The sequence below is a fragment of the Mycobacterium sp. genome (assembly GCF_004298145.1).
GTDB lineage: Bacteria > Actinomycetota > Actinomycetes > Mycobacteriales > Mycobacteriaceae > Mycobacterium.
Genome location: NZ_SCRH01000032.1, coordinates 57672 through 115049, shown reverse-complemented (window position 1 = coordinate 115049; position 57378 = coordinate 57672). Strand labels below are relative to the sequence as shown.

At 66.8% G+C, this 57378-nt stretch carries 54 protein-coding genes and 2 pseudogenes (1 of these 56 cut by a window edge); 40 read left to right on the top strand and 16 right to left on the bottom strand.

The window, feature by feature from the left end; genetic code table 11:
- Positions 1 to 356: 356 nt before the first annotated feature.
- Positions 357 to 1436 (top strand): hypothetical protein, encoded by a 1080-nt coding sequence (locus tag EPN51_RS12470; RefSeq protein WP_293042697.1) that lies wholly within the window; start codon positions 357 to 359, stop codon positions 1434 to 1436.
- 416 nt (positions 1437 to 1852) lie between these two features.
- Here EPN51_RS12470 and EPN51_RS12465 read toward each other — a convergent pair whose 3' ends face one another.
- Positions 1853 to 2668 (bottom strand): hypothetical protein, encoded by an 816-nt coding sequence (locus EPN51_RS12465; RefSeq protein ID WP_293042694.1) that lies wholly within the window; start codon positions 2666 to 2668, stop codon positions 1853 to 1855.
- Positions 2669 to 2998: 330 nt separating this feature from the next.
- Here EPN51_RS12465 and EPN51_RS12460 point away from each other — a divergent pair, with 330 nt between their 5' ends.
- Complete coding sequence (locus EPN51_RS12460) at positions 2999 to 3724, top strand: TetR/AcrR family transcriptional regulator (RefSeq protein ID WP_293042691.1); 726 nt, start codon at positions 2999 to 3001, stop codon at positions 3722 to 3724.
- An 8-nt stretch (positions 3725 to 3732) separates the two neighbouring features.
- Here EPN51_RS12460 and EPN51_RS12455 read toward each other — a convergent pair whose 3' ends face one another.
- Entirely contained in the window at positions 3733 to 4773 is a 1041-nt protein-coding gene (locus tag EPN51_RS12455) for a hypothetical protein (protein ID WP_293042688.1), read from the bottom strand.
- A gap of 190 nt (positions 4774 to 4963) precedes the next feature.
- On the bottom strand, positions 4964 to 6589 hold the full coding sequence (locus EPN51_RS12450; RefSeq protein ID WP_293042685.1) for a PEP-utilizing enzyme: 1626 nt from the start codon (positions 6587 to 6589) through the stop codon (positions 4964 to 4966).
- A 264-nt stretch (positions 6590 to 6853) separates the two neighbouring features.
- Between EPN51_RS12450 and EPN51_RS12445 the strand changes: the two genes are divergently transcribed.
- The 3 genes from EPN51_RS12445 (at position 6854) to EPN51_RS12435 (ending at position 9820) form a co-directional block, all read left to right on the top strand.
- Entirely contained in the window at positions 6854 to 8176 is a 1323-nt protein-coding gene (locus EPN51_RS12445) for a hypothetical protein (RefSeq protein ID WP_293042682.1), read from the top strand.
- Between the two features lie 70 nt (positions 8177 to 8246).
- Positions 8247 to 8963, top strand: a complete 717-nt coding sequence (locus EPN51_RS12440; protein WP_293042680.1) for a hypothetical protein — start codon at positions 8247 to 8249, stop codon at positions 8961 to 8963.
- Entirely contained in the window at positions 8960 to 9820 is an 861-nt protein-coding gene (locus EPN51_RS12435) for an LLM class F420-dependent oxidoreductase (RefSeq protein ID WP_366509427.1), read from the top strand. Before EPN51_RS12440 ends, EPN51_RS12435 begins: the two co-directional genes overlap by 4 nt.
- 184 nt (positions 9821 to 10004) lie before the next feature.
- On the opposite strand, the gene EPN51_RS12430 is transcribed toward EPN51_RS12435, so the two are convergent.
- Positions 10005 to 10130 (bottom strand): hypothetical protein, encoded by a 126-nt coding sequence (locus EPN51_RS12430; protein WP_293042678.1) that lies wholly within the window; start codon positions 10128 to 10130, stop codon positions 10005 to 10007.
- A gap of 169 nt (positions 10131 to 10299) precedes the next feature.
- On the opposite strand from EPN51_RS12430, the gene EPN51_RS12425 reads away from it, so the two are divergent.
- From EPN51_RS12425 to nuoN, 25 genes are all read left to right on the top strand, one after another.
- A complete protein-coding gene (locus tag EPN51_RS12425) occupies positions 10300 to 11391 on the top strand; it encodes a homogentisate 1,2-dioxygenase (protein ID WP_293042676.1) in 1092 nt (363 codons plus the stop codon).
- A 1-nt stretch (position 11392) separates the two neighbouring features.
- Positions 11393 to 12589 (top strand): alpha/beta fold hydrolase, encoded by a 1197-nt coding sequence (locus EPN51_RS12420; protein ID WP_293042674.1) that lies wholly within the window; start codon positions 11393 to 11395, stop codon positions 12587 to 12589.
- Between the two features lie 71 nt (positions 12590 to 12660).
- A complete protein-coding gene (locus tag EPN51_RS12415) occupies positions 12661 to 13866 on the top strand; it encodes a CoA transferase (RefSeq protein WP_293042745.1) in 1206 nt (401 codons plus the stop codon).
- Between the two features lie 60 nt (positions 13867 to 13926).
- Positions 13927 to 14811, top strand: coding sequence for a hydroxymethylglutaryl-CoA lyase (locus EPN51_RS12410; RefSeq protein ID WP_293042742.1), 885 nt, complete (start codon positions 13927 to 13929; stop codon positions 14809 to 14811).
- Positions 14811 to 15455: a TetR/AcrR family transcriptional regulator gene (locus EPN51_RS12405; RefSeq protein WP_293042672.1), complete on the top strand. Its 645-nt coding sequence runs from the start codon at positions 14811 to 14813 to the stop codon at positions 15453 to 15455. The genes EPN51_RS12410 and EPN51_RS12405 overlap by 1 nt, the downstream gene beginning before the upstream one ends.
- Positions 15456 to 15463: 8 nt before the next feature.
- Positions 15464 to 16702 carry an acyl-CoA dehydrogenase family protein gene (locus EPN51_RS12400; protein WP_293042670.1) on the top strand — a complete coding sequence of 413 codons (1239 nt, stop codon included), beginning with the start codon at positions 15464 to 15466 and terminating at the stop codon, positions 16700 to 16702.
- Positions 16702 to 17784 (top strand): phosphotransferase family protein, encoded by a 1083-nt coding sequence (locus tag EPN51_RS12395; RefSeq protein WP_293042668.1) that lies wholly within the window; start codon positions 16702 to 16704, stop codon positions 17782 to 17784. The genes EPN51_RS12400 and EPN51_RS12395 overlap by 1 nt, the downstream gene beginning before the upstream one ends.
- Positions 17781 to 18119 (top strand): DUF6285 domain-containing protein, encoded by a 339-nt coding sequence (locus EPN51_RS12390; RefSeq protein ID WP_293042665.1) that lies wholly within the window; start codon positions 17781 to 17783, stop codon positions 18117 to 18119. The genes EPN51_RS12395 and EPN51_RS12390 overlap by 4 nt, the downstream gene beginning before the upstream one ends.
- 28 nt (positions 18120 to 18147) lie before the next feature.
- Positions 18148 to 18549 (top strand): nuclear transport factor 2 family protein, encoded by a 402-nt coding sequence (locus EPN51_RS12385; protein ID WP_293042663.1) that lies wholly within the window; start codon positions 18148 to 18150, stop codon positions 18547 to 18549.
- 32 nt (positions 18550 to 18581) lie between these two features.
- Positions 18582 to 19118 carry a YceI family protein gene (locus tag EPN51_RS12380; RefSeq protein WP_293042660.1) on the top strand — a complete coding sequence of 179 codons (537 nt, stop codon included), beginning with the start codon at positions 18582 to 18584 and terminating at the stop codon, positions 19116 to 19118.
- A 64-nt stretch (positions 19119 to 19182) separates the two neighbouring features.
- Entirely contained in the window at positions 19183 to 19584 is a 402-nt protein-coding gene (locus EPN51_RS12375; RefSeq protein ID WP_293042739.1) for a hypothetical protein, read from the top strand.
- Between the two features lie 311 nt (positions 19585 to 19895).
- Positions 19896 to 20273, top strand: coding sequence for an NADH-quinone oxidoreductase subunit A (locus EPN51_RS12370; protein WP_293042657.1), 378 nt, complete (start codon positions 19896 to 19898; stop codon positions 20271 to 20273).
- A gap of 8 nt (positions 20274 to 20281) precedes the next feature.
- On the top strand, positions 20282 to 20836 hold the full coding sequence (locus EPN51_RS12365) for an NADH-quinone oxidoreductase subunit B (RefSeq protein ID WP_293042654.1): 555 nt from the start codon (positions 20282 to 20284) through the stop codon (positions 20834 to 20836).
- Entirely contained in the window at positions 20833 to 21540 is a 708-nt protein-coding gene (locus EPN51_RS12360; RefSeq protein ID WP_293042651.1) for an NADH-quinone oxidoreductase subunit C, read from the top strand. Before EPN51_RS12365 ends, EPN51_RS12360 begins: the two co-directional genes overlap by 4 nt.
- Positions 21540 to 22865 (top strand): NADH dehydrogenase (quinone) subunit D, encoded by a 1326-nt coding sequence (nuoD, locus tag EPN51_RS12355; RefSeq protein ID WP_293042648.1) that lies wholly within the window; start codon positions 21540 to 21542, stop codon positions 22863 to 22865. Before EPN51_RS12360 ends, nuoD begins: the two co-directional genes overlap by 1 nt.
- Positions 22862 to 23620, top strand: a complete 759-nt coding sequence (nuoE, locus tag EPN51_RS12350; RefSeq protein WP_293042645.1) for an NADH-quinone oxidoreductase subunit NuoE — start codon at positions 22862 to 22864, stop codon at positions 23618 to 23620. The genes nuoD and nuoE overlap by 4 nt, the downstream gene beginning before the upstream one ends.
- Complete coding sequence (gene nuoF / locus EPN51_RS12345; RefSeq protein WP_293042642.1) at positions 23617 to 24975, top strand: NADH-quinone oxidoreductase subunit NuoF; 1359 nt, start codon at positions 23617 to 23619, stop codon at positions 24973 to 24975. Before nuoE ends, nuoF begins: the two co-directional genes overlap by 4 nt.
- Positions 24976 to 25083: 108 nt before the next feature.
- On the top strand, positions 25084 to 27507 hold the full coding sequence (locus EPN51_RS12340; RefSeq protein ID WP_293042639.1) for an NADH-quinone oxidoreductase subunit G: 2424 nt from the start codon (positions 25084 to 25086) through the stop codon (positions 27505 to 27507).
- Positions 27508 to 27515: 8 nt separating this feature from the next.
- On the top strand, positions 27516 to 28787 hold the full coding sequence (nuoH, locus tag EPN51_RS12335; RefSeq protein WP_293042736.1) for an NADH-quinone oxidoreductase subunit NuoH: 1272 nt from the start codon (positions 27516 to 27518) through the stop codon (positions 28785 to 28787).
- Positions 28780 to 29325 (top strand): NADH-quinone oxidoreductase subunit NuoI, encoded by a 546-nt coding sequence (gene nuoI, locus EPN51_RS12330; protein WP_293042636.1) that lies wholly within the window; start codon positions 28780 to 28782, stop codon positions 29323 to 29325. The genes nuoH and nuoI overlap by 8 nt, the downstream gene beginning before the upstream one ends.
- Positions 29326 to 29363: 38 nt before the next feature.
- The gene (locus tag EPN51_RS12325) at positions 29364 to 30152 is read left to right on the top strand and encodes an NADH-quinone oxidoreductase subunit J (RefSeq protein WP_293042733.1); all 789 of its coding nucleotides are present in this window, start codon (positions 29364 to 29366) and stop codon (positions 30150 to 30152) included.
- The gene (nuoK, locus tag EPN51_RS12320) at positions 30149 to 30448 is read left to right on the top strand and encodes an NADH-quinone oxidoreductase subunit NuoK (RefSeq protein ID WP_293042634.1); all 300 of its coding nucleotides are present in this window, start codon (positions 30149 to 30151) and stop codon (positions 30446 to 30448) included. The genes EPN51_RS12325 and nuoK overlap by 4 nt, the downstream gene beginning before the upstream one ends.
- Before the next feature lie 10 nt (positions 30449 to 30458).
- Positions 30459 to 32345: an NADH-quinone oxidoreductase subunit L gene (gene nuoL / locus EPN51_RS12315; protein WP_293042631.1), complete on the top strand. Its 1887-nt coding sequence runs from the start codon at positions 30459 to 30461 to the stop codon at positions 32343 to 32345.
- An 11-nt stretch (positions 32346 to 32356) separates the two neighbouring features.
- The gene (locus EPN51_RS12310; protein ID WP_293042628.1) at positions 32357 to 33979 is read left to right on the top strand and encodes an NADH-quinone oxidoreductase subunit M; all 1623 of its coding nucleotides are present in this window, start codon (positions 32357 to 32359) and stop codon (positions 33977 to 33979) included.
- Positions 33976 to 35556 carry an NADH-quinone oxidoreductase subunit NuoN gene (nuoN, locus tag EPN51_RS12305; RefSeq protein ID WP_293042626.1) on the top strand — a complete coding sequence of 527 codons (1581 nt, stop codon included), beginning with the start codon at positions 33976 to 33978 and terminating at the stop codon, positions 35554 to 35556. The genes EPN51_RS12310 and nuoN overlap by 4 nt, the downstream gene beginning before the upstream one ends.
- Positions 35557 to 35583: 27 nt before the next feature.
- On the opposite strand, the gene EPN51_RS12300 is transcribed toward nuoN, so the two are convergent.
- From EPN51_RS12300 to EPN51_RS12280, 5 genes are all read right to left on the bottom strand, one after another.
- On the bottom strand, positions 35584 to 35976 hold the full coding sequence (locus EPN51_RS12300) for a hypothetical protein (RefSeq protein ID WP_293042730.1): 393 nt from the start codon (positions 35974 to 35976) through the stop codon (positions 35584 to 35586).
- Positions 35977 to 36040: 64 nt separating this feature from the next.
- On the bottom strand, positions 36041 to 37303 hold the full coding sequence (locus EPN51_RS12295; protein WP_293042624.1) for a DUF58 domain-containing protein: 1263 nt from the start codon (positions 37301 to 37303) through the stop codon (positions 36041 to 36043).
- 7 nt (positions 37304 to 37310) lie between these two features.
- Entirely contained in the window at positions 37311 to 38288 is a 978-nt protein-coding gene (locus EPN51_RS12290) for a MoxR family ATPase (RefSeq protein WP_293042622.1), read from the bottom strand.
- Positions 38289 to 38307: 19 nt separating this feature from the next.
- On the bottom strand, positions 38308 to 38790 hold the full coding sequence (locus EPN51_RS12285; RefSeq protein WP_293042620.1) for a hypothetical protein: 483 nt from the start codon (positions 38788 to 38790) through the stop codon (positions 38308 to 38310).
- Positions 38787 to 39725: a DUF4129 domain-containing protein gene (locus tag EPN51_RS12280; protein WP_293042618.1), complete on the bottom strand. Its 939-nt coding sequence runs from the start codon at positions 39723 to 39725 to the stop codon at positions 38787 to 38789. Before EPN51_RS12280 ends, EPN51_RS12285 begins: the two co-directional genes overlap by 4 nt.
- 185 nt (positions 39726 to 39910) lie before the next feature.
- Between EPN51_RS12280 and EPN51_RS12275 the strand changes: the two genes are divergently transcribed.
- Both EPN51_RS12275 and EPN51_RS12270 read left to right on the top strand, forming a co-directional pair.
- A complete protein-coding gene (locus tag EPN51_RS12275) occupies positions 39911 to 41296 on the top strand; it encodes an HNH endonuclease signature motif containing protein (protein WP_293042616.1) in 1386 nt (461 codons plus the stop codon).
- Positions 41296 to 41529: a hypothetical protein gene (locus EPN51_RS12270; protein ID WP_293042613.1), complete on the top strand. Its 234-nt coding sequence runs from the start codon at positions 41296 to 41298 to the stop codon at positions 41527 to 41529. The genes EPN51_RS12275 and EPN51_RS12270 overlap by 1 nt, the downstream gene beginning before the upstream one ends.
- On the opposite strand, the gene EPN51_RS12265 is transcribed toward EPN51_RS12270, so the two are convergent.
- Together EPN51_RS12265 and EPN51_RS12260 are read right to left on the bottom strand one after the other, a co-directional pair.
- Positions 41526 to 42398 carry an SDR family NAD(P)-dependent oxidoreductase gene (locus tag EPN51_RS12265; RefSeq protein WP_293042610.1) on the bottom strand — a complete coding sequence of 291 codons (873 nt, stop codon included), beginning with the start codon at positions 42396 to 42398 and terminating at the stop codon, positions 41526 to 41528. The genes EPN51_RS12270 and EPN51_RS12265 overlap by 4 nt on opposite strands.
- Positions 42395 to 42997 carry a TetR/AcrR family transcriptional regulator gene (locus EPN51_RS12260; protein WP_293042607.1) on the bottom strand — a complete coding sequence of 201 codons (603 nt, stop codon included), beginning with the start codon at positions 42995 to 42997 and terminating at the stop codon, positions 42395 to 42397. Before EPN51_RS12260 ends, EPN51_RS12265 begins: the two co-directional genes overlap by 4 nt.
- A gap of 60 nt (positions 42998 to 43057) precedes the next feature.
- Here EPN51_RS12260 and EPN51_RS12255 point away from each other — a divergent pair, with 60 nt between their 5' ends.
- From EPN51_RS12255 to EPN51_RS12240, 4 genes are all read left to right on the top strand, one after another.
- Complete coding sequence (locus tag EPN51_RS12255) at positions 43058 to 44194, top strand: phosphotransferase family protein (RefSeq protein ID WP_293042604.1); 1137 nt, start codon at positions 43058 to 43060, stop codon at positions 44192 to 44194.
- Complete coding sequence (locus tag EPN51_RS12250; RefSeq protein ID WP_293042601.1) at positions 44194 to 45309, top strand: hypothetical protein; 1116 nt, start codon at positions 44194 to 44196, stop codon at positions 45307 to 45309. Before EPN51_RS12255 ends, EPN51_RS12250 begins: the two co-directional genes overlap by 1 nt.
- 223 nt (positions 45310 to 45532) lie before the next feature.
- Positions 45533 to 46645 carry an IS30 family transposase gene (locus EPN51_RS12245; RefSeq protein ID WP_293042598.1) on the top strand — a complete coding sequence of 371 codons (1113 nt, stop codon included), beginning with the start codon at positions 45533 to 45535 and terminating at the stop codon, positions 46643 to 46645.
- A gap of 90 nt (positions 46646 to 46735) precedes the next feature.
- Complete coding sequence (locus EPN51_RS12240) at positions 46736 to 48082, top strand: flavin monoamine oxidase family protein (protein WP_293042594.1); 1347 nt, start codon at positions 46736 to 46738, stop codon at positions 48080 to 48082.
- On the opposite strand, the gene EPN51_RS12235 is transcribed toward EPN51_RS12240, so the two are convergent.
- Positions 48077 to 49042 (bottom strand): alpha/beta hydrolase, encoded by a 966-nt coding sequence (locus EPN51_RS12235; protein ID WP_293042591.1) that lies wholly within the window; start codon positions 49040 to 49042, stop codon positions 48077 to 48079. The two genes, EPN51_RS12240 and EPN51_RS12235, sit on opposite strands and share 6 nt — an antisense overlap.
- Before the next feature lie 119 nt (positions 49043 to 49161).
- On the opposite strand from EPN51_RS12235, the gene EPN51_RS12230 reads away from it, so the two are divergent.
- Positions 49162 to 50550, top strand: a complete 1389-nt coding sequence (locus EPN51_RS12230) for an NAD(P)/FAD-dependent oxidoreductase (protein ID WP_293042588.1) — start codon at positions 49162 to 49164, stop codon at positions 50548 to 50550.
- Positions 50551 to 50561: 11 nt separating this feature from the next.
- On the opposite strand, the gene EPN51_RS12225 is transcribed toward EPN51_RS12230, so the two are convergent.
- The 3 genes and pseudogenes from EPN51_RS12225 to EPN51_RS12215 form a co-directional block, all read right to left on the bottom strand.
- A complete protein-coding gene (locus EPN51_RS12225; RefSeq protein WP_293042586.1) occupies positions 50562 to 51653 on the bottom strand; it encodes a helix-turn-helix transcriptional regulator in 1092 nt (363 codons plus the stop codon).
- Between the two features lie 42 nt (positions 51654 to 51695).
- Positions 51696 to 52874 carry a glycosyltransferase gene (locus tag EPN51_RS12220; protein WP_293042583.1) on the bottom strand — a complete coding sequence of 393 codons (1179 nt, stop codon included), beginning with the start codon at positions 52872 to 52874 and terminating at the stop codon, positions 51696 to 51698.
- A gap of 177 nt (positions 52875 to 53051) precedes the next feature.
- Positions 53052 to 53534, bottom strand: a pseudogene (locus tag EPN51_RS12215) (STAS domain-containing protein).
- A 296-nt stretch (positions 53535 to 53830) separates the two neighbouring features.
- On the opposite strand from EPN51_RS12215, the gene EPN51_RS12210 reads away from it, so the two are divergent.
- Together EPN51_RS12210 and EPN51_RS12205 are read left to right on the top strand one after the other, a co-directional pair.
- The gene (locus EPN51_RS12210; protein WP_293042581.1) at positions 53831 to 55930 is read left to right on the top strand and encodes a catalase; all 2100 of its coding nucleotides are present in this window, start codon (positions 53831 to 53833) and stop codon (positions 55928 to 55930) included.
- Between the two features lie 72 nt (positions 55931 to 56002).
- The gene (locus tag EPN51_RS12205) at positions 56003 to 56260 is read left to right on the top strand and encodes a Rho termination factor N-terminal domain-containing protein (RefSeq protein WP_293042578.1); all 258 of its coding nucleotides are present in this window, start codon (positions 56003 to 56005) and stop codon (positions 56258 to 56260) included.
- On the opposite strand, the pseudogene EPN51_RS12200 reads toward EPN51_RS12205, so the two are convergent.
- A pseudogene (locus EPN51_RS12200) lies at positions 56254 to 56671 on the bottom strand (hypothetical protein). The gene EPN51_RS12205 and the pseudogene EPN51_RS12200 overlap by 7 nt on opposite strands.
- Before the next feature lie 215 nt (positions 56672 to 56886).
- Between EPN51_RS12200 and EPN51_RS12195 the strand changes: the two are divergent.
- Positions 56887 to 57378 carry the 5' portion of an acyl-CoA dehydrogenase family protein gene (locus EPN51_RS12195; protein ID WP_293042576.1) on the top strand. 459 nt of this gene lie beyond the right edge of the window, so only the first 492 of its 951 coding nucleotides appear in the window; it begins with the start codon at positions 56887 to 56889; the stop codon falls past the right edge of the window.

Genomic DNA, 57378 nt, shown 5'->3' with positions numbered 1-57378 from the left:
CCCCAGATGGATCTTGGTTACTTTCTGTACTTCATGCGTCACTACACCGGCGCGCTCCCGCGCGGAGCGGCTCACGGCGCCGAACATCTTCTGCACGTGCCGGTTTCAGCGGGCGGAAATCTCACGATGATATCTGTTTACGAACAGATATCATGGTATCGTCATCACGTGGCTGCAAGAACGATCGTTCAGCTGGCAGGACTGATGCCGCAAGCCCACACCGCACGGCGGCATCTGCGGGCCAACGACGTTCACTTGTGCCGATCCCCCCAAATCCATTTCCCGTGAATCGGCGCCCAACCGCCCCGAACTGCTACCCCGGAGGAATCCGTGATTCAACTGAAGGAGATCCGCCCATGACATATCGCGTGGTGCAGTGGGCGACAGGTTCGGTGGGTAGCTGGGCCCTGCGGCAGATCATCGACCACCCCGACCTCGAGCTGGTCGGCGTGTGGGTCTCCTCGGCGGCCAAGGATGGTCGCGACGCCGGGGAACTCTGCGGGCGGCCGGCCACCGGCATCAGCGCCACCACCTCGAGGCAGGCAATCCTCGACCTCGACGCCGACGTGGTGATCCACTGCTCGGTGGGCGTCGGCCCGCAGGGACTGCTGCCCTTCGACGACGACGTGATCGCTCTTCTGGAATCCGGCAAGAACGTCATCTCAACCGCGTCCTACTTCTCACCTCTCATTGAAGGCCCCGAACGGATGGCGGCACTCGAGGCGGCCTGCACCAAGGGCGGCTCCACCCTGTACGGATCGGGTATCGACCCGGGCTTCGTATGTGACCGGGTCGCAGCACTGCTGTCCGGAAGTGTCGCCAAGGTAAACAAAATCCGGATGATCGAGTCGATGGATGTCTCGACCAATCCAGGGGAATTGCTGCTCTCGGAGGTCGGGTTCGGTAAGCGGCCCGAAGACCGCAGCCTGGACTCCCCCGGCGTGCTGTACTACGGGCTGCGGCTGTTGCCCGCCGCGGTCGCCAAACTTGCCGACCTGCTCGGCGTGAAACTCGACATGGTGGTGCCCAGTAAGGCCGACGTCGTCCTCGCCGACCGCGATATGGACGTCGCGATGGGCACCCTGAAAGAAGGCACCATTAAGGCTGTCCTGCACGAGTTCTCGGGTATGCGCAACGGCGACGCCTTCATCACCCACCAGTGGGTCACCTATATGGGCTCCGACGGTATGCCCGAGGACTGGGTGCTGGCTCCGCAGGGCGAAGAGGGCAAGCCACCGCCGTACTTCGTGCGTGTCGAGATCGACGGTCGCCCCGGGCTGAAGGTCGACATGGTCTACACCGACGACGAGGACGAGTCCTCGTTCTCATTCCCGACCGCCACAGTCTGCATCAACTCCATCCCCGATGTCGTCGCGGCCCCACCAGGATTCCTACAGGAGGACATCTTCGGCCACTGGCGTCAGCCTTCCAGCTGACCAACCCCGACGACTCTGCTGCGCGTCCTGACGTCGTATCCGCCGCATCGCAATATCCGCATTGGAGGATGTACTTCGTTGATACGTGGAGAATTGCACACGATCAACGGAAGGCGGATCGAACACTCTCGGATCAGCGACCCTCGAATCGCTTGTGGCGCGCGCTGCCGGTCGACGGGCGCCGGAGTTCGCCTCCTTGAGCTTGCGGCAGATCTCGATGGTGCGCGACATGGATGTCTCGCGAAATCGTGCTTCTTGCACGGGACTTCGTTGATGAGTCGGCTCAGTTGCCGTCAGGGAAGAGGTCGTTTCGTCATGTGGTGCAGGGGTTTTGGTGTTCCCGAACGGGCCGGTCGATCACGTAACAGCGCGTCGATGCCTATCGGCGCAGCGACACCAGGCTAGCCACAATCGCGTCAGCCATTCCCCGCCGCGGTCGGCTGACGATGAAGCTGCCGTCTTAGCGATTCCACTTCCGCGGCGAGTTCACTGACCTTGCCGTGCAGATCGGACTCGAACTCGACGATCCCTTCCGGCGCCGCGTTCAGCTCATTCTCCTGGTCATTGATCGCTGCCAGCAGCACATACGTCATCACGAAGATCCAGGCGACGAAGACCACCACCGGGATCCAGAACGCGATGACCCCGTTCCAGGCCAGTGGACCCGATTTGAACGCGTAGATCATCGCGCCGGCGAAGAACAACAGCACACACCAGATGTTGAAATACCCGACCCAACGCTTGAACACCGGGTTGGGCCGGATATCGCGGAATGTGGCGATGGCGATGGCGATGCTCTGAATGAAGGCGGGTGAACCCACCCCCACGAACGGGAACCAACCGAGGTCGTTGGCGAACCGAGTCAGCTCGGCCGAGCGCTCATCGGGGCGGAATGCGGCAGTCGCCCAGGCCATGACGGGCAGGATGTACAGAATCGGCAGTGCCACACCCGCGATGAGTTGGCTGAGAGCCATGGGACTCCAGCGGCCCTCGATGCGCTGCATCTGCACCGCGATCGCGACAGCCCACGGAAACGCCAGACCACAGGACACCACCGTCAGGATCAGGCCTACCCTGATCCGGGTCTGATGATCGATGTACATCTGACGGATCGTCTCCGCGCTGGCGCTGGGCGACGGTGGCGGGATGAAGCCCATGACCAGCCAGAGCGCCGAGCCAGTGAGCATGATCAGCAGCGGCCCGCTCCACACGCATAGGCGCTGTGTCAGCATGCTTTTCAATGCGAGCTCGCGGGCGCTAACAGAGTCGTTCGCTCTGGTGGAAACGGCCACGATCGCCTCCTGTCGGGCAGATCGCGTTGTGGTGGCTGAAGGCCACCACAACGACCCACTTCCCCGTTTCAGACATCGGGTGTCTGATATATATCGGACGAGCGCGGAAAGTGTCAACCCCTGGCCGCATCCGCGCGCGGGATAGGGTCGGTGTCGGCTCTCGACGATCGGATGGTGAGTGACTGGCTTCGCCCTCATGATGTTGCCGCAGCACGTTGCTTCCTTTGTGCACTGCGGTGGTTCACTGTCCAGGCCGCCACGGGAGGCTCGGTGACCTCGGCCGACCAACGCAGCCCGGGACGACCGCGCGACCCCGATATCGATCAGCGTGTGCTCGAGGCCGCCCTGGACATCTACGCGCAACGCGGCTGGTCCGGTCTGACGATGCATGAAGTGGCGCGCCGAGCCAACATAGGCAAGGCGGCACTGTACCTGCGCTGGTCGTCGAAAGAGGATCTGGTCGCCGACGCCTTCGCGACGGGATCGCCGCGCTTCACGCCGGAGGACGCCGAGCTGCCTCCACGGGATCTATTGCTGGACATCGGCGTTCAGATGCGTCGACAGTACACCGGCCGGTTCGGGCGCGCCCTGGTGCGGTTGGCGCTGGATGCCGACCAAGTCCCCGAGCTCTACCAGCGCCTCTCGCAGCGCTTTTATCGGGAGCTCGATTTCGGCATCCGCGCCCTCGACGACGCCGGCGCGGCCGACGCGCTACCCCCCAACACCGGCTCGATTGCACTTATCGAAGCGCTGGGTGGAGCCATCCTGATGCGCACGTTGTTCACCGCCCGCTGGGCGGATCCCCATGGGATCGAGGCCACTGACGATTTCGTCCGTGGCGTGGTGGACATGCTCGCGTTTACTCCGACGGCGGGACCGCATTCCGGAGAACGCCCTGCCCCAGCATCCGCTGGGAATACGGACGACGCGGGTGACCCGTCAACCAGCAACGCGATCGCGGGCCGTCGCCCTCCGCGCCGCAGGCGCAGCCGCTGACTGCTGCCTCACTGCGGGCGAGTGGCCCGGTTGAGGCGCAGCGCGCGCTCCAGATGTCCGTATCCGAGCTGTCCGCGCTCATCGCGTAGCCGAATGGGTGATTCCGACAGCAGCACAGTATCGCCGGGGAGCTGCCAGCCAACGCCATTGAGGTTGTCGTGCTGTTGAGTCACGCTGAGGGTGCAGCCGTGCAGTACTTCGATGGCAAAGCGGCGCTCAACACCTCCGTCATCGACGATGAGCGGGAATTCGCTTGGTGCACCTGCTATGTCGTGGTCGGAGTGTCGGTGCGCCGTCACGGTCCGCTGCCCGTCGGTATCGAACCAGGCGCCGGTGGTCAAAACGGGCTGTTCGTCGGCGCGCCAGACATTGATGACGTGCAGGACATAGCCGGGCATGACGCCCACCACCCACTGGTCCCCGGCGAAGTGGGTCAGATCGCGCGCACCGCGGGAATGGTCGTTACAGCCGATCCCATCGAGTTGATGCTCGGTCCCGTTGACGGCCACCGTGCCATTGACCCGGTAGGCCTGCTGGGAGTGGCTGGACTGAGCGAAGTCGGGCATCGCGCCGCCGGCGGCAGGCCGCAGGTTCCACGGTGGCGCTGCTGCGACGGCTTCCAGATGCCAGCGCACCGGCACCTGTACGCCCGCCCCCGAGAGCCCCTGCACCAGCTGGCCGCTGCTGCTGAGCTCACCGGCGCCGTCGTAGCGGATTGTCCAGTGTTGCAGTGGATCCCGAACGTCGATTGACAAGTTCGCGGTGCGCGCACCGGCATCGGTGTTGCGGCCCCAATGCACATCGGAGGTCACGGCCCCGCCGGGCAGGTACGTGATGGCCTGGCACCACCGCAGGTCAAGATCCTTGGGGTAGCGGCCCATGTGCAGGAACACGCCGATCCCGGTCCGAGGTGACCACGCTTCGAAGAACGTCGTCTCGTTCCAGTGCGGCACGTCATACTGCGGGTCGCCGAAATAGTCCGCCGCGGGCGGCACATCGGGCAAGTCGGTCACCTGAATAACGCCGAGCTGCGTTGTGGTCGGTATCACCGGCATCTCCTTCCCGGTCCGATCGCGGCGAACGCGTTGTTCTCGTGAATGCCCATGCGGCATACGGGCAGAACAACTGCTGACAGTAGGTCTGCCAGGCTTGCCCGAATATCGGCGGCTGTGGCGGTGCGGCGCAGCCGCCAACCCAGCCCGAGGTGGTCAAGGTCGTGTGCGGCGTCGGGCATGGTCGTCAGTCCCGTGCTCGGTCCAGCACCTCGACGACGCCGCGTGCGCCGTCGACGCGGATCCGGTCACCGGTGCGCAACATCTGGGTGCCGGTGCGGGTGCCGATCACGCAGGGTATACCGAGTTCGCGGGCGACGATGGCGCCGTGGGAGATGGCGCCGCCGACGTCGATGACGAGCGCTGAGGCCACCATCATCAGCGATGCCCAACTCGGATCGGTGGTCCGGCACACCAGGATCTCGCCGGGTTCGAGTTCGTCATCGCCCTCGGGATCGAGGATCAGTCTGGCGACGCCCTCCACCACACCGGGCGACACGGCCGCACCGCTGACCGTGCCATCGACCCGCTCGGTGGTGGTTGCCAAAGCGAACGGTTCGGGGGCGCCCTGCCAGCCCTCGGGGATGCCCAGGGTTCGATACTCGTCGGTCACAGCGCGCCGAGTGGCGACCAGTGCGCCGACGCCGTGCGGCAACAACGGCGCGGTGAGTTCGTCGACGGTTAGCCAGAACACGTCCTCGGGATCGGTGAGTATCCCGTCCCGGCACAGCAGCGCGCCGCACACCCGGGCGGCGTCCCGCGCCACATCGAGACATTGCAGAAACGACGCTTTCCCGGTGCCGCGCAGTGGGATCAGCTTCGCGGCGACCGCCAGCAATGCCCTGGTCGCGGGGCGCTGCCAGCGCGGCAGCGCGGCAAGCAATTCAGCTTCGGCGCCCCTACGCTCCTCGGCGCGCCGAGCGACCACGCGTCGGGGATCGCGGTCATCAGGCATGTCCCGGTAGGCGGCGACCAAACGGTCCAGCGGCGTCCGGTCGAGCCGCCACACCCTCGCCGACAACTCACCCTCGTTGGGGCCGTGAAAACCGTGGCGGACCACGAACTCCTCGATGGACAGGCGGTCGCGCGAGACCGCCCACAGGTCACTGACCACGGTGGTTTCGGCCATCTCCCCGTAGCCGGTGACCAGGGATATCTCCAGACCCGGGCGGTGAGCCCGGGCCGCGGCGGCGCGTACCTGGTCATACAGGCTTTGGCACAACATCGCGGCCAGTGTGTGGGGACGCATGACCCGCTCGAACCTGGTGACGGCTTCGCGCAACAGAGTTTGGGCCGGCCGCAGTTCGGTGGGTCGCCCGGCTCCGACCGAGTGCTGCCACCAGGGATAGATGGTGGCAGTGGCCTCCCGGAGCCGCGCGGCACAGCGGGTGGCGTTGTAGGGCATCTTCACGGCGACGAAGGGGTATCGGGTGTAGACCTTTTTCGACGTCACGCCTGGGCGGACGCGGCCGAAGATCTGCTCTTCCACCGCATCGCCGCTGGTGCCCGGGGTGCGGTCGCCGACGAATCGAAAGGTGTTCAGATTGCCGGCGGCGCGACCGAACCACAGCGCCCACAGCCGCTGCTCGGTGTGGGCCGGGGGTACGCATTCGGCCTCCCGCAACACCCCCATGTCGGCGAACGCGCCACGCATCGATCGTTCGACACCGTCACCGAAGATCGACCAGGTCAGTGGCGTCGCTACACCCGGGAGCGCCTCGCTGGCGTTGCTGGTCGACCAGCCGACTGACGGGTCGCAGGTACCAGCGTGGATCGGGTTAGCCGCTCGCGCCGCCACACTCAGGTCAGGCATATTCCGCAGGTCCCTTCTCGTGCCGTGCCAGATCGGTGCGGCACCCCGGTTCTGAAAAACCTTGTTTCAGACATTTGTCGTCTGATAAATATAGTAACCGCGCAAGCACTGTCAACCAGCTCGTGGAACTCGCTCAGTTAGGCGGTCGGGCGATCCACACCCGTTGCAAATCGTGTCCGATCGCGTCGGCTCTGCGGCCCACCCCGGAATCGATCGCGATCGGGCCACCGGAGCGAGAGGGCGATAATGTCCGACCACACAGCTATGTTCACCGATCATGAGCTGACCGAGATGGCGCTGGCCCCCGGCGACCGTGCCGCCGCGGCCCTGGACCGCGGTGACGTCCAAGCCGCGCGTGATGTCGCCAAGAGCAATGTGAACAAGCACTTCGCCCTGCGTGACATCTACGTCCTATGGAACGCGCTGACGTTGGGTTACATCGACCGCGAGTTCGGCCCGGACGCATTGACCGAGGCGATTCCGGCTGCCCTGCACACCATCGTGCGACCGTGGGCGGAGTGGTTCCGCAACGGCGTCTCACGGGAGGCGGTGTCGTCGCTGGCGATGATGTTGCGGATGGACGCCGGGGAACTGACGGCATTCGAAGAGGACGACGACACCATCGTGTTGGTGGCGTCGGATTGGGCCGCTGCCCGCGCCGACGCGATCCCGGGTGCGAAGGATCTGCGGCTGGTCGCGGCCGCCGTCGAGCGGTTGTGCTGCGAATGGCTGGGCTATCCGCCGTTCGTGTTCGCCGCCGGCACCGGGACCGAGCCGCTACGCCTAACCATCCATAAGGATCCACTGGCCGTGCCGCCGTCGGAGTTCGACCGACTCGGTGTCGACCGTGACACGACTCGCATCGGCGCGGCGTTCGCGGTGGCGGGCGCGCGGCTGTTCGATGCCGACGAGCGCGAAGCGATGCGGCATCCGGCGCTGGCGCTGGCGTTGGACGCGATCGACCACGGTGACCCAGCGCTGGCCCGCCGGCACCTGGCGTTGTCGAAGACCGAGTGGTACCCAACGCATCATTTCTTCCGCGACCTGGTCACCGCGCTGACGGGCTGGATCTACACCACCCACGGTGTCGAGCACTGCTGGAAATCGGTCGAAGAGTGCTACAACCGCCCGGCGATGGGCGCGATGATGGCGCAGGTATCCGAGCTTTCGGTACGTGACCGGGTCGTTCTGCTGGCCGATCTGTTCCATCAACACGGCATGAAATACACCATCAGCGAATCGGCCGGCGGCGTGTCCCTGCACACCGCACCGTGCGGCAGTGGCGGACGGTTGATCGATGAAGGCGCCTACGCGGCACCAAAGAATCTGCCGATCGTGCAGGGCAAAGGGCTGGCCAGCTTCGGGCTGGATGAGATGCCCACCTACTGCATGCACTGCCCTGCCACCAACAAAATGGTCCTCGAGAACGGTGGCCCGTACTTTCTGCTCGTCGAGCCCGGTCTGCGCGACGGCCGGATCACCGGGCACTGCGATTTCCATGTCTTCCATTCCGAAGCCGATGTCCCCCAGTCGATGTACGACCGCGTCGGGGTGGCGCGGCCCCGGTCCCGCACAGGCACATCGTGACGATGCGATCAGCGAGCAGCCGCAACGAACACCCGATGATTTCTGACAACACAACAAGGAGCGACCGACCGTGAATATCGCCAATCAACGATGGATGGCGGCCTGCGGGTTCATCTCGATGATCATCCTGCTGATAGGGCTGTGGGTCATCGCCGGATTCGTTCCGCCGCCGTCACCGAACAACACCATGGAACAGACCGTGGCGATCTACGCCCAGAAGCAGGACAGGATTCGCGTCGGGCTGATTATCTCGCTCTACGGCGCGACCCTGCTCATGCCGTGGGCGGTGGTGATCTCCGAACAGATGCGCCGGATCGAGGGACCGTCGGCTCCGCTGTCACGGTTGCAGCTCGCGCTTGGCGTGATGCTGGTGATGGAGTTCCTGGTCGCGACAATCTTCTGGCTGGGTGCGGCGTTTCGACCGTTGCAATTTCCCGAGATCACGTGGCGGCTACATGATCTCGGCGGCATCATGTATGTCGGGCTGCCGGTCACGACGATGCTCGAGGCGACCGCCCTGGGCATCGTGATCCTGATGGACAAGCGTGAGAAGCCGGTTTTCCCGCGGTGGCTCGCCTATCTGAGCTTCTGGGCGGCGGCCAGCTTCACCTTCGGATCCTTGAACTACCTCACCCACACCGGACCGCTGGCCTACAACGGTCTGCTGGCATGGTGGCTGGGACTGACCGCGTTCACCCTCTGGATCGCCGCGGTCAGCTTCTGCCTGCTGCGCAACGCCATTCCCAACCAGATCCTCGAAGAACAAGCCGCAAACGTGAGCCAGTGATCGAACTGGGGAGCATCGGCGTGTGGAGCGCCGGTTTGCGCTTCGGTGACCGCGGCGAGGTCGGCGAGGCGGCCGCCGAGTTCGAGGAGCTTGGCTATGGTGCACTGTGGTTTCCCGGCTACGCGCACACCGGAACATTGGCGGTGGCCGCCGAATTGCTGGAGGCGACCACGTCGATCCCGGTCGCTACCGGCATCGTCAACATCTGGTTAGAGGATGCGGTAAGTGTGGCCGCCGACGACGCAACGCTCCGCGCCAAGTACCCGGGACGGTTCCTGCTCGGTATCGGAGTCAGTCACGCTGCGCTCATCGGCGCAGATTACGTCCATCCGTTGCAGGCGATGCGCGGCTATCTAGACGCACTCGATACCGCCAACTCCCCTGTTGCGGCGGGTGATCGCGTCATCGCCGCGCTCGGGCCCCGCATGCTGGAGCTGGCGCGCCAACGTTCGGCAGGTTCACACACCTATCTATCCTCACCGGAATGCACCCGCACGGCACGGGAGGCATTGGGGCCGGGCAAGCTGTTGGCCGTCGAACAGACCGTGGTGCTCGACTCCGACCCACGTCAGGCTCGCACGGCCGCGCGCGCTTTCCTAGCGCCCTATCTAGGTTTGCCCAATTACACCGGAAACCTCAAGCGCGCCAACGGCTTCACCGAAACCGATTTCGTCGACCGCGGCAGTGACCGTCTGGTGGATGCGGCAATCGCCTGGGGTGACGAGCAGGCCATCCGCCGTCGGGTATACGACCATCTCGAGGCCGGCGCCGACCATGTCTGCATCTACATCGCGTCGGAGGCCGAAGAGCTCTCGCGAGAAACACTGCGGAGACTGGCCCCGGCCGTGCTGAGTTGACACGAGAAGCCGGGCCCTGTGCGCGAATCCCACAGTCAAGCAGGCGTTCTCGGGGCGGCGTCACCAAGACACCGACACGCACGGCGACAACTTGCCAGCGCCCCAGCTCGGGCCGCGAGCAGGTCCGGGCAGCACCGCTGGCAGTAATACGAAGGCGAAACGGACGTTCACAGACGACCGGTTGTCATTCCGCGCAGAGGCTGTTCAGGCTTACCTCGACGGCGACGTCAATTTCGTCCAGATTGTCGATTTCTTGCCGCTGACCCGGCCGGCGCACGAAGAACCCGCAGGCGTGCAGCGCGAGCGCCATTACCAACGACAGTCGATGACCCTGGCTGTCGATTGGTTCGGGACACGGCGCATGATTGACGGATACGGCTGGGCGCGGTCTTGTGTTCGACCAGAACGAAAAGTAATGTTACTTTCAGTTTTGTCACCCTAATCGCCCACCGAACTGGTCTCCATCGGAGGAGCCGTCCATGGAATCCTTTGTGCACCTGCGGAAAGGGAAGACGCCACGCCGGCTTCATGCGGATCTTGACGGGCTCAAGGACGACGAGCTGGGTCGCGGCGGATTCACCGGCCGCACCGCCAACCTCTACCGCCGCCACGACCCCACCGCCTATCGCGCGGTCGGCCCGTTGCGACCCGTCGACGTGCTGGCCGGCGAGCTCAAGCCCACCGACGCCACCGCCGCCGATGGCGGGCCGCTGCTGATGTTCAGCAACGACGACTGCCGAATTCTGCTGAGCCGTCGTCAGGAGCCGATGCCGTTCTACGCGCGTCATGTCGACGGCGACCTGCTGTGCTTCGTCCACCAGGGCAGCGGCGTGGCCGAGACCGAGTTTGGGCCGCTGCGCTATCGGGAGGGTGACTGGCTGTACATCCCGAAGGCGTGCACCTGGCGCCAGCTGCCCGATAGCGCGACGACGATGCTGATGATCGAGGCCGGCGACGAGTTCCGGATACCGCCGCCCGGCGCGCTGGGCCGGCACTTCCCGTTCGACCCGTCGCAGGTCGTCATCCCCGAACCGGCCCCGGCCGACGACGAGTCCGAAAGCGAGTACGAGGTCCGGCTCATCCATGAAGGTGGCCCGACAACGCTCTTCTACCAACATAATCCGCTCGATGTCGAGGGCTGGCGCGGTGACAACTTCGCGTTCACGTTCAACATCGCCGACTACAACGTCGTCACCTCCGACAGCGTCCACCTGCCGCCAACCGTGCACCTGTTCATGCAAGCCACCGGCGTCTACGTGATGAACTTTCTGCCCAAGCCCGCCGAAGGCATCCCGGGCACCGAGCGCACACCGTGGTATCACCGCAACGTCGACTACGACGAGATCGCCTTCTTCCACGGCGGCTCGCTCTACGGCATCCCGATGCCACCCGGCCTGATTTCGCATGCGCCGCAAGGAGTTCACCACGGCGCACCGGAGAAGGCGCGCGAGCGGGCGCGCCGCAAGTTCGACGAGTACTCCCGCGTCGACTGGCAGGTGATCGCGATCGACACCCGGCGGCGGCTGAGCCCGTCGGCCGAGGTGCTGGCACACGACCTAGGACAACACTGACATGAGGACGGCTGTGAAACACGAATACGACCGAATCCCGTACCTCGTTGCGTTCCAGAACAATTCCGGTGTTCGGGACGTCTACGGCGGCCTGGCCGAGATCACGGTGCTGGAAAGCTACCTGCTCAAGCCGAAGGACAACCCGTCGGACACCGTGCTGGTGTTCATGCACCCGATCGGCGGCGGTGCCTACCTGCCGATGATCAATGCCCTGGCCCGGGCCGGTCATCACGTCATCTACTGCAACAGCCGCTTCCGCGGCACCGACTCGGCGCTGCTGATGGAGAAGGTGGTCGAGGATCTCGGCGAATGCATCAACGACGCCAAGAAGCGGCTGGGCTACTCCAAGGTGGTGCTCGCCGGATGGAGCGGCGGCGGTTCGCTGTCGGTGTTCTACCAGCAGCAGGCGCAGAATCCGACCATCACATCCAGCCCGACGGGCGACGGCCCCGACCTGACCAAACTCGACCTGCCCGCCGCCGACGGCATCATGCTGCTCGCCGCGCACATCAGTCGGCACGGCACGCTGACCGAATGGCTGGACGCGTCGATCCTCGACGAATCCGACCCCACCAAGCGCGATCCCGAGCTGGACCTCTACAACCCGGGTAACCCGAACCAGCCGCCCTACAGTCAGGAATTCCTGGCCCGGTACCGCCAGGCACAGATCGCCCGCAACCGCCGCATCACCGCGTGGGTCAAAGACAAGTTGGCCGAGTTGAAATCGTCGGGGCGCCCCGACGCAGATGTTGCCGAGTTCGGGTTCGTCGTACACGGCACCATGGCCGACCCGCGCTGGCTGGATCCGGCCGTCGATCCCAACGAACGCACCCCCGGGACGTGCTACCTGGGGGATCCTCAAGTGGTGAACATGAGCCCCGTCGGGTTGGCCCGGTTCTCCACGTTGCGCGGCTGGCTCTCGCAGTGGAGTTACGACGATGCCCGAGGCGACGCGGTCTCCTGCGGGCCCGATATCGCGATCCCGGCGCTGGTTATCGGTAATCTGGCCGACGACGCCTGCACGCCCAGCCACACCCGACGCCTTTTTCAAGCGATCGGGCACCCCGATAAGGAGATGCACGAAATCCCTGGCGCCACACACTATTACGCGGGACCCGACCAGCGCGACGCGCTACGGTCGGCCGTCACCATCGTCACCGACTGGCTGGTCCGGCACGACTTCGCGGGGACTGCATGACGTCCGCCGGCGACGATGCGGAGCGCAGCGATGAGGTGGGGGCACCTGGCGCTTGCGGGGGAGAGCGGCGCATCGACGTAGCCGGCCCCCTCGACGGCGTCCGGGTGCTCGAACTCGGCACGTTGATCGCCGGCCCGTTCACCGGCCGGCTGCTGGGCGACATGGGCGCCGACGTCATCAAGGTGGAACTGCCCAAGGCCCCGGACCCGCTGCGCACCTGGGGCCAGGCCGAAGTCGATGGACAGCACGTCTTCTGGACGGTGCACGCGCGCAACAAACGGGCCATCACCCTCGACCTGCGCCACCCCCGGGGCCGCGAACTGTTCTGCGATCTCGTCGAGAAATCCGACGTCGTGGTGGAGAACTTCCGACCCGGCACCCTGGAGAAATGGAACCTGGGCTACGACGTGCTCAGTGAACGCAATCCGGGCATCATCCTGGTTCGGGTGTCGGGCTACGGACAGACCGGGCCCGACGCGTCCAAGGCCGGATATGCCTCGGTCGCCGAGGCGGCCAGCGGACTGCGACACCTCAACGGTTTTCCCGGCGGCCCGCCGCCCCGGCTGGCGCTCTCGCTCGGTGACAGCCTGGCCGGCATGTTCGGCGCCCACGGCGCGCTGGCCGCGCTGTACCGCCGCAGCATCACCGGGCGCGGCCAGGTGGTCGACGTCGCACTCACCGAATCCTGTTTGGCCGTCCAGGAATCCACGATTCCGGACTACGACGTCGCCGGGGTGGTACGCGGCCCGTCGGGCACCCGGCTCGAGGGCATCGCCCCGTCCAACATCTACCGCAGCGCCGACGGCTCGTGGGTGGTGATCGCCGCCAATCAGGACACCGTGTTCGCCCGGCTGTGCAAGGCGATGGGACGCCCGGAGCTGGCCACCGACGACCGGTTCGCCACGCACGTCGCACGCGGCCGCAACCAGGACGAACTCGACAACATCATCGGCTGCTGGGCCGCGGAACGCCGGCCCGGCGAGATCATCGAAACCCTTTCGGCCGCAGGGGTGATCGCCGGGCCGATCAACACGGTCGCCGAGGTCGTCAACGACCCGCAGCTGCGGGCCCGCGACATGTTGATCGAGCACTTCGACGAACGGCTGCAGCGCAATGTCCTCGGGCCCGGCATCGTGCCGGTGCTTTCGGAATCGCCGGGCCGCCTGCGCAACGCCGGTCCCGCCCGCCCGGGCGAGCACAACGACGACGTCTACGTCGGGTTGCTGGGCAAGACCGCCGAGGAACTCGAGCAGCTGCGGGCCCAGGAGGTGCTATGAACGCACCGGCGACGATGCGAAGCGAAGCGATGAGGAGGAGCGGTGCCATCGACTAAGCACGTGACGATCCGTGAGGTGGCCCTGCGCGACGGCCTGCAGATCGAGTCGCCAATCCCGTTGTCTGCCAAGCTCGACCTGTTGGCGGCGGTGGCGGCCACCGGGGTCCGCGAGGTGGAGGCCACCGCGTTCGTCTCCCCCACCAAGGTGCCGTCGATGGCCGACGCGGCCGAGCTCGCCGCCCATCTACACGACTACCCCGACATCGAATTCTCCGCTCTGGTCGCCAGTCCCAACGGGGCCAAGCGGGCCGTCGCCGCAGGGCTGCGCTCGATCGAGTACGTGGTGGCGGCCGACGACACGTTCAGCCAGGCCAACGTCGGGCGCACCAGCGCCGAAGCCACCGAGGCGATCGGCGATATCGTCACCATCGCCCACGACAGCAACGTCACCGTAGAAGTCGTCATCGCCACCGCATGGGATTCACCGTTCGAAGGCCCCACTCCGCCGCAGCGGGTGCTCGACATCGCCGCGGCCGCGCGCGACCGCGGCGCCGACCGCCTGTCGATCGCCGACACGATCGGCACCACGACCCCGGGCCGCGTGAGTTCGCTGATCGCACAACTGCTTCCGGTGATCGGGGGCATGCCGCTGGGCGGTCACTTCCACAACACGCGCGGCTCCGGGCTGGCCAGCGCATACGCGGCGGTCAGCTCCGGGGTGACCCGGCTGGACGCTTCGGTGGGCGGGCTGGGCGGGTGCCCGTTCGCGCCGGGCGCCACGGGCAACATCGCCACCGAGGATCTGGTGTACCTACTACGCGACAGCGGTATCGACGTGGACGTCGACCTGCGGGCCGCCATCGGCGCGGCCGGCGTGGCGAAGTCATTGGTGGGCCACGATCTGCCGAGCGCCCTGTTGCGCGCCGGCGACCGGATGCGGAACTGATGTCCGCCCCCCAGGCGGCGCGCGCGCTGACCGCCAAAGGCCGCCAGACCAGGCAGGCCATCGAGCAGGCGGCCCGTAAGCTGTTCGCCGAACGGGGCTTTCACGGCACCACGTTGGCCGACATCACGTCGGCCGCGGGGAAATCGCCGGCGGTGTTCTACCGGTACTTCGCGGACAAGGAAGACCTGCTGGCCGCGCTCGCGGAATCGTTCCTGCACGAGGTGGTGGCACCGTCGGGTTTGAGCGTACGCCTGCCGGATTCCCCCGACGACGACGCCTTCTTCACCTCGGTCGTCACCGGCTACTGGAACATGTTCAAGCAGAACATCGGCATCATGATCGCCGTGGCCCAGCTGGCCGCCACCCAGCAGCGCTTCGCCGCCGTGCAGAACGAATTCCGGCGCTTCGGCATGGATCTCGTGGCGGCCTCGGTGCGCCGCGCCCAGGAGCAGGGTTACGGTGTCGAGCTGCACCCCCGGCACACCGCGGCGGCCATCGCGTTGCTGTTCGAGAACTTCACCACCGTCTTCGTCGGGCCGTCCGGCCCCACCGGGTTGGGTGTGGACATCAGCGACGACGACGCCATCGCGACCTTGTCGACGGTCTGGCAAAAAACCTTGTACGGCAGCCTAACAAGATCTTAGGAGGAGACGTGGATTTCACCCTGCCCGAGCACCTTCCGGGTGTGCTCGCCGAGATGGACGAGTTCATCGAAGCGGAGATCAAACCGCTGGAACGCGAGAACATCCAGTATTTCGACCAGCGTCGCGAGCATGCGCGCACCGATTGGGACAACGACGGCATCCCGACCCGCGAGTGGGAGGACCTCCTCGCCGAGATGCGCAGGCGCGCCGACAAGGCGGGCTGGCTGCGCTACGGATTGCCGGCCGCACTGGGTGGCCGCGACGGCACCAACGTCGACATGGCCGTCATTCGGGAACACCTGGCGCACAAGGGCCTCGGCCTGCACAACGACCTGCAGAACGAGTCGTCGATCGTGGGGAACTTCCCCCAGGTGATCATGATGGAGCGCTTCGGCACCGATGAGCAACGCCGGGTGTGGTCGGAAGCGTTGATCACCGGGGAGCGTTCGATGGCGTTCGGGCTGACCGAGCCGAAGCACGGTTCGGATGCCACCTGGCTGGAAACACACGCCGAACGCGACGGTGACAGCTGGGTGATCAACGGCTCCAAGCGGTTCAACACCGGCGTGCACCGCGCCACCCACGATCTGGTCTTCGCGCGAACCTCCGGTGAGCCCGGGGGCGCCCGCGGCATCACCGCGTTTCTGGTGCCGACCGATACACCCGGATTCAACGTTCCCTACTACTGGTGGACGTTCAACATGCCCACCGACCACGGCGAGGTCGAGCTGACCGACGTCCGGGTGCCCGCCGATGCGGTGCTCGGCGAGGTGGATCGCGGGCTGGAGGTGGCGCAAACCTTCTTGCACGAGAACAGGATTCGGCAGGCCGCCAGCAGCCTGGGCGCCGCACAGTACTGCATCGACCGTGCCGCCGAATACGCCGGCGGCCGTACGGTGTTCGGCAAGCCGCTGTCGGTCAACCAGGCCGTGCAGTGGCCGCTGGCCGAGTTGGCGACCGAAGCACAGATGGTGCGCCTGCTGGTCGCCTACGCCGCCTGGCATTTGGACCGCGACCACCACATGGAGGTCTCCGACAAGGTGTCGATGGCGAACTACCGCGCCAACCGGCTGGTCTGCGACGCCGCCGACCGGGCCATGCAAATCTTCGGGGGCCTCGGCTACAGCCGGCACGAGCCGTTCGAGCACATCTACCGCCACCACCGTCGTTACCGGATCACCGAGGGCGCCGAAGAGATCCAGATTCGCCGGGTGGCGCAGCGGCTGTTCAAATTCGGCCGAAAGTGATGCACGGCGATGAGTCGGCCGCGCTGGCCACCAGCCTCGCCGGGGTGCTCACGGTGGCCAACGGCGCCGACACGGCCGTCGAGAAGCTGCGCGCTCTGACCGGCGGCGCGAGCAGAACCACCTGGGCGTTCGAGGCCGTCACCGGCGGGCAGCGCCGCTCGCTGATCTTGCGCACCGGCCCACCCGACGATGTGCATGCCGGCATGGAACTCGAGGCTCGGGCGCAGGCCGCCGCCGCGGCCGCCGGCGCACCGGTCCCCCACGTCCTGATCGCCGACGATTCGCCTGTCGCACTGGGCAATCCGTTTCTGATCTGCGATGAGATCAAGGGTGAGACCATCGTGCGGCGCATCCAACGTCAGCTCGACGGCGCTGACGGGCACGCGAACCGCGCCCGATTGCTACAGCAGTGCGCGCAGGCGGTGGCCGCGATTCACCGCGCCGACCCACACGATCCCGGGCTGGCGCACGAGGACCAACTCGACGAATGGCGCCGGCGCCTCGACGACATGGGTGATACCACCGCCACCTTCGAATGGGGGTTTCGCTGGCTGGCCGCCCGCCGGCCCGAACCGACGCCGGCGGTGTTGGTGCACGGCGACTTCCGGATGGGCAACCTCATCGTCGACGGATCCGACCTTGCCGCGGTACTGGATTGGGAGCTGGTGCACGTCGGCCAGGCGTATGAAGATCTGGCGTGGTTCTGCATCCGGGCGTGGCGATTCGGCGCCCCGGCCAGCCTGAGCGCGGGCGGCCTCGGCAGCATCGAGAGCTTTCTGCGGGCCTACGAGCAAGCCAGCGCGACTACCGTCGACCGGGTGGCGTTTCACTGGTGGCTGGTGCTGGCGACGCTGCGCTGGGGTGTCATCTGCCGATTCCAGGCGGAACGGCATCTGAGCGGCCAGAACCGCTCGGTCGAGCTGGCCACGATCGGTCGGCGCGTCTGCGAGACCGAGTGGGACCTGCTCAACCTGCTCGAAGGGCCCGGTGACGATGCGCGCCGCACGGCGGCGCGAGGTGGGGGCACCCCCAGCCGCGCAGCGGCGCGAGGAGGAGGCGGGCGATCGGGGCTGGCGCGGTGAGCGGCGTGTACGGCCGCCCGCTGGCGGCCGAACTCGTGGCCGCGGTGGCCGAATTCCTGGAAACCGATGTGCGGGCGGCGACCGACGGTCAGGTCAACTTCCACGCCAGGGTGGCCGCCAACGCGCTGCGCATCGTCGAGCGCGAACTGCTCGACGAGAGCGAGGCCGAATCCCGTGCCGCGCTGGCCGGCTTGGGTGTCGCCGACGAGGAACAGCTTGCGGCCGCGATCCGAGCCGGTGAGATGGACGGGCGGGCGGCTGACGTCACGGCCTGCCTGCGAACCCTGGTGCGACGCCGGCTGGCTGTCGCCCACCCCGGGTACGACAGCGAATAGCCCGGCGATCACGGAGGAGCCAAGTGCCATGCCCGCTTCCAGCGCAGAGACGATCCTCGACGCGGCCAACCGCCTGTTCACGGCGATCGAGCGCAGCGACGTCGCGGCGGTCGACGCGATGTGGAGCGACGGCATCGCGGTGTGGCGCGTCGGCTCGCGCCGCGACGACGACAAGGCTCGCGCGATGCGGGTCATCGAGTGGTTCATCGGCGCGACCACGCAGCGTCGCTACGAAATTCTCGACCGGCAGTTCTTCGATGACGGGTCGGCTCAGGGCTTCGTCCAGCAGCACGTCTTGCACGCCACCGGCCATGCCGGGCAATCGATCTCACTGCGGGTCTGCATCGTGATCAGGGTGGGCAGCCACGGTCTGATCGAGCGCATCGACGAATATTTCGACCCCGCCGGGATCGCGCCGTTGATCGATTGAGGCTAGATTCGCCACGATAGATGGGGGTGACGATGACGACTTTGGAGACACTGCTTCACGATCCCGACATGGCCGGCGTGTGGGAGCTGGTTCCGGATCGCTCGGCCATCACGTTCAAGGTCCGCAACATGTGGGGGCTGGTGAACGTCAAGGGCCGCTTCACCGACTTCACCGGCGACGGCCAACTGACCGGCAAGGGAGCGGTTTTCGGGCGCGTCGACATCCGGGCCGCGTCGCTGGACACCGGGATCGGCCGGCGCGACAAACACCTGCGTTCGGCCGACTTCTTCGACGTCGACCGCTTCGGGGAGATCAGCGTGGTCGTCACCGCGCTGCACCCGACGAAGGGCAAGGCCGCCGACGTTCGGGCCACCGTCACCATCAAGGGCATCACCGCAGAACTGCCGCTGCCCGTCACGATCTCCGAGCTCGACGACGGCTCGATCCGGATCACCGGCGAATCCACGCTCGATCGAGCCCGTTTCGACCTGGGTTGGAACCGGCTCGGCATGATGAGCTCGACGGTGACCGCGGCGGCGGAGGCCATCTTTGTGCGCGCATCGCAGTGAGATTCTGCGGGCACCCCGATGAACTCGCAGCAACAGCAGTAGCATCTGCATCGTGTCCGACTCCATCCCCCAATCCAGCGTCGCCCTGCGGATCCTCGTCTACAGCAGCAACGTCCAAACCCGCGAACAGGTGATGCGGGCGCTGGGCAAGCAATTGCACCCCGATCTGCCCGAGTTGAGCTACGTCGAGGTGGCGACCGGCCCGATGGTGGTACGGACGATGGACGCGGGCGGCATCGACTTGGCCATCCTGGACGGTGAGGCCGCCCCGACCGGCGGCATGGGAATCGCGAAACAGCTCAAAGACGAACTCGAGACCTGCCCGCCGCTGGTGGTGCTCACCGGGCGTCCCGACGACGCGTGGTTGGCGTCCTGGTCGCGCGCCGAGGGCGCGGTGCCGCATCCCATCGATCCCATCGTGCTGGGCCGCACGGTTCTCAGTCTGCTGCGAACCCCGGTTCGCTGACCCACTCCAAGCCGCTATCTTCGCGGCGGCTCTTGCCTCCCGGCCACCGCTTGCGGCGGTTCTGACCACCCCTGCGCCGGCCGGCGCCGTTGATCCCGGCGAGCGTCCCGAACGCGTCACCTCGTGAGTTCGCGCAGCCCAACACGCGCGCGACGCCCCAGCACCGCAAAACGCCTACCCCGGGCAAGCGCACCGCATGCCGCGACGCTATGTTGAAGATCACTGCGACGGGCTTCAGACCCAGTCCGTCACAGCAGCCCCGTTACCGCCTGGACGCTGCAGGCGGCTGGTACGACGGATCATGGAGCGAATTGAACGTCTACATACCCATCCTGGTGCTAGGTGCGATCGCCGCCGCCTTTGCCGTGGGCTCGGTGGCGATCGCGAGCCTGGCCGGCCCATCACGTTTCAACAAGTCGAAGATGGCGGCCTACGAGTGTGGAATCGAACCCACCGAGACATCGGTGAGCGGCCCGCATGCGACGGCGGGGCAGCGGTTTCCGGTGAAGTACTACCTGACCGCAATGCTTTTTATCGTCTTCGACATCGAAATCGTGTTCCTGTATCCCTGGGCGGTCAGCTATGACGCGCTGGGCACGTTTGCTCTGGTCGAAATGGTCGTGTTCATGCTCACGGTTTTCGTGGCCTACGCATATGTGTGGCGCCGCGGCGGCCTGACGTGGGATTGAGGTGGGACGTGGGTATTGAGGAACAGCTGCCTGGCGGGATTCTGCTGTCCACGGTCGAGAAGGTTGCGGGCTACGTCCGCAAGAACTCGCTGTGGCCCGCGACGTTCGGGTTGGCCTGCTGCGCCATCGAGATGATGGCAACCGCTGGGCCAAGATTCGACATCGCGCGGTTCGGCATGGAACGCTTCTCGGCCACCCCTCGGCAGGCCGATCTGATGATCGTCGCCGGGCGGGTCAGCCAGAAGATGGCGCCGGTGCTGCGGCAGATCTACGACCAGATGGCCGAGCCCAAATGGGTGTTGGCCATGGGCGTGTGCGCGTCCTCCGGCGGGATGTTCAACAACTACGCGATCATTCAGGGCGTGGATCACGTGGTTCCGGTGGACATCTACCTGCCCGGATGTCCGCCGCGGCCGGAGATGCTGCTGCACGCAATCCTGAAGCTGCACGAGAAGATTCAGGAGATGCCGCTGGGCGTCAACCGGGAAGAAGCCATCGCCGAAACCGAACAGGCGGCGCTGTCGGCCCGGCCCACGATCGAGATGCGCGGACTGCTGCGATGAGCTCGCCAGACCAGGACCCGAAAGAAGCAATCAGCGGCGCCGACGAGGAAGTCATCGACGTGCGTCACGGCATGTTCGGCGTCGAGGGCTCGGGCGACACGTCCGGTTACGGGCGGCTGGTGCGCGAAGTCCTGCTTCCGGGCAGTAGCCCGCGGCCCTACGGCGGGTATTTCGACGAGCTGGTCGACGGCCTGGCCGACGCCCTGAAAAAGGCCGGCGTCGATTTCATGGACGCGATAGAAAAAGTGGTCGTGTACCGCGACGAGCTCACCCTGTACGTCCGCCGTGAGGCGCTGCCGCAGGTCGCCCAGCGTCTTCGCGACGAACCACAACTGCGCTTCGAAATGTGCCTTGGCGTCAGCGGGGTGCACTACCCGCACGAGGCGGACCGCGAACTGCACGCGGTTTATCCGTTGCTGTCGATCACGCACAACCGCCGCGTCCGACTGGAAGTATCTGCGCCCGACGGGGATCCGCACATTCCGTCGCTGTTCGGCATCTATCCGACCACCGACTGGCACGAGCGTGAGACCTACGACTTCTTCGGCATCATCTTCGACGGGCACCCGTCGCTGACCCGCATCGAAATGCCCGACGACTGGCAGGGACATCCGCAGCGCAAGGATTATCCCCTCGGCGGGATCCCCGTCGAATACAAAGGCGCACAGATACCCCCGCCCGACGAGCGGAGAGCGTACAACTAATGAGCACCACCACCGAATCGACGCAAGACGGCGCCGGCGAGACACTCGTGGTCGCTGGCGGCCAGGACTGGGACAAGGTCCTCGAAGCCGCCCGCGGTGCCGATCCCGGCGAGCGCATCGTCGTCAACATGGGGCCCCAGCACCCGTCCACGCACGGCGTGCTGCGGCTGATCCTGGAGATCGAGGGCGAGACGGTCACCGACGTCCGCTGCGGAATCGGGTATCTGCACACCGGCATCGAAAAGAACCTCGAATACCGTTACTGGACCCAAGGCGTCACGTTTGTGACCCGGATGGATTACCTCGCACCGTTTTTCAACGAGACCGCCTACTGCCTGGGCGTGGAGAAGCTGCTCGGTATCACCGACGAGATCCCGGAACGGGTTGACGTCATCCGGGTGATGATGATGGAGCTCAACCGGATCTCGTCGCATCTGGTCGCCCTGGCCACCGGCGGCATGGAGCTGGGCGCCATGACGCCGATGTTCGTCGGTTTCCGGGGCCGCGAGATCGTCCTGAACCTGTTCGAATTGATCAGCGGTTTGCGGATGAACAGTAACTACATCCGGCCCGGCGGTGTGGCGCAGGACTTACCGCCCAACGCGGAGACCGAGGTCGCGGCTTCCCTCGAGCCGCTGCGCGAAGTCCTGCGCGAAATGAGCGGTCTGCTCGACGAGAACGCCATCTGGAAGGCCCGCACCCAGGACGTCGGCTACCTGGATCTGACCGGGTGTATGGCGCTGGGCATCACCGGGCCGATACTGCGTGCCACCGGGTTGCCCCACGATCTGCGCAAGAGCGAACCGTACTGCGGATACGAAAACTACGAATTCGACGTGATCACCGAAGACACGTGTGATGCTTACGGGCGCTACATCATTCGCATCAAAGAGATGTGGGAGTCGATCAAGATCATCGAGCAGTGTCTGGACAAGTTGAAGCCGGGCCCGACGATGGTTGAGGACCGCAAGATCGCCTGGCCGGCCGACTTGAAGGTGGGCCCCGACGGGCTCGGCAACTCGCAGGAGCACATCGCCAAGATCATGGGCAGCTCGATGGAGGCCCTGATCCACCACTTCAAACTGGTCACCGAGGGCATCAGGGTTCCGCCCGGCCAGGTGTACACGGCGGTCGAGTCGCCGCGCGGGGAGATCGGCGTGCACATGGTCAGCGACGGCGGCACCCGGCCCTACCGGGTGCATTTCCGAGACCCCTCATTCACCAACCTGCAGTCGGTCGCCGCGATGTGCCAAGGCGGGATGGTCGCCGACCTGATCACCTCGGTCGCCAGCATCGACCCGGTCATGGGCGGGGTGGACCGGTGACCGGCCCGCAGGGACGGCCGGCATTCATCCAGCTCGGCCCGCCGCGCGGCGAGCCCAACGCGTTCGTCGTCGAGGGCGCGCCCACGTCGTATCCGCCCGAGGTCCGGACCCGGCTGGAGGCCGACGCCAGGGAGATCGTGGGCCGTTACCCCGACAAGCGCTCGGCGCTGTTGTCGTTGCTGCACCTGGTGCAGGCGCAGGATTCCTACCTGACACCGGCGGGCTTGCGGTTCTGCGGTGAGCAGCTCGGACTCACCGGGGCCGAGGTGTCGGCGGTGGCGAGCTTCTACACGATGTATCGCCGCGGCCCCACCGGCGATTACCTGGTGGGCGTCTGCACCAACACGTTGTGTGCCGTCATGGGTGGCGACGCCATCTTCGACGCCCTGCAAGAACATTTGGACATCGGCAACGACGAGACGACCGCCGACGGATCGGTCACCCTGCAACACATCGAGTGCAACGCCGCCTGCGACTACGCGCCGGTGGTGATGGTGAACTGGGAGTTCTTCGACAACCAGACGCCGGACTCGGCGCGCGAACTCGTCGACTCGCTGCGTTCCGGTGAGCCCCGGCCGCCCACCCGCGGTGCGCCGCTGTGCGCCTTCAGGGAGACGTCGCGCATCCTGGCCGGCCTGCCCGACGAGCGCCCCGACCAGGGACAAGGTGGCGCCGGCGCCGCCACGCTGGCCGGTCTGAAAGTCGCCAAGGAACACGGCATGCAGGCGCCCGGCACGCCGGAAGGCCAGCAATGACAACCACTTCCGGGACGCCGGGGGCATCCGCCTCGCAGGCCACGCCGCTGACACCGGTGCTCAGCCGCTTCTGGGACGATCCGGAATCCTGGACCCTGCAGACCTACCACCGCAACGACGGCTATCGGGCGATGAAAAAGGCGCTGGCGATGGAGCCCGACGCGGTGATCGGGATGGTGAAGGATTCCGGGCTGCGCGGGCGCGGTGGCGCCGGCTTCTCCACCGGCACCAAGTGGTCGTTCATCCCGCAGGGCGACACCGGCGCTGCCGCCAAACCGCACTACCTGGTGGTCAACGCCGACGAGTCGGAACCCGGTACGTGCAAAGACATTCCGCTGATGCTGGCGACACCGCACGCCCTCGTCGAGGGCATCATCATCGCCGCGTACGCGATCCGCGCCCACCTTGCGTTCATCTATGTGCGCGGCGAGGTGCTGCCGGTGCTGCGCCGCCTCCACAACGCGGTGGCCGAGGCCTACGCCGCCGGCTACCTGGGCCGCGACATCAACGGCTCCGGCTTCGATCTGGATCTGGTGGTGCACGCCGGCGCCGGCGCCTACATCTGCGGCGAGGAAACCGCCCTGCTGGATTCGCTGGAAGGCCGCCGCGGCCAGCCACGGCTGCGCCCACCGTTCCCCGCGATGGCTGGGCTGTACGGCTGCCCCACCGTGATCAACAACGTCGAATCGATCGCCAGCGTGCCGCCGATCGTGCTGCGGGGCCCCGACTGGTTCCGGTCGATGGGCACCGAGAAGTCGCCCGGGTTCACGCTGTATTCGCTATCCGGCCACGTCACCCGGCCGGGCCAGTACGAGGCCCCGTTGGGAATCACGTTGCGCGAGTTGCTCGAATACGCCGGCGGGGTGCGGGCCGGGCATCGGCTCAAGTTCTGGACACCGGGCGGATCGTCGACACCGATCCTCACCGAGGAGCACCTCGACGTGCCGCTGGACTACGAGGGCGTGGGTGGGGCCGGTTCCATGCTGGGCACCAAGGCGCTGCAGATTTTCGACGAGACGACGTGCGTGGTGCGCGCGGCCCGGCGCTGGTCGGAGTTCTACAAACACGAGTCGTGTGGCAAATGCACACCGTGCCGGGAGGGCACCTACTGGCTGGTCCCGATCTACGAGCGGCTGGAAACCGGCCGGGGCACTCGAGAGGATCTGGACACTCTGCTCGACATCGCCGACGTCCTGTTCGGGAAGTCGTTCTGCGCGTTGGGCGATGGCGCGGCGATGCCGGTGCAGTCGTCGATCCGGTACTTCCGGGACGAGTACATCGCCCACCTCGAGGGCGGTGGCTGCCCCTTCGACCCCCGCGACTCGATGCTGATGCCCAACGGAGATAACGCGTGACCCGCGACGCGACGATGCAGAGCAGAAAAGCGATGTGGGGGCACGCCCCCTCGCCGCGGTGCGGCTGGGGGGACCCCCACCCGCTTGCGGGGGAGAGGAGCGCCGCTCATGACTAGTACGGCCAAAACCGAAACCGACGACGAGGTACGTCCTCCGGACATGGTGACGCTGACCATCGACGACGTCGAAATCAGCGTTCCCAAGGGAACTCTGCTGATCCGGGCCGCCGAATTGATGGGCATCCAGATCCCGCGGTTCTGCGAACACCCGTTGTTGGATCCGGTGGGCGCGTGCCGACAGTGCCTGGTCGAGGTCGAAGGCCAACGCAAGCCGATGACGTCGTGCACCGTGGTGGCCACCGACGACATGGTGGTGCGCACCCAGCTGACGTCGGAGGTTGCCGACAAGGCGCAGCACATGGTGATGGAACTGCTCCTGATCAACCATCCGCTGGACTGCCCGATGTGCGACAAGGGCGGCGAGTGCCCGCTGCAGAACCAGGCCATGTCCAACGGCCGGCCCGAGAGCCGATTCCACGACGACAAGCGGCACTTCGCCAAGCCGATCAACATCTCGTCGCAAGTGCTGCTGGATCGGGAGCGGTGCATCTCGTGCGTGCGCTGCACCCGGTTCTCGGATCAGATAGCCGGCGACAATTTCATCGACGTGCTGGAGCGCGGTGCGCAGCAGCAGATCGGAATCGCTGGGAACGAACCGTTCAACTCCTACTTTTCGGGCAACACGGTGCAAATCTGCCCGGTGGGTGCGCTGACCGGTACCGCCTACCGATTCCGCGCGCGTCCCTTCGATCTGGTCTCCAGCCCGAGCATCTGTGAACACTGCGCCTCCGGGTGCGCGCAGCGCACCGACCACCGCCGCGGCAAGGTGATGCGCCGGCTGGCCGGCGACGACCCGGAAGTCAACGAGGAGTGGAACTGCGACAAGGGCCGCTGGGCGTTCAATTACGCCACCCAGCCCGACGTGATCACCACTCCCCTGGTCCGCGATGCCGACGGCGCGCTGCAACCGGCCTCGTGGCCACACGCGATCGCCATCGCGACGCGGGGCCTCGAAGCCGCGCGCGGGCGCGCCGGGGCGCTCGTCGGCGGCCGGGCGACCTGGGAGGACGCCTACGCCTACTCCAAGTTTGCACGAATCGTCTTGGGCAGCAACGATATCGACTTTCGGGCCCGCCCGAGTTCGGCCGAGGAGGCCGACTTTTTGGCGGCCCGTATCGCCGGCAGACCGATTACCGTCAGCTACGCCGACCTGGAATCGGCTCCGGTGGTCGTGCTGGTCGGGTTCGAGCCAGAGGACGAGTCGCCGATCGTGTTCCTGCGGCTGCGCAAGGCGGCCCGCAAGCACGGGGTGCCGATCTACGCGGTCGCGCCTTTCGCCAGCCGGGCGCTGGACAAGATGTCCGGCCGGCTGATCAAGACCGTTCCCGGCGCCGAAGCGTCGGCGCTGGACGGGTTGGCGACCGGCGAGGTGGGTGATCTGCTGTCCACCCCGGGCGCGGTCATCATGGTCGGCGAGCGGATGGCCACGGTGCCGGGAGGGTTGTCCGCCGCCGCCCGGCTTGCCGACAGCACCGGCGCTCGGCTGGCCTGGGTGCCGCGGCGGGCCGGCGAGCGGGGTGCGCTGGAGGCCGGTGCGCTGCCCAAGTTGCTGCCCGGCGGCCGCCCGGTGGACGACGAGACCGCCCGGGCTCAGGTTGCGAAGGCCTGGAACGTATCCGAATTGCCTTCTGGCAGTGGGCGTGACGTCGATGGCATCCTGGCCTCCGCCATCGACGGGACGCTGGCCGCACTGCTGGTGGGCGGTGTGGAGCCCGACGACTTCGCCGACCCGCAAGTGGTGCTGGCGGCCCTGGACGGCGCCGGCTTCGTGGTCAGCCTGGAGATGCGGCACAGCGCCGTCACCGAACGGGCCGACGTGGTGTTTCCGGTCGTGTCGACGACACAGAAGGCCGGTGCGTTCGTCAACTGGGAAGGCCGCTTTCGGCCGTTCGAGGCCGCGTTGCAGGGGCAGCAAGCCGGCCTATCCGACCACCAGGTGCTCGACACGCTGGCCGACGAGATGGGCGTTTATCTGGGGATGTCCACCGTCGACACAGCCCGCGAAGAAATGGCCGCACTACGGCACTGGGATGGCAAGCGCGCCGCGAACCCGGACGTCGCGGCCCCGGAGCCGCCCAACGCCGGCAACGGGCCTGAAAAAGGACAGGCGGTGCTGGCCGGCTGGCGGATGTTGCTGGACAACGGCCGAATGCAAGACGGTGAGCCACATTTGGCGGGGACCGCGCGCGAAGCCGTGGCGCGCCTGTCCGCCGACACCGCCGCCGAAATCGGCGCCGCCGACGGCGAGGCGGTCACGGTCAGCACGTCACGCGGATCCATCAGCCTGCCGCTGGCCGTCACCGACATGCCCGACAGGGTGGTGTGGCTCCCGCTGAACTCATCCGCCTCGGCGGTGCACCGTCGACTCGGCGTGACCCTCGGCAGCGTCGTCGCGATCGGAGTGGGCGCATGACGAGCGGCTTGACCGCATTCGGGCACGACACCTGGTGGCTGGTGCTCGGCAAGGCGCTGGCCGTCTTCGCGTTCCTCATGGTGAACGTGCTGGTCGCGATCCTCCTCGAACGCAAGATTCTCGGCTGGATGCAGCGGCGGCCCGGCCCCAACCGGACGGGGCCGTGGGGTGTCCTGCAGAGCCTGGCCGACGGAATCAAGTTGGCGCTCAAGGAAACCATCACCCCGGGCGGCGTCGACAAGTTCGTCTACTTCGCGGCGCCGGTCATCTCCACGATCCCGGCGTTCACCGCCTTCGCGTTCATCCCGTTCGGCCCCGTCGTGTCGGTGTTCGGTCACCGCACACCGCTGCAGCTGACCGACCTCCCCGTCGCGGTGCTGTTCATTCTGGGGCTGTCGGCCATCGGGGTATACGGAATTGTCCTGGGCGGCTGGGCCTCCGGGTCCACCTACCCGCTGCTGGGCGGGGTGCGCTCCACCGCCCAGGTCATCTCGTACGAGGTGGCGATGGGGTTGTCGTTCGCAGCGGTGTTCCTCTACGCCGGCTCCATGTCCACGTCACAGATCGTCGCCGCGCAGGACCGGGTCTGGTACGCGTTCCTGCTGCTGCCGTCATTCGTGATCTATCTGATCTCGATGGTCGGCGAAACCAACCGGGCGCCATTCGATTTGCCCGAGGCCGAGGGTGAGCTGGTCGCGGGATTCCACACCGAGTATTCGTCGCTGAAGTTCGCGATGTTCATGCTCGCCGAGTACGTCAACATGATGACGGTGTCCTCGCTCGCCACCGTCCTGTTCTTCGGTGGCTGGCATGCCCCGTGGCCGCTGAACATGTGGGAGGGCGCCAACACCGGCTGGTGGCCGGTGCTCTGGTTCACCGCCAAGATGTGGACCTTCTTGTTCATCTACTTCTGGCTGCGGGCCTCGTTGCCCCGGCTGCGCTACGACCAGTTCATGGGGCTGGGCTGGAAGCTGCTGATTCCGGCGTCGTTGGTCTGGGTGCTGATCGCGGCGGTGATCCGCACCCTGCGCAACCAGGGGTATGCGTATTGGACCCCGGTACTGGTGGTCAGCAGCATCGTGTTCGCGACGGCGCTGCTGTTGTCGCTGCGAAAACCGTTCAGCGCGCCGGGCATTCGCGCGCTGGAGCGACACCTGCGGCGCGAGGCGAAAAAGCTCCCGGCCATACCAGGCTCCGCACCGGTGTTCCCGACACCGCCACTGCCGGCGAAAACCCTGAAGTCCCTGGAGGCAGCGAGCAAGGAGGAAGCACGTGGCTAAATTCTTGGATGCCGTGGCCGGATTCGGCGTGACGTTCGGATCGATGTTCAAAAAGCGCGTCACCGAGGAGTATCCGGAAAAGCCGGGCCCGATCATGCCGCGCTATCACGGCCGTCATCAGCTGAACCGTTACGAGGACGGCCTGGAGAAATGCATCGGGTGCGAACTGTGTGCCTGGGCGTGCCCGGCCGACGCGATCTACGTCGAGGGCGCCGACAACACCGAGGAACTCAGGTATTCACCCGGGGAACGCTATGGCCGGGTGTATCAGATCAATTATCTGCGCTGCATCGGCTGCGGCCTGTGCATCGAGGCCTGCCCGACCCGGGCGCTGACGATGACCAACGAGTACGAGATGGCCGACGACAACCGCGCCGACCTGATCTACGAGAAGGACCAGCTGCTGGCCCCGCTGCTGCAAGACATGCTCGCGCCGCCGCACCCCAGGGCCGCCGGCGCCACCGACAAGGACTACTACCAGGGCAATGTGACCGCACACGGGTTGCGGGAAACCGAGCGCACCGGGGATTCTCGGTGACCGGTTTCGCAGGCCACGCCGTCGCTTCGGCCTCCTATCTGGCCTCCAGTTTTTCCCACGACACCATCGTTCGAACCTCCACGGGCGAAGCGGTGACGTTCTGGGTGCTGGGCGCGCTGGCCGTGATCGGTGCGCTCGGGGTGGTCGTGGCGGTCAACGCCGTGTACTCGGCGATGTTCCTGGCGATGACCATGATCATCCTGGCCGTGTTCTACATGATCCAGGACGCGTTGTTCCTGGGCGTCGTTCAGGTCGTGGTCTATACCGGCGCGGTGATGATGCTGTTCCTGTTCGTACTGATGCTCATCGGCGTGGACTCCGCGGAATCGCTGCGGGAGACGCTGCGGGGTCAGCGCGTCGCCGCGGTGGCCGCCGGTGCCGGGTTCGGCATTCTGCTCATCGCCGCCATGGGCAACGTGGCCACCGGCGGTTTCGCCGGGCTGACCACCGCGAACGCCGCCGGCAACGTGGAAGGGCTGGCGGCGCTGATCTTTTCCCGCTACCTGTGGGCGTTCGAGCTCACCAGCGCGCTGCTGATCACCGCGGCGGTCGGGGCCATGGTGCTGGCGCACCGCGAACGTTTCGAGCGCCGCAAGACCCAACGCGAGCTCTCCCAGGAACGATTCCAGCCCGGCGGGCACCCCACCCCGCTGCCCAGCCCCGGTGTCTACGCCCGTCACAACGCCGTCGACATGGCCGCGCTGCTTCCGGACGGCTCGTATTCGACGCTCTCGGTGTCGCCGATGCTGCGCAGCCGCGGCGCCGACGGCAAGAGGACTCCGTCCCCCGAGGAAAGTCCGAGTTTGTCCCAAGGTGGTGTGTCGTGAATCCGGCTAATTACCTGTACCTTTCGGCGCTGCTGTTCACCATCGGGGCCGCCGGTGTGTTGTTGCGCCGCAACGCCATCGTGATGTTCATGTGCATCGAGCTGATGCTCAACGCGGTCAACCTCGCCTTTGTCACGTTCGCGCGGATGCACGGCCACCTGGACGGGCAGATGATCGCGTTCTTCACGATGGTGGTCGCCGCCTGCGAAGTGGTCATCGGCCTGGCCATCATCATGACCATTTTCCGTGCCCGCAAATCGGCATCCGTCGACGACGCGAATCTACTCAAAGGCTGAAGACGCCAACATGATTCAATACACTCCGCTGTTGGTGGCGCTGCCGTCGGCGGGTGCCGCAATCCTGCTGTTCGGCGGGCGGCGCACCGACCGGTGGGGGCATTGGCTGGGCTGCGCCGCCGCCCTCGCCGCATTCGGCGTGGGCCTGGGCCTGCTGGGCGAGTTGCTCGGCCGCGCCGCCGACGACCGCGTCATCCACCAGAGGCTGTTCAGCTGGATTCCCGTCGGAGGGCTCCAGGTAGACTTCGGACTGCAGATCGACCAGCTGTCGGTGTGTTTCGCGCTGCTGATCTCCGGGGTCGGGTCGCTGATCCACATCTATTCGGTCGCCTACATGGCCGAAGACCCCGGCCGCCGAAGGTTTTTCGGCTATCTCAACCTGTTCCTCGCCGCGATGATGCTGCTCGTGGTCGCCGACAACTACGTGGTGCTCTACCTCGGCTGGGAAGGTGTGGGCCTGGCCTCCTACCTGCTGATCGGGTTCTGGTACCACAAGCCGACGGCAGCAACGGCCGCCAAGAAGGCCTTCGTGATGAACCGGGTCGGCGACGCCGGGCTGGCCCTGGCGATGTTCGTGATGTTCAGCAATTTCGGCACCCTGTCGTATGCCGGGGTGTTCGCCGGGGCGCCCGGCGCCGACCGGGGCGCGCTGACCGCGATGGGATTGCTGTTGCTGCTGGGCGCCTGCGCCAAATCCGCGCAAATCCCGCTGCAGGCCTGGCTGGGTGATGCGATGGAGGGCCCCACCCCGGTGTCCGCGCTGATCCACGCCGCCACCATGGTGACCGCGGGTGTCTACCTGATCGTGCGCTCCAACCCGCTGTATAACCTGGCGCCCGACGCGCGACTGGCGGTGGTCATCGTCGGCGCCGTCACGTTGTTGTTCGGCGCAATCATCGGCTGCGCCAAGGACGACATCAAGCGCGCGCTGGCGGCGTCGACGATCAGCCAGATCGGCTACATGGTGCTGGCCGCCGGCCTGGGCCCGGCCGGCTACGCGTTCGCGATCATGCATCTGCTCACCCACGGTTTCTTCAAGGCGGGCTTGTTCCTCGGCTCCGGCGCGGTCATCCACGCGATGCACGAAGAGCAGGACATGCGCCGCTACGGCGGTCTGCGCGCCGCACTGCCGGTCACGTTCGCCACCTTCGGGTTGGGATACCTGGCGATCATCGGCATACCGCCGTTCGCCGGATTCTTCTCGAAGGACAAGATCATCGAGGCGGCGCTGTCCACCGGCGACACCCGGGGCTACGTGCTGGGCGGGGCCGCACTGCTGGGCGCCGGCATCACCGCCTTCTACATGACGCGCGTCATGTTGATGACCTTCTTCGGCGAAAAGCGTTGGGCCCCGGGCACCCATCCGCACGAGGTGTCGGCCTTGATGAAGTGGCCGATGATCCTGCTCGCGGTCGGCTCGACGTTCTCGGGATTGCTGCTGTGGTGGGGAAGCGCCCTACAGCGCTGGCTCGAACCGGTCGTCGGCGCGCATGAAGAGGCCGCCCATGCGCTGCCGGCCTGGGTCACCACCGTCGTGGCGCTGGGGGTCGTCATCGTGGGCATCGCGGTGGCCTACCGGATGTACGGCACCGCACCCATCCCCCTGGTCGCCCCGGCCCCCGCCTCGGTGCTTACCACCGCCGCGCGCGCCGACCTCTACGGCGATGCCTTCAACGAGGAGGTGTTCATGCGCCCCGGTGCGCAACTGACCCACGCGCTTGTCGAAGTCGACAACGCGGGTGTCGACGGCTCGGTCAACGCGCTGGCGGCGCTGGTGAGCGCGACATCAGATCGCCTGCGGGGGCTGCAAACCGGCTTCGCCCGCAGCTACGCATTGTCGATGCTGACGGGCGCGGTGCTGCTGGTCGCGCTGATCCTGGCGGTGAGACTGTGGTGAGCTCGGGTTTGATGAATTCGGTTCCGTGGCTCAGCGTGCTGTGGCTGGTCCCGCTGGCCGGCTCGGTGCTGATCATCCTTCTGCCCCCCGGGCTGCGACAGCTCGCCAAGTGGACCGGCCTGGCCTTCGGCCTCCTGACCCTGGCGGTGGCGATCGTCGTCACTCTCGGGTTCAAGACCGGGGGCGACGCTTACCAATTCGTCGAAAAACACGAGTGGATCCCGGCTTTCGGCGCAGGGTACACCCTGGGCGTGGACGGCATCGCGGTGGTGCTGGTGCTGCTGACAGCGGTACTGATCCCGGTGTTGCAGGTGGCCGGCTGGAACGACGGCGGCGATGGTGACGACCCGCTGCGCCCGGCTTCGCCGAGCTTGCGGTCGTCACGAAGTGTGCATGCCTACATCGCCCTGACGCTGGCCATCGAGTCGATGGTGCTGATCTCGGTGATCGCGCTGGACGTGTTGCTGTTCTACGTGTTCTTCGAAGCCATGCTCATCCCGATGTACTTCCTCATCGGCGGCTTCGGCGGCGGGCCCGGAAGGTCGCGCGCGGCCGTGAAGTTCTTGCTGTACAACCTGTTCGGCGGGCTGATCATGCTGGCCGCGGTGATCGGGCTGTACGTGGTGACCTCCGAGCACGGGTCGGGTACGTTCGACTTCCGCGAGATCGTGGCCGGCGTCGCCTCCGGCCGCTACGGGGCGGACTCCGCGGTGTTCAAGGCGCTGTTCCTGGGCTTCATGTTCGCGTTCGCGATCAAGGCGCCGTTGTGGCCGTTCCACCGCTGGCTGCCCGACGCCGCGGTCGAAGCCACCCCCGCGACCGCGGTGCTGATGATGGCGGTGATGGACAAGGTCGGCACCTTCGGTATGTTGCGCTACTGCCTGCAGCTGTTCCCCGACGCCTCAACGTATTTCCGTCCGCTGATCGTCGTGCTGGCGGTCATCGGGGTGGTCTACGGGGCGGTCGTCGCCATCGGCCAGACGGACATCATGCGCCTGATCGCCTACACCTCGATCTCGCACTTCGGGTTCATCATCCTGGGTATTTTCGTGATGACCACCCAGGGCCAGAGCGGGTCGACGCTGTACATGCTCAACCACGGCCTGTCCACGGCGGCGGTGTTCCTGATCGCAGGGTTCCTGATATCGCGGCACGGCAGCCGGGCGATCGCCGACTACGGCGGTGTGCAGAAGGTGGCGCCCGTCTTGGCGGGCACCTTCCTGGTCTCGGCCATGGCCACCTTGTCACTGCCCGGTCTGGCGCCGTTCATCAGCGAATTCCTGGTCCTGTTGGGAACTTTCAACCGGTACTGGCTGGCCGCCGGATTCGGCGTCACCGCGCTGGTGCTGTCGTCCGTGTACATGTTGTGGCTCTATCAGCGCGTGATGACCGGACCGGTCGCCAGCGGCAACGAGAAGATCGGGGACCTGAAGGCGCGCGAATTGATCGTCGTCGCACCGCTGATCGCGCTGCTGCTCGGGCTCGGGATCTATCCCAAGCCCGTGCTCGACATCATCAATCCCGCCGTGGAGAACACCATGACCACCATCGGTCAGCACGACCCCAAACCGATTGTGCCGGTGGGAAATCCCAGGCCAGTCGAAGCAGCCCGGACCGCTGAAGGACCGCGATGACCCTCCCCACACCCAGCATCCAGTACTTCCTGCTGTCTCCCACCCTCATCGTGTTCGGTATCGCCGTGGTGGGCATCCTCGCTGAAGCGTTCCTGCCCAGGCGGGCTCGCTACGGCGGCCAAGTGACGCTTGCCCTCGGCGGTTTGATCGCGGCGTTCGTCGCAGTCATCGCCGTGAGCCGCTCGATCGCCAGCTCCGGACGTACCGCGGTGCTGGGCGCCATGGCCATCGACCGACCCACGCTGTTTCTGCAGGGCACCGTGCTGCTGGTCGCGGTGATGGCGGTCATCTTCATGGCCGAGCGGAGCCAGGTCAAAACGGAAAGCAAGGTTTCGGTGGGGGCCGGCCCGGGCGGCCTGGACTCGTTCACCCCGCAGGCATCAGCGGTGCCCGACAGCGACGCCGAGCGGGACGCCGAGCGGGCCGGCGCCGCGCAGACGGAGCTCTTCCCGCTGGTGATGCTGTCGGTCGGCGGCATGATGGTCTTTCCGGCCTCCAATGACCTGCTGACCATGTTCGTCGCGCTGGAAGTGCTGTCCCTGCCGCTGTATTTGATGTGCGGCCTGGCTCGTCATCGCCGCCTGCTGTCGCAGGAAGCGGCCATGAAGTACTTTCTGCTGGGCGCGTTTTCGTCGGCGTTCTTCCTGTATGGCGTGGCGCTGCTCTACGGCGCGACCGGCACGTTGCTGCTGACCGGCATCCGGGATGCGCTGACCGCACGCGGCGACAGCTCGCTGGCACTGGTCGGTGTCGCACTGCTGTCGGTCGGCCTGCTGTTCAAGGTCGGCGCCGTTCCGTTCCACTCGTGGATTCCCGACGTGTACCAGGGTGCCCCCACCCCCATCACCGGGTTCATGGCCTCGGCCACCAAGGTCGCGGCTTTCGGTGCGCTGCTTCGGGTGGTCTACGTCGCGCTGCCGCCGCTGCACGATCAGTGGCGCCCGGTGCTGTGGACCATCTCCATCCTGACCATGGTGGTGGGGACCATCACCGCGGTGAACCAGACCGACGTCAAACGGATGCTGGCCTACTCGTCGGTCTCCCACGTCGGGTTCATCCTCACCGGGGTCATCGCCGACAACCACACCGGGCTCTCCTCCACGTTGTTCTATCTGCTCGCCTACAGCTTCAGCACCGTGGGCGCGTTCGCCATCGTGGGCCTGATCCGCGACGACGACGGTGTCGAGGACGCCTCGCTGTCGCACTGGGCGGGGCTCGGTCAGCGCTCACCCATTGTGGGCGTGATGTTTTCGATGTTCCTGTTGGCTTTCGCCGGTATCCCGTTGACCAGTGGATTCGTCAGCAAGCTCGCCGTGTTCGGGGCCGCCGCCCAGGGGGGTGCCGTGCCTCTGGTGATCGTCGGTGTGGTCGCCAGCGGCGTCGCCGCCTACTTCTACGTGCGGGTGATCGTGTCGATGTTCTTCACCGAAGCGACCGAGGACACCCCGCATGTGGTGGCGCCGGGCATCCTGAGCAAGGCCGCGATCGCGGTCTGCGCCGCGGTCACCGTGGCGTTGGGCATATTCCCGCAGCCCCTGCTCGACCTGGCCGATCAGGCCGCGCATCTGCTGCACTGATCAAGCGCCACGCGGTCGTGCCTGCGGTCAGCCCACAAACGGCCGGATAGCCAACAGGTAGATCGCCAGCGCTCCCAGCGGGGCGGCCAACGGCAGCCAGGGCAGCTGCAGCGGAAACGACGTCGCGACCAGCCCGGCGAACGTAAACCCCACGGCGGCAACGGCTGTCGGCCAGCTACCCAGCACCACCGGGGCGGCCGCGCCCACCGCATGACGGCACACCAGATAGGCGGCCGCGCACAGTCCGGACAGGGCGACGAACACGGGCGGTGGGTCGGACAGCACGACGGTCGCGGCCGCCAACAGCGCGGCAACCGTTGCGGCGGGGCGGAATACGGTGCCAACCCCAACGGCGATCAGCGCCGCCACCCACGCCGCAACCGCGAATCCGTGCGAGCCGTCGGCGGCCGACCCCACCATCAGCAGACCGAACCCGATCGCGAACGCGGGTGCCCCCACCCGCGCCAGCGCGCCCGTGCCACCGTTATCCACGAAGCCTCCCGCGCACCCGGCGACGGCGATCGGGCAGCACCCCCATCGACTGCTCCAGACCGCCGTCGCCTCGCCACGACACGATGTCGACACCGATCGTGGCCATGTCGCGATACATCGCGGAGCGCTGCAGCGCCCACATCCGATCGATCAGGGGATCCTGCTCGTCTTCGAACGGTGAACTGTCGAGAATGTCGACGGCCAACACGACATGGCCCCGCTTGCGCAGATCGATGAGGGCGAGCGCGAATTCGGTGTCGAGCAACGTGGAGAACGCTATGACGATCGCCCCGGCCGGGACCGCCGCGCGTGGCGCCAGCGTGCCCGTGGTGCGTTCGAATCCGTCGCCGGCGCCGAGCACGGTGTCGAGCACCCGATAGAACTGGCGCTGCCCGATGTCGGCGCCGAGCCAGCGCGGACGGTTGCCCCCGAGTGCGACGATTCCGGCCCGGTCACCGTGCCGCAACGCGGTTTGCACCACTTGCGCCGCACCGCGAACGACCCGTTCGGTGGCCGCGGTCGCCGGACCCGCCGGCTGGCGGTACCCGTCGATCAGCACGATGACGTCGGCGGCGCGGTCGGTCAGCCGCTCCGTGACATGTAGCTGACCGCGACGCGCGCTCACCGGCCAATTCACAGCGCGCAGTTGGTCTCCGGGCACGTAGGGGCGGATATCGGCGTATTCCACACCAGGGCCGATATGCCGGGTCAGATGGGAGCCCAGTCGGTCGAGTAATTCGATCTGCGGGATGGGCGTTGCCTGCGGCGGCGTCAGCGGAAACACGATGACCTCGGCGGCGTCGACCAGAGCCGTGCCCGCGAGCAGCCCGCCGCGCGCGATCGCCTCGACGCGGGCCACGATCCGGTACCGGCCCCAGCGCTGCGCGGTCGCGGCCACCGCTTTCCCTTGGCCCGCATCAAAATCGGGAATCTCGAGATCCATCCCGTCGACGTCGGGGACCGTGACCTGGACGTCCGATAATCCTTCTTCTTCCCCGGTAATCCACACGCGCACGTGCGCCTGTTCGTTTTCGAAGCATCGCTGCGCGTCGGGCTCACCGTGCACGCGAATCGTCGGCACCGGCCGCTGCCAGCTGATCGAGCACAGCACACCGAGCAGCGGCGCCGCGAACGCGATCAGCTGCCAGCGGGCGCCGACCACGGCAGCGGCAATCGCGAACCCCGCACAGGTGGCGGCAGCCCGCGTCAATCCCGACGCACGCCAGCGGAATTCGACCTCCCGGCTTTGCGTCACGCCGAACTCATCCGGTCTCTGCAGAACTCGCGCCGGTTCGCGGTACCGGCAGCCGGTGTAACAGCTCTCCGATGACATCGGCGCCCTGAATCTTTCGCACCCACATCTCCGGGCGCAGGGTGATGCGGTGCGCGACCGCCGCGGTGGCGAGCGCCTTGACGTCCTCGGGGATCACGTAATCGCGGCCGAGCAGCAGCGCCCGCGCGCGGGCGAGCTGCACCAGATCGAGTTCGGCGCGCGGGCTGGCGCCAACCGCAACCTGCGGATGGTGCCGCGTCGCATTGGCCAGCGACACCACGTAATGCAGGACGTCCTCGTGCACGGTCACCTGCTCGACCGATTCCCGCATCGCCAGCAGGTCGTGCGCGTCCACAACCTGATTGACCGTCGGCTCGGCCGAACCGCGCTCGAGGCGACGGCGCAGCATTGAGGTTTCGTCCCGTTCGGTGAGATACCGCAATTCCAGCCGGATCGCGAACCGATCGAGCTGCGCCTCGGGCAGCGGGTACGTGCCCTCGTACTCGATCGGGTTGTCGGTGGCCAGCACGATGAAAGGCCTTGCCAGCCGGTGTGTTTCGCCATCGATGCTGACCTGGCCTTCGGCCATCGCCTCCAGCAGCGCCGCCTGGGTTTTCGGCGGCGTGCGATTGATCTCGTCGGCAAGCAACAGGTTGGTGAAGATGGGCCCGGGCCGGAAGGCGAAACGGCCCGATTGCATGTCGTAGATCGTCGACCCGAGCAGGTCCGCCGGTAGCAGATCGGGCGTGAACTGCACCCGGGTGAATTTCAGACCCAGCGCGGCCGCGAAGGATCTGGCGATCAGTGTCTTGCCGAGGCCCGGCAGATCTTCGATGAGGATGTGGCCGCGCGCGAGCACCGCAGTGAGGATCAGTCTGAGCGCGGAGCGTTTTCCCACCACCGCGCGTTCTATTTCGTCGAGAATCGCCTCGCAGTGTGCGGTCGTGGTTGCCGTCGGCAGCGTCATGTGTGGATCGCGCCCCCTGTCATACCTGCTCCAACTTTCGCAGAATCTCTTCCAGCGCCGCTCGGCCCGGTCCCGGTTGGCGGTCACCGCTGCGGATGACGTTGTTGGGATTGACCCAGTCCCACAGTTCAACACCGAAGAGCATCCGACCCGTTGCGTGGAATGCCGCAGGGTCTTTGGCTTGTCTTTGGCCGGTAGCGATCTCGTAGCGCCGGGCCAGCATCGGACGCAGATGCCGGTCCCAGTCGGCACGGGTGGCCTCCGACCACCGGATCGTCGTCTCGGTGGTGGAAAGCCAGCGGCGCAACGAATCCCCGAGATCGTCGGGGTCCGACTCTGCGTGGGGCTCAAGCCCTCGCCCCAGGGCACGTCGCAGGCTGAGCAGCACCAGGGCCAACCCAATACCGGAGGCCGCCAACACCAGTCGCCGGTCATGCTGCGTCAGCGCCAGCAGTTCTATGCCTACGACGAGGCAAACACCCAGGGCCGTGGTCTTTTTCATACGACGCTCCGCGATCCCAGCTCGTCGAGGACCAGCCGAAGCACGCGCACCGCCACGTCGCGGTGACTCTCGTTCATCACGTGGGGGCTGAACCGCGCCTCGGTGAACAGGTCCACCAATTGGACGGCGTTACCGGCCTGCAGGGCATGGCGTTCGACCGCACGGGCCAACACCTCGGACGGGGTGTCGAAGTCCTGGGGGACCGCGCCGGGAACGTGTGCGAGTTCGCGTTCCATCGCGGCGTAGCAGGCGATGATCGCCCCGCGCGGTTCCCGGCGCGGGTCGGTCATCTCGGCCAGTCCGAGTTCGGCCGCCCGGGCCAATGACCGCGAAGGCGCCCCCGGCGCCCGGGATTCGACCGGTTCGTCGGCGATGCCGGGTGCCGTCGGGCGCCGCCGCCTCGCCGTGGCGACCGCTCCCGCGACGACCATCAACAACATCACGACCGTGCCGGCGAGCAAGACCCCCAGCATGTTCTGCGAGCCGTCGCGCGGACGGTGCTGACCTTGCTGCGGAGGCGTGGTCGCATGCGACGACGGAAGGGCGCCGGTCTCGGATGGTGACGGAGCGGGCGCCAGGGGGTGGGGCACCAGGAGCCGGGCCAGCAGCATCACGATCAGCAGCCAGGCCACGATCACCGCCAGTCCGATCAACAACACGCGCCAACTCGGTCGGCCCCTGCCGGTGCCCAACATGTCGGACAGTGCACCGGCGGATGGCGCGGGCGCACGCGGGTCTCGCAACCGCGCGACGACCGCGATCGCGACCAACGCGAGCATCGCGGCCAGAATCGCGACCACGAGCACCAGCGCTGCCCGGCCGCCCGACTCGCCGCGCACCGCATGGTGCGGAGCCGGGAGGTACCCGCGCAGGGCGGCCGCGACCACGAGTAGGAGAACGATCAGGGCAACGACTCGCCCTGTCGGCTTGTCCATACCAGGCATTGGCACACCACTCAACCGGTTGCCTGCCGCCGTTGCGGCACTGGCTTTGCTCATACTTGCACGTCAGGCGGCCCTAGGGCCAGGACTGGCGCCGGGCTTATCCACAGTCGGCGGTTCATCCACAGATTGACCTCACCTCCACCTTGTCGAACATATATTCGATTACCGTGGGCGGCGTGGGTCCCCTGATGAACGCGGCGCAGGCGCAGGCGCGGATCGGCGCCGCGCTCGATGTGATCGACTCGGCACACAACGCGCTGCGTCAGACCTCGACGGATGTAGTCGGCAACGCCTTCCGGGTCGAGGTCGCCGAACGGCTGGAGACCCAGCACCGCACCAACCGGGGGCTGATGTACCGAATCTTCGGCGAAATCGCCGACCCGCCGGACGGCCCCGGGGTGCTGCCGTCGGTGCGCGGCGTGCTGTGGGCGCGGCTTCGTATCACGCCCCAAGAGATCACCCGCCGCTTCAAACTCGCGGTCCGGATCCGGCCGCGACGCTCCCTGACCGGCCCACCGCTAGAGCCCGAGCTCCCCGCGTTGGCGGCGGCGGTGTCAGCGGGCACGGTCGGCGAGGACCACATCCGCGCCGTTTGTGCAGCGGTGGATACGTTGCCCTCCCGCGTCTCCCCCGGCGATGCGGCAGAGGCCGAGCGCAAGCTGGTGCAGCATGCGGCCAAACTGGACGCCGCCGTCGTCACCAAACTGGGCCGGCGGATCGCCGACTATCTCAATCCCGATGGCCTTTTCACCGACGAGGACCGTGCCCGCCGTCGCAGTCTGCATCTCGGCCCGCAAGGTCCCGACGGTATGTCCCGGCTATCCGGACTGCTGGATCCCGAGGCCCGCGCCTACTTCGAAGCCGTCGAAGCGGCCGTACGGCCCGGGCGCCATCAGCCCGAGGGCGCGGATTGCGATCGCGACGCGCGCGATGCGCGCACACCGGCCCAGCGCTGCCATGACGCCCTCAAGCTCGGCCTCGAATCCGCCATCGGCTCCGGCGGTCTCGGCGTCCACCGCGGCCATCCCGTCACGGTGATCGCCACCACCACGCTGGCCGAACTCGACCGGGCCGCGCACGCCGCGGTCGACTCGTCGATTCCGATGCCCGCGCCGGCGCTGACCGGTGGTGGTTCCCGGCTACCCATGCCGGATCTGCTTCGTATGGCGGCCAAGGCAGTTCACTATTTGGCCGTGTTCGACGAACACACCGGCCGGCCGTTGTATCTGGGCCGCCAAAAACGTATCGCGACCGCAGATCAGCGGATCATCTGCTATGCGCGCGATCGCGGATGTACCCGCCCCAATTGTCTCGAACCCGGGTATCACTGCGAAGTTCACCATGCGCCCGACTGGATAGCCGGCGGCGGGACCGACGCGGACAAGCTGTTTTTCGCCTGCGGGCCCGACCACCGCGCGGTGAGCCGCGGCGAATGGCGAACTGCGGTCGCCGGCAATGGGCGACTCGGCTGGACCGACGGCACCGGACCGCCGGGCATCAATCACGCACACCATCCCGACGAGCTTCTCCGCGGTGATCCAGATCCGCCCGAAGGCAGTTAATGTCGCGCAAGTTTTGGCGTCAACCGTTTCGGTGCCCGCTCCACGCGCTGGCCGAGCGTTACGCCCGCGCCACGCTGCTCGCCGGTATCGACGCCGCGCCCCACATGGCAGAGATCGCGCAGTCCGTCGCACGCGCCGATCGCCTGCTGCTGCATGCGGGATTTCAGTCCCTGCAACGGCATCGACTGCACGCCGTGATCATCAACGCCGTGACCGCGGCCGCTCCCGCCTAGTCCAGCGCGAACGGCCGGAAACTGCCATCGAGGACCTGCAGGTGACCGATGGTGCGACCGGTGACCTTGGCGGGATCGACCAGGGCCAATTCCACTGCTGCCCGGGCGAATTCGTCCGCCGAGGCGGTGTCGTCGAAGTTGCGGGCATAGTAGGAGAGCCCGGGTGTGAGGATCGGCCTGGACGGCGAGAGCGCGTTCACCGCGATGTTGTGGTCGGTGAGATCGAATGCCGCGCATTGGGTCAGGTGCTCGAGCGCGGCCTTGGATCCGCCGTATCCGGGCAGCACCCCGCCGCTGCGGTCGGCGTACGGGCCGTCACCGGGCAGCCGCGACGCGACCGAGGTGATGTTGATGATCGAGCCACCACCCGCCTCGATCATGTCGGGGCACACCATCTGCATCAGCTCGTACGCCGCAAAGACCGCAATGTCGAAATGCCGGCGATACGCGCGCAAGGGCGTACTGACGAACCCCGGCCAGCCAGGCTTGGCGGCGCCACTCGGTGGTTTGGCAGACTTGGTGCGCACTTCGGCGCCGGGCACCGGTGGTCGGCCGGGCGCGGTGAAGGCCGCATTGTTGACCAGGATTGCTATGGGGCCCAACGCATCTCGCGCCGACTCCACCAACCGGGCGATCTCGTCGCGGTCGGTCAGATCGGCCCGGACCGCGACCGCAAGCCCGCCCGCCGCCTCGATGTCGGCGACCGTCTCACCGATGGTTCCCGGCAACCGGTCATCCCAGACCTCTTCGGTTCGCCCGCCGACCGCGACCGCGGCCCCCTCGGCCGCCAGCGCCAACGCGATCGCCCGGCCCAGGCCGCGGCTGGCGCCGGTGACGATCGCGGCGCGCCCCGCAAGCCGGCCCGTCATCGCCGCACCCCGTGCACGACGATGGCCGTGGTCCGTTCCACCCACGCCTCGTCGAGTTCTTCTTCCGGACGCAGCAGCATCCGCAGCATCGTCGCTCCGCCGATCAACTCGATCAAGCGGTCCGGATCCACATCGGGGTGGGCCTCACCGCGGTCAACCGCCTCGCGCAGCCGCACCCGCACCGCGATGAACAGGTCCGCGAATCGCGACATCACCCGCGCGTTGAGCGCGGGATCGGCCGTCATGTCGGCCACCAGGCCGGGCAGCGCGGCGCGCACCACCGGGGTGGTGAACACGTCGCGGGTGGCCTCGATCATCATCCGCATGTCGGCGGCGATGTCCCCGGCGGGCGCCTCCAGCGCGGTCGGGGCCACCGGGAAGGCCGCCTCGTGCACCAGTTCGGCCTTGCTCGACCACCGCCGGTACAGCGCCGATTTCGTGGTGCCGGCACGCTCGGCGACCGCGGCCAGACTGATGTTTGAATAGCCCGTTTGGACAAGCAGTTCCGCGGTCGCCGATAAGATGGCCGAGTCGATACGCGGATCGCGCGGGCGGCCGGCGCCGGGGGCCTTGTCAAGGCCGGACAGGTCTGCTTTCATAACGCTACCTACCGTATCGTAATTGCCGCGAAAAAGTCTCAAAGAATGGAGGCACCGCCCGTGGCCACAGAACCGGCAGTCGATAATGTCGACCGGCTGCAGCGCTCCAGCCGCGACGTCACCGCCGTGCCGACGGTGATGTCGCGCTGGCTTTCTACCGTACTGCCGGAGGGCGCCAAACCCGAAGTGACCGTGGAAAGCGGCGTGGATTCGACGGGCATGTCGTCGGAAACCATCATCTTGACCACCCGCTGGCAGCAGGACGGGCAGCCGACGGAGCAGAAGCTGGTGGCGCGGGTGGCGCCCACCGCCGAGGACGTGCAGGTCTTCCCGGTCTACCGGCTCGACCACCAATTCGACGTCATCCGCAAGGTCGGCGAACTGACCGACGTGCCGGTCCCCCGGGTGCGCTGGCTGGAAAACACCGGGGATGTCCTCGGCACCCCGTTCTTCGTGATGGACTACGTCGACGGTGAGGTGCCGCCCGACGTCATGCCCTACACGTTCGGCGGTAACTGGTTCGCCGACGCGCCCACCGAGCGGCAACGCGAGCTCCAAGACGCCACCGTCGGTGTACTGGCGCGGTTGCATTCGATTCCGGACGCGCAGAACACATTTGGCTTCCTCACCGAGGGGCAAACCGGGGATACCGGGCTGCGCAAGCACTTCAACTGGGTGCGGTCCTGGTATGACTTCGCGGTGCCCGACATCGGGCGATCGCCACTGCTGGAACGCACCTTCGACTGGCTGGAAGCCAACTGGCCGACCGAAACGGCCGCTGCCGAACCGGTGCTGCTGTGGGGCGACGCGCGGGTCGGCAACGTGTTGTATCGCGACTTCCAGCCGGTGGCGGTGCTGGACTGGGAGATGGTGACACTGGGACCGCGCGAGCTCGATGTGGGGTGGATGATCTTCGCGCACATGGTCTTTCAAGAACTTGCCGGCCTGGCGACGCTGCCGGGGTTGCCGGAGGTGATGCGCGAGGACGATGTGCGCGCCACCTATGCGCGCCTGACCGGCGTCGAGATCGGCGACCTGCACTGGTTTTACGTGTACTCGGGCGTGATGTGGGCATGCGTGTTCATGCGCACCGGCGCGCGTCGGGTGCACTTCGGCGAAACCGAAAGACCCGACGATGTCGAATCGCTGTTCTACCACGCCGGATTGATGCGAAGCCTTATCGGAGAGGACCAGTAATGCTCGGACCGCTCGACGAATTCCCGGTACATCAGATCCCCCAGCCGATCGCCTGGCCGGGCTCCTCGGACCGCAACTTCTACGACCGCTCCTACTTCAACGCCCACGACCGCACCGGGAACATCTTCGTGATCAGCGGCATCGGCTACTACCCGAACCTCGGGGTCAAGGACGCGTTCCTGCTGGTGCGGCGCGGGGATACGCAGACCGCCGTACATGTTTCGGACGCCATCGACTCCGACCGGCTCAATCAGCACGTCAACGGTTACCGGATCGAGGTCGTCGAGCCGCTGCACAAGCTGCGGCTGGTCCTCGACGAAACCGAAGGTATCGCAGCCGATCTCACCTGGGAAGGGCTGTTCGACGTCGTCCAGGAACAGCCGCACATCCTGCGTTCGGGGAACCGGGTCACGCTGGACGCCCAGCGTTTCGCGCAGCTCGGCAGCTGGAGCGGGCACATCGTCATCGACGGCGAGCAAATCGACGTCGATGCCGACACCTGGCTGGGCAGCCGTGACCGGTCCTGGGGCATCCGTCCGATCGGCGAGGCCGAGCCCGCGGGCCGGCCCGCCGACCCGCCCTTCGAGGGCATGTGGTGGCTCTACGTGCCGATGGCGTTCGACGAGTTCGCGATCGTGCTGATCATCCAGGAGGAGCCCAACGGGTTCCGCTCGCTCAACGACTGCACCCGGATCTGGCGCGACGGCCGCGTCGAGCAGCTGGGCTGGCCGCGGGCGAAGATCCACTACCGCTCCGGCACCCGCATCCCGACCGGCGCGACGATCGAGGCCACCGCCCCCGACGGCACCGCAATCCACTTCGACGTGGAGTCCAAGCTGCCGGTCCCCATCCACGTCGGCGGTGGCTACGGCGGCGACTCCGACTGGATACACGGCATGTGGAAGGGCGAGAAATTCGCCGAACGGCTGACCTACGACATGACCGACCCGGCGATCATCGCGCGCGCCGGCTTCGGCGTGATCGACCATGTGGGCCGGGCGGTGTGCCGCGACGGCAACAAGGCCGCGGTGGAGGGCTGGGGCCTCTACGAGCACGGCGCGCTCGGCCGGCATGACCCCTCGGGATTCAAGGACTGGTTAACGGTCGCACCGTAACCAGACCCCGAACGTCGACTTATTCGGAGATTTCCGGCCTTGAGTTCAGGGGGTGGTTGCAACACTTCGCTAGTTGGGAGTGTTGATGCGCCCTTTGCCGTTGGCGTGTGTCGTTCGTGAGTTTTGGGATTGTGTCGGGGCAGGGTTGACGCCGGAGGATGCCGGTCTGGCTGTCGGCGTGTCGTCGGGCACTGGCAGGAATTAGTTTGCTCATGTTGGCGGGGTGAAACCACGTTTTCCCGTCGAAGGGCCACGACGCCGGCCGCGGCTGAACTTTGAGGAGCGCGAGGAAATCTCGTTGGGCGTCGCGGCCCAGGAATCGGTGCGTGATATCGCCCGTCGGCTCGGGCGGGCGCCCTCGACGATCTCGCGGGAGATCAAAAACAACAGCAGTGCCGGACGGGGCCGCTACCGGGCGCAGTACAGATTTGGCGCGCATTGGCGGGGCGGCCCGCTGCGACGACCGCGATACACACCCACGGCTGCACAGGCCCGCAACCAACGTCGGGCCCGACGCCCGAAACTAGGCAAGCTGGCCGGTAACCAACGGTTACGCGTCGAGGTGCAAACTCGGTTGGACGAGCAGCACAGCCCCGAGCAGATCGCGGCGCGGCTGCGCGCGGAATTCCCCGACTATCCGGAGATGTGGGTGTCTCACGAGACGATTTATCAGTCGGTCTACGTGCAAGGACGTGGTCAGCTGCGTCGCGAGTTGCATCGTTGTCTGCGTACCGGGCGTGCATTGCGCAGACCACAACGTCGGGTAGCCGAACGCCGCGGACGTATCCCGGGCATGATCAACATCAGCGAGCGCCCAGCCGAGGTCGAAGACCGCGCGGTGCCCGGGCATTGGGAAGGCGACCTGATTGTCGGCGCTGAATCAAAATCAGCGATCGGGACCCTGGTGGAGCGCACGACCCGCTTCGTGATGCTGCTGCATCTTCCACATGACCACGGCGCGGTGGCGGTCCAAGACGCCGTTGTGGCCAAGATGGCCCAGCTGCCTTCGGCGCTGCGCCGCTCGTTGACCTGGGACCAGGGCCATGAGATGGCTAATCACCTCGCCATCGCCGCGGCTGCCGACCTCGACATCTACTTCTGCGACCCTCACTCACCCTGGCAGCGCGGCAGCAACGAAAACACCAACGGCCTACTGCGCCAATACTTTGCCAAAGGAACCGACCTGTCAGTATTTCCCGCCGACTACCTCGACTTCGTCGCCGCCAAACTCAACACTCGACCCCGCAAGACACTGGGCTGGAAGACACCCGCTGAAGCCCTCGAAGCCCTACTCTCGAAACCGTCCAAACCACCCGGTGTTGCATCCACCGCCTGAATCCGCCGGCCCATTTCGCGCAACAAGTCGATGTTCGCGGGCTTCACAGTTTTGCCCTGCGAACCGCGGAAATGCTGTTCACTAGAGCGCGTGCCAGATCCGCCGCGAATCGTCGACGTTGTCGTGGTCGGAGCGGGCTTCGCCGGGCTTGCCGCCGCGCGCGAACTGACCCGACAGGGCCATGACGTGGTGGTCTTCGAGGGCCGCGACCGGGTCGGCGGACGGTCCCTGACCGGCAGCGTCGCCGGATTGCCGGCTGATCTGGGCGGCACTTTCGTCGGGCCGACCCAAGACGCCGTGTTGGCGATGGCGGCCGAACTCCACGTCGCCACCACCGCGACGCACCACGACGGCAAAAACCTGATCCACTGGCGCGGCTGGACGCACGCCTATCGCGGCACCATTCCCAAACTTTCCCTGACCGGCCTGCTGGACATCGGCCGGCTGCGCTGGCAGTTCGACAGGATCGCCCGCGGCGTCCCGCTGGCGGCCCCGTGGGATGCCCGCCGGGCGCGCGAACTCGACGGCCTGTCGCTCGGCGGCTGGCTGCGCTCGGTGCGTGCGACCGCCTCGTCGCATGACCTGCTGGCGATCGTGGCGCGGGTGACCTGGGGGTGCGAACCCGACGACGTGTCGATGCTGCACGCCGCCCGCTACACGCACGCGGCCGGCGGCCTGGACCGGCTGCTCGACGTCGAGGACGGCGCCCAACAGGACCGTTTTCCCGGCGGCACGCAACAGATCGCCGAGGCCGCGGCCGCCGAACTGGGCACGCGGGTGGTGCTGGGCGCGCCGGTGCGGCGCATCGAGCGCCACGGGGCGGGCGTCACCGTCACGACCGACATCGGCGAAACCGAGGCCGGCTTCGTCATCGTCGCGATCCCGCCGGCCCACCGCGCCTCGATCGAGTTCACTCCCCCGCTGCCCGCCGAGTACGAGCAACTCGCCCGGCATTGGCCGCAGGGCCGGCTCAGTAAGGCGTATGCGGCCTATGCCACGCCGTTCTGGCGGGCCAACGGATTCTCCGGGCAGGCGCTGTCCGACGAGCGGCCCGTGTTCATCACCTTCGACGTCAGCCCGCACCCGGACGGTCCGGGCATCCTGATGGGTTTCGTCGATGCCCGCGCGTTCGACTCGCTGCCCGGCGATCAGCGTCGCCGCGACGTCTTACGTTGCTTTGCAACACTTTTCGGTGATGACGCCCTCAAACCCCTCGACTATGTCGACCATCGTTGGGGCGCGGAGGAATTCGCGCCCGGCGGCCCGACCGCAGCGGTGCCACCGGGGTCATGGACACGGTTCGGGCGGTGGTTGCGCGAGCCGGTGGGGCCGATTCACTGGGCCGGCACCGAAACCGCCGACGAGTGGACCGGGTTTCTCGACGGGGCGATCAGGTCCGGCCAGCGCGCGGCCGCCGAGATCACCGCGCTGCTATGAGCTGATCCGGCTGGCCGCCAAGTTGTGGGTCGCCGCTTCGGCCAGCGCGCGCAGTTGGCGGTTCACTTCGCGGGGGTGCTCCAGCATCGAGCAGTGCCCCCCGGGCAGCTCCACCAGCCCAATCAGATTGGGCGCGTCACGTGCGATCCTGCGGGACTGGCTGATCGGTGTCAGCCGGTCGCGTTCGCTGCCGATGACGAGGGTCGGCACCGTCAACCCGCCCAGGTCGAGATACCGAGACCCCACCGCCTCGACCAGCGCCCTGGCACATCCGGCCCGTCCCAGCGGCGACGTCTTTTCGAAGAGCTCATAGACGAGCCGGGCGATGTTCGGGTCGGCGTCGCGTCCAGTGGCCAGCATCGCGACCACGTGGCGGCTCGGGACGCGGGCCGCACCAGGGACGGGAAACCCACCGAACGCACTGATCAATGCCCGCCCGGCCAGCACTCGAGCCGGCCCCAAGGCGCGCGGCATCGCGAGCAATTGCACGTTCCGGATCAGGTCACCGCTCGTGGTGTTGATCAGCGCGACGGCGTCGGCGCGCCGGGGAACCTTGTGGCGGTAGCGTTCCGACCACGCGGCGATGGTGATGCCGCCCATCGAGTGGCCGGCCACCACCGCCCGCTCATGTGGCGCCAGCATCGCATCCAGCACCGAATCCAGGTCGGACGCAAGGTGTTTGAGGCTGTAACCCTTGGCCCGCGGCACGCCGCTGCGGCCATGCCCGCGATGATCAAAGGCGATCACCCGGTAGTCGCCGGCCAGGTCGGCGATCTGGTGTGCCCATGCGCGGATCGCGCAGGTGATGCCGTGCGTCAAGACGATCGGGTAACCGTCGGGCGGCCCGAACACCTCCGCGTGCAGCCGGGTGCCGTCGGCCGCGCGTACCGCCACGGTCTCACTCGGTGGCAGCTGTTCGGGGACCGGGTCAATTGCGCGTACCGCTCGTCGAGCACTCATTCGCCGCTCCCCCCTCGAACACGGCCCCGTCGCCGCAGCTAAGGATGAGGCGATCATATCCCGACTTTGGGTTGGGTTTTGGGAAATCCGGCAAACGATTCTTATGAGACGCTTGACCCGTGTCCTGGTTGTCGCGTCGGGCGTTCCTCGCGGCCACGACGGGCGTGGCCGGCGCCGGGCTGGCGGCCGCGTGCGCGCCGAAGCACCCGCCGGCCGCCGCCGGCCGCACACCGGACAAATCGCCGCCCGCGGACACCACGTCGGTCCTCGTCGTCGGCGCCGGGCTGGCGGGACTGTCCGCCGCGCGCAGCCTTGCCGACGCGGGGCGGCCGGTGCGCGTCCTCGAGGCCCGCGACCGCATCGGCGGCAGGGTGTGCACCGACCGCACCTGGGGCGCGCCGCTGGAGCTGGGTGCGTCGTGGATCCATGGCGCGACGGACAATCCGCTGACCGAACTGGCGCGGCGGGCGGGGGCCCGGCTGGTCGCCACCGACTATTCCGGGTGGGCCGAACTAGTGACCGATCCCGCACTACGGCCGGCGGATTACAGCAGCGCCACCTGGCGCACGTTTGTGGAACGGGCTCGCAGCCGGGGCGACGCGGGCAGCCTGGGCGCCGCCGTCGAGGCCACCGCCACCGCCGCGAAGCTTTCCGCATCCGATCGAGCCCAACTGGCTTTCTACCTCACCACCGAGGTCGAGGACGAGTACGGCGCCGATGCGGATCAGCTGTCGGCCGGCACCTTTGACAAGGGTACCTACGCCGGCGGTGACCAGGACGTCATCACCGACGGCTATGACGCCCTGCCGAAGTTGCTCGCCGACGGGCTTGCGATCGAGCTCAACACACCGGTCACCGCCATCGTGCAACGCGACGACGCTGTCGTCGTGCGGACCAAGGACAGGTTGTTCCAGGGACCCGCCGCGATCGTCACGGTTCCCCTCGGCGTACTGAAATCCGGTGCGATCACGTTTGATCCACCGCTCCCCGACGGGCATGCCCGGGCGATCGACGCGCTGGGCTTCGGCGTCCTGTCCAAGAGCTTCTTCCGCTTCGATCGACGAAACTGGAAGGCGGACAACGCCTTCTACCAATACCTCGGACCCGAGAACGGGCTGTGGTCGCAATGGTTCACCTTGGGAAGCGACGCGGGCCCGATCGCGGTCGCGCTCAACGGCGGCACCCGCGGCCGATTCGTGGAGTCGCGCCGGCCAGAGGATCTGTTAGCCAGCGCGCTGCCGATCGCCCGCCGGCTCTTCGGTGACAACATCTCGCTGACCGACGTCCGGACATCGAGCTGGAGCGTCGATCCGTATGCACTCGGCGCCTATTCGTTTCACCCGCCCGGCTCGGGGCCCGACGACCGGCGCCGGCTACAGCAGCCGATCAGCGACCGGCTCTACCTGGCGGGCGAGGCTGTCGGCGTGGACAATCCGGCCACGGCGACCGGCGCGGTACTCAGTGGCCGCTATGCGGCAAACCACCTCTTGCACCGCCTGAGCGGTTGACCACGCCGCTGTCACGCCGGGGTATGTTGGCGCAGCGTGTTGTGGGGGCTTTGGCCGTAGGTCCGCCGGTACAGCACGGCGAACCGCCCGGTGTGCGCGAATCCCCACCGCTGGGCGATTTCGGTGACGGTCGAGGTACCTGTTGTCGCCGCGATCAGCTCTTGATGAGCGCAGCGGAGCCGGACACGACGCATGTACTCGGTCGGAGTGGTGTCGAGCTCGCGGCGGAACAGATACTGGACCGACCGGGGCGTCAGATGCACCGCGGCTGCGACATCGTTGATGCCGATGTCCTCGGTGGTGTGACGGTGAATGAAAGACAGTGCCTCCTCGAGCGTTTCGGGCAGCGCGAGGTTGCCGGCCGGATCCTGCTCGGTCAGGTTGGACGGGTAGCATTCGAGCAATGCGCCGGCCAGCAGGTTGGCCATGCCCGCGGCGATCATCGGTTGCCGGGCGGTGTCGGCAGAGGCCAACGTCATCAGCACATAGTCAAACGCTCGATGCCAGGCCCGCACGGCGGCGCGCGAGCGTGGACGCCACTTCAGGAACTGGGTCTGTTGCGACAACGCCATTTGCCACTCGGCGGCGACCGTGTGCAGCACATCCGCCGCGAGGACAACCACATCGAAACGCGCGCCGTTGCAGCGCAGTACACGGGACATGCCGTGCGCGACGAGAATCGGGAAGTCCGCCGTCGCCGGGGGGCCGCCGGCAATGCTCAGCGATCCCGCGCGGGGCTGTATCACGACAATCGCGTCGGCCGCGGGAATCTCGAGCGTCAATCGCCCCTGGATCGCCACCTCGTCCACCGTCATCGATCCGGTGTTCCTGCGCCGATGTGACACCGCACAGTGGCCGCTGAACTCAGAGATCCGCCAGCCAGGCCGATAAGCGCCGGCGAAAAGCCGGCGCGCCGCTTTTGCGTCGCTGCCACGAAATTCCTTGCATTCCACCGCGACTGGGTGGAGCTCTTGCTCGGACTCACTTCCGGGCACTGGACGGGCGGGACAGCATTCGGTCCGAGTCGCCTCGGCCGGTTCGCCGGCAGAACTGATGAGCACCCCGGAGGGCTTTCTGTCGGTCACGCTCGTCGCGGTGGTCATGGCCGGCTCAGATGACAGACCGTGGGCACCCTCGTCATTGCATCACCGTGCCGCCATCGATGACAGAGCTGTCAGTGCCCGGTCTTGCGCCCCCAGGCGTTGGTAAACATTCAGCGCGTCGAGCGCAATCCGCTGCCATGCGAAGCGTGACTGTGCACGGCTGCGACCGGCCGCGCCCATGCTTTCGCACTGAAAACTCTGGGCGAGAAGCCTTCTCAAAGCGGCCGCCAGGCCGGCGGGATCTTCCGGCGGCAGCACGATGCCGGTGATGTCGTCGAGTACGACGTCGGCCAGGGCGCCGACGGTCGCGGCGACCACCACCACACCGCTGGCCATGGCCTGTAACACGGTCGAGGGACGCGGCGGTCGGCGAGGTGTGCACACCATGACGTCGGCGGACCGGATCCATATCGGCAACTCATTGCCGGCGATCGTACCCGCGAAACGGACTCGGTCGGCGACCCCGAATTCCTTGGCGAGATAATGCAGCTGGGCTCGCGCATCGTCGTGCACGGTGTTGGTCGCGTCGCTTTCGGCGATGACCAACTCGGCGCCGGGGACCCGGTACAGCGCGCTGATCGCGATATCGAAACCGTTATGCTGCAGTGGATTCGATGCCACACACAGAATGCGTTGAAACCCGTTATGGGCGATTTCCGGACCGGTCGGGGTGTAGCGCTCGGAGTCCACGCCGCACGTCAAGGCGGACACTCGCGCCCGGCTGCGGCGGAATCGGGCCAGCAGGTCGACCTCGGCGCTGCTCTCCCCCGTCGCCCAGGTCGCGCTCCGCGCCAGCAGCCGCTCGATGCGCTCGCGTTCGCACTGATGCGGTGGGGCCACGGCGTGGGTGCGCGATGTCGCGGCCAGGCCCAAGAACGTCTGCACGACCGGGACACGCCGATGTTGTACGGCCAGTTGTGAGGCCAAGCCGCCCAGCCATCCGTACGCATGCACGATGTCGGGCCGTTCCTTCGACCAGGCGCGCTCGAGTTTTGCCGCCCAGTCCCCGACATAGGGCAACACGTCGACGGCGGAGGCCGCCGAACGCGGGCCGGCGGCAACCGACACGCGGCGAAAGCCGCCGACGGCTGCCTTGGCGCGTCGTCGACCGCCTTGCCGCAGGCAGACCGTCGCGTCATGCCCCTGGGCGCTCAGCGCGCCACCCAGCTGCTCGGGATCCTCCCCGACGACGTCATCGCCGCTGACAATTGCGATCTTCAACCGCGGTTCCCTCCGCACGCGTCATCCATCCGCCCCAACATCACGTGGCATACCACTTGGGGGCGTCCGCGAAACGAACAAGATCACCGCTTCGTTTGGTGGCTGGAATTTCGTCCGCTGGACGCGGTTGAGCTGGTTAAACGCGCTTGCGCGGTACGCCACCGCCCCGGCGAGGCGTCAGAGCTGGTTTTCCCGACCGACCAATGTCCATACGGTTTTGCCCGAACACGTCGGCGCCGCACCCCACGCCCGGGTCACCGCGGCGACGATGGCCAGTCCGGAGACCATGTCGGCACCGCGATCGGCATCTTCGCGCCGGCCGGGCTCCCGGGTGGAATGTATCGGCACATATCGGGTGACACCGGCCGTGGCGATCGCGCGACGCACCGCTAGTTGTCCACACACCAGCAGTATCGGGACGTCCGGCTACACGCTGACATGCCACCGAGCGCTTTTGAACACCGTCCGGGCCGAAACGGATGAAGCGTGCAAACGGTCGATATCGACGATCACCGCACGCCGCTCGTCGATCGACGCCGTGATCACGGCGTCGCGGACGGCGAGATAGGTAGCACTATCGAGCGCACCCCTTATCGTCAGGATGGGTACGTCCTGACGGGTTTCCATCTCGATCCGGATAGCCGGAGGATGGACATTCATCGGACTTCACTCCCAGGCGGGTCGGTGCTCGAGAACCGGTAGCTGATTACGGGGAATGGGCCGGGTCCGGCTCTATCGGCCATGCCCGGGGCCACCCGGTTCGTGCCGTCTTCGTTGGCCACCGCAATCACCACTTCCGGCTAACCCCATCGATGGTAGGCACCCCTCGAAGCGATGGACAGGGCCGCATTCGCGCGGTGGACAGGGCCGCGTTCGCGCGGTTTCACTCCGGTTCGGCGGTGGTACTCCACACCGCTGAGCGGCCCATCACAGCAAATCAGTCAGAGAGGCAGGCCATGGCCGACCAGAATCCGAAGCAGCGCGACCTGGAGTCCGCGCGGTTCCGTCGGGACACCGGATACCTGACGACTCAGCAGGGCGTGCGCGTCGAGGCCACCGACGATTCGCTGACCGTCGGTGAGCGGGGACCGACGCTGCTGGAGGACTTTCACGCCCGCGAGAAGATCACCCATTTCGACCACGAGCGCATCCCGGAGCGCGTGGTTCACGCGCGCGGCGCCGGCGCCTATGGCTACTTCGAACCGTACGACGACTCGTTGGCGCAATACACCGCCGCGAAATTCTTGACGACACCGGGCCTTCAGACCCCGGTGTTCGTGCGGTTCTCCACGGTGGCCGGGTCGCGGGGTTCGGCCGACACGGTGCGCGACGTGCGTGGATTTGCAACGAAATTCTATACCGGACAAGGCAATTACGACCTGGTGGGCAATAACTTCCCGGTGTTCTTCATCCAGGACGGCATCAAATTCCCCGATTTCGTGCACGCGGTGAAACCCGAGCCGCACAACGAGATTCCACAGGCGCAGTCGGCCCACGACACCCTGTGGGACTTCGTGTCGCTGCAACCCGAGACGCTGCACACCATCATGTGGCTGATGTCGGATCGGGCGTTGCCGCGCAGCTACCGCATGATGCAGGGCTTCGGCGTACACACGTTCCGACTGGTAAACGACCGCGGTGAGGGAACTTTCGTGAAATTCCACTGGAAGCCGCGGCTCGGCGTGCACTCGCTGATCTGGGACGAATGTCAGAAGATCGCCGGCAAAGACCCCGATTACAACCGCCGCGACCTGTGGGAGGCCATCGAGTCGGGCCAGTACCCCCAGTGGGAGCTCGGCGTCCAGCTGGTGGCCGAAAAGGACGAGTTCAAGTTCGATTTCGATCTTCTCGACGCGACGAAAATCATTCCGGAGGAACAGGTTCCGGTTCGTCCGGTGGGAAAGATGGTGTTGAACCGCAACCCGGACAACTTCTTCGCCGAGACCGAGCAGGTCGCGTTCCACACCGCAAACGTGGTGCCGGGCATCGACTTCACAAACGACCCGCTGCTGCAGTTCCGCAACTTCTCCTACCTGGACACCCAGCTGATCCGGCTGGGCGGCCCCAACTTCGCCCAGCTGCCGATCAACCGTCCGGTGGCCGAGGTCAGAACCAACCAGCACGACGGCTACGGACAGCATGCGATACCGCAGGGCCGGTCCAGCTACTACAAGAACAGCATCGGCGGCGGCTGTCCGGCGCTGGCCGACGAGAACGTATTCCGGCACTACACCCAGCGGCTGGACGGCCAGACGATGCGTAGGCGGGCCGAGTCCTTCGAGAATCACCACAGTCAGGCGCGGATGTTCTGGACGAGCATGACGCGCGTGGAAGCCGAACACATCGTCGCCGCGTTCGCCTTCGAGCTCGGCAAGGTGGAAGTGCCCGAGATCCGTTCGGCGGTGGTGGCACAACTCGCACGGGTCGACGGCGAGCTGGCCGCGCAGGTGGCCGCGAAGCTGGGACTTCCCGCGCCGCCCGAGGAGCAGGTCGACACGGTGCCCGCCTCGCCGGCGCTGTCGCAAGTCACCGACGCGGGCGACACCATCGAATCGCGCAAGGTCGCCGTGCTGGCCGCCGATGGCGTCGATGTGGTGGGCACACAGCGCTTTATCGAACTGATGGGACAGCGCGGCGCCGTGGTCGAGGTGTTGGCCCCGGTGGCCGGCGGCACCTTGGCGGGCGGATCCGGCGGCGAGCTCCCCGTCGACCGATCCTTCACGACGATGGCGTCGGTGCTCTACGACGCGGTCGTGGTGGCGTGCGGGCCGGGCTCCATCGCGACGCTTTCCGACGACGGTTATGCGGTGCACTTCGTGACCGAGGCCTACAAGCATCTCAAGCCCATCGGCGCCTATGGCGCCGGCGTCGATCTGCTGCGCACCGCCGGTATCACCAGCCGTCTCGCCGAGGACACCGACGTGCTCAACGATCAATCCGTCATCACCACCAAAGCCGCCGCCGACGAGTTGCCGGATCGCTTCGTCGAGGAGTTTGCCGGCGCTCTGGCCCAACACCGTTGCTGGCAGCGGCGCACCGACCCCGTGCCGGCCTAGGGAAGGTGGTTTCCGTTCGGCCGGGGCGGGCATAACTGAAAAGGCGTCTCATCGTGGACAGGAGGATGGATCATGCCGCGTTCGTCGATCAAGAACGAAAAGCTGTATCAGGATCTGCGCAAGAAGGGCGACTCCAAGGAGAAGGCCGCGCGGATTTCGAATGCGGCCGCCGCCCGGGGCAAGTCTTCGGTGGGCCGCAAGGGCGGCAAGTCCGGGTCCTATCAGGACTGGACCGTTCCCGAGCTGAAGAAGCGGGCCAAAGAGCTTGGCATATCAGGCTATTCGAGCCTGACGAAAGACAAGCTGGTGGCCAAGCTACGTAATCACTGACGCGTCAGGCCAAGCCGGTCGGCTAGCACCAGGAAGGCGACCGCGTAGTCGTTTTCGGCGGTGTCCGGCATGGTCCAACGTGTCGGCATCGACGGGTACGCCGTTGATCCGGTGCAGGACGTCGACGAGCGTATCGCCGGTGCGCGCCTTGAACAGCCAATCCTCCGGGGGCCGTTCGATGACGAACCCGGCATTGGTGAGGGTGGCCACCGCGGTCTCCACGTCGGCTTCGGCCACCGCGAGGTCCACATCATGGCTGGGTTCCGGTGCACCGTAGGCCCATAACGCGTAGCTACCGGCCAGCGCGAAGCGCGGCCCATGTTCCTTGAGCGCCGAGGCGGCGCCCCTCAGCGCCTCTCGCAAACGCGAGTCGCAGCTGGTTGCGTCGGCATGTGCGTCGAGGCGTGCCATGGTGCATAGGTCATACCCCGCCGGCGGCACGGGCAACCCGCCGGTTGACGATCGTAAGACCGTTTAACTTGTGGCCAACGGGGGAAATCGTCCGTTATGTCAAGCGCGGTACCACGCTCATATGGCGCTGCGGCCGTCGTGATTCCGGCCCGGGCCCCCTACGGATTCGCCCACCGCTTCAGGCCATCGGGGAGATCCGCGGCGGGGGGTCCGGCGTGACGGCGGGGCTGGTTGAACACTGGCTCGAGTCCGGACGACTCGAGTTACCCCTTCCGGCGTCGGGACGCACCACCGAACGCTGGCAGCGGCTGGCGCGGCTGGCCGAGGACAACATCGTTGCGGCCAGGATCGCCGAGTCGCACGTCGACGCGGTCGCGATACTTCACGAGTTGGGCGGTAAGCCTCCCGACCCGGGTCAGCTGTGGGGTGTGTGGGCGGCCGAAGCCCCGGACGCGACGCTGCGTGCCACCGGCGCCGACGGCGCGTTCACCCTGAACGGGACGAAGGTGTGGTGCTCGGGCGCCGGGTTCTGCACCCACGCGCTGGTCACCGCTCGACTCGACGGGACGCCAGGCCTGTTCGCGGTGACGGTGACCGACCCCGCTGTCAAGGCGTTGCCCAGCACCTGGTGGAACGCGGGGATGGCCGGCAGCGACACCAGGCCGGTCCAGTTCAACAACGCCCAGGCCGTCGCCGTGGGCGACCCC

What these genes read in the sequence shown, in the direction of transcription:
- EPN51_RS12470 (WP_293042697.1), top strand. Translation starts at nt 357, where the DNA reads ATGACATATCGCGTGGTGCAGTGGGCGACAGGTTCGGTGGGTAGCTGG.
- EPN51_RS12465 (WP_293042694.1), bottom strand. Translation starts at nt 2,668, where the DNA reads ATGCTGACACAGCGCCTATGCGTGTGGAGCGGGCCGCTGCTGATCATG.
- EPN51_RS12450 (WP_293042685.1), bottom strand. Translation starts at nt 6,589, where the DNA reads ATGCCTGACCTGAGTGTGGCGGCGCGAGCGGCTAACCCGATCCACGCT.
- EPN51_RS12445 (WP_293042682.1), top strand. Translation starts at nt 6,854, where the DNA reads ATGTTCACCGATCATGAGCTGACCGAGATGGCGCTGGCCCCCGGCGAC.
- EPN51_RS12430 (WP_293042678.1), bottom strand. Translation starts at nt 10,130, where the DNA reads ATGGCGCTCGCGCTGCACGCCTGCGGGTTCTTCGTGCGCCGGCCGGGT.
- EPN51_RS12425 (WP_293042676.1), top strand. Translation starts at nt 10,300, where the DNA reads ATGGAATCCTTTGTGCACCTGCGGAAAGGGAAGACGCCACGCCGGCTT.
- EPN51_RS12420 (WP_293042674.1), top strand. Translation starts at nt 11,393, where the DNA reads ATGAGGACGGCTGTGAAACACGAATACGACCGAATCCCGTACCTCGTT.
- EPN51_RS12405 (WP_293042672.1), top strand. Translation starts at nt 14,811, where the DNA reads ATGTCCGCCCCCCAGGCGGCGCGCGCGCTGACCGCCAAAGGCCGCCAG.
- EPN51_RS12395 (WP_293042668.1), top strand. Translation starts at nt 16,702, where the DNA reads ATGCACGGCGATGAGTCGGCCGCGCTGGCCACCAGCCTCGCCGGGGTG.
- EPN51_RS12385 (WP_293042663.1), top strand. Translation starts at nt 18,148, where the DNA reads ATGCCCGCTTCCAGCGCAGAGACGATCCTCGACGCGGCCAACCGCCTG.
- EPN51_RS12380 (WP_293042660.1), top strand. Translation starts at nt 18,582, where the DNA reads ATGACGACTTTGGAGACACTGCTTCACGATCCCGACATGGCCGGCGTG.
- EPN51_RS12360 (WP_293042651.1), top strand. Translation starts at nt 20,833, where the DNA reads ATGAGCTCGCCAGACCAGGACCCGAAAGAAGCAATCAGCGGCGCCGAC.
- nuoD (WP_293042648.1), top strand. Translation starts at nt 21,540, where the DNA reads ATGAGCACCACCACCGAATCGACGCAAGACGGCGCCGGCGAGACACTC.
- nuoF (WP_293042642.1), top strand. Translation starts at nt 23,617, where the DNA reads ATGACAACCACTTCCGGGACGCCGGGGGCATCCGCCTCGCAGGCCACG.
- EPN51_RS12340 (WP_293042639.1), top strand. Translation starts at nt 25,084, where the DNA reads ATGACTAGTACGGCCAAAACCGAAACCGACGACGAGGTACGTCCTCCG.
- nuoL (WP_293042631.1), top strand. Translation starts at nt 30,459, where the DNA reads ATGATTCAATACACTCCGCTGTTGGTGGCGCTGCCGTCGGCGGGTGCC.
- EPN51_RS12310 (WP_293042628.1), top strand. Translation starts at nt 32,357, where the DNA reads ATGAATTCGGTTCCGTGGCTCAGCGTGCTGTGGCTGGTCCCGCTGGCC.
- nuoN (WP_293042626.1), top strand. Translation starts at nt 33,976, where the DNA reads ATGACCCTCCCCACACCCAGCATCCAGTACTTCCTGCTGTCTCCCACC.
- EPN51_RS12300 (WP_293042730.1), bottom strand. Translation starts at nt 35,976, where the DNA reads ATGGTGGGGTCGGCCGCCGACGGCTCGCACGGATTCGCGGTTGCGGCG.
- EPN51_RS12290 (WP_293042622.1), bottom strand. Translation starts at nt 38,288, where the DNA reads ATGACGCTGCCGACGGCAACCACGACCGCACACTGCGAGGCGATTCTC.
- EPN51_RS12285 (WP_293042620.1), bottom strand. Translation starts at nt 38,790, where the DNA reads ATGAAAAAGACCACGGCCCTGGGTGTTTGCCTCGTCGTAGGCATAGAA.
- EPN51_RS12280 (WP_293042618.1), bottom strand. Translation starts at nt 39,725, where the DNA reads ATGGACAAGCCGACAGGGCGAGTCGTTGCCCTGATCGTTCTCCTACTC.
- EPN51_RS12270 (WP_293042613.1), top strand. Translation starts at nt 41,296, where the DNA reads ATGTCGCGCAAGTTTTGGCGTCAACCGTTTCGGTGCCCGCTCCACGCG.
- EPN51_RS12265 (WP_293042610.1), bottom strand. Translation starts at nt 42,398, where the DNA reads ATGACGGGCCGGCTTGCGGGGCGCGCCGCGATCGTCACCGGCGCCAGC.
- EPN51_RS12260 (WP_293042607.1), bottom strand. Translation starts at nt 42,997, where the DNA reads ATGAAAGCAGACCTGTCCGGCCTTGACAAGGCCCCCGGCGCCGGCCGC.
- EPN51_RS12250 (WP_293042601.1), top strand. Translation starts at nt 44,194, where the DNA reads ATGCTCGGACCGCTCGACGAATTCCCGGTACATCAGATCCCCCAGCCG.
- EPN51_RS12235 (WP_293042591.1), bottom strand. Translation starts at nt 49,042, where the DNA reads ATGAGTGCTCGACGAGCGGTACGCGCAATTGACCCGGTCCCCGAACAG.
- EPN51_RS12225 (WP_293042586.1), bottom strand. Translation starts at nt 51,653, where the DNA reads ATGACCACCGCGACGAGCGTGACCGACAGAAAGCCCTCCGGGGTGCTC.
- EPN51_RS12210 (WP_293042581.1), top strand. Translation starts at nt 53,831, where the DNA reads ATGGCCGACCAGAATCCGAAGCAGCGCGACCTGGAGTCCGCGCGGTTC.
- EPN51_RS12205 (WP_293042578.1), top strand. Translation starts at nt 56,003, where the DNA reads ATGCCGCGTTCGTCGATCAAGAACGAAAAGCTGTATCAGGATCTGCGC.